Annotated in this window: 52 protein-coding genes and 2 pseudogenes; 32 read left to right on the top strand and 22 right to left on the bottom strand. The window is 67.5% G+C overall.

Translation table 11 applies throughout. The features are described 5' to 3' along the window. Positions 1–117: 117 nt before the first annotated feature. From NS1_RS22405 to NS1_RS22385, 5 genes are all read right to left on the bottom strand, one after another. Positions 118–591, bottom strand: a complete 474-nt coding sequence (locus tag NS1_RS22405) for a bifunctional nuclease family protein (RefSeq protein ID WP_056817654.1) — start codon at positions 589–591, stop codon at positions 118–120. A 159-nt stretch (positions 592–750) separates the two neighbouring features. Continuing rightward, positions 751–1,536 carry a transcriptional regulator FtsR gene (ftsR, locus tag NS1_RS22400; RefSeq protein ID WP_157125342.1) on the bottom strand — a complete coding sequence of 262 codons (786 nt, stop codon included), beginning with the start codon at positions 1,534–1,536 and terminating at the stop codon, positions 751–753. Positions 1,537–1,606: 70 nt separating this feature from the next. Continuing rightward, positions 1,607–2,092, bottom strand: coding sequence for an oxoglutarate dehydrogenase inhibitor Odhl (gene odhI / locus NS1_RS22395; RefSeq protein WP_056817657.1), 486 nt, complete (start codon positions 2,090–2,092; stop codon positions 1,607–1,609). Between the two features lie 177 nt (positions 2,093–2,269). Continuing rightward, complete coding sequence (gene gcvH, locus NS1_RS22390; RefSeq protein ID WP_056817658.1) at positions 2,270–2,683, bottom strand: glycine cleavage system protein GcvH; 414 nt, start codon at positions 2,681–2,683, stop codon at positions 2,270–2,272. A 27-nt stretch (positions 2,684–2,710) separates the two neighbouring features. Next, complete coding sequence (locus NS1_RS22385; protein WP_056817659.1) at positions 2,711–3,352, bottom strand: CDP-alcohol phosphatidyltransferase family protein; 642 nt, start codon at positions 3,350–3,352, stop codon at positions 2,711–2,713. Between the two features lie 115 nt (positions 3,353–3,467). On the opposite strand from NS1_RS22385, the gene NS1_RS22380 reads away from it, so the two are divergent. From NS1_RS22380 to NS1_RS22370, 3 genes are all read left to right on the top strand, one after another. Continuing rightward, positions 3,468–4,865 carry a DUF2252 domain-containing protein gene (locus NS1_RS22380; protein ID WP_062987439.1) on the top strand — a complete coding sequence of 466 codons (1,398 nt, stop codon included), beginning with the start codon at positions 3,468–3,470 and terminating at the stop codon, positions 4,863–4,865. Between the two features lie 96 nt (positions 4,866–4,961). Continuing rightward, a complete protein-coding gene (locus tag NS1_RS22375; RefSeq protein WP_255284641.1) occupies positions 4,962–5,840 on the top strand; it encodes a nuclease-related domain-containing protein in 879 nt (292 codons plus the stop codon). Between the two features lie 32 nt (positions 5,841–5,872). Next, complete coding sequence (locus tag NS1_RS22370) at positions 5,873–6,469, top strand: phosphatase PAP2 family protein (protein ID WP_062987437.1); 597 nt, start codon at positions 5,873–5,875, stop codon at positions 6,467–6,469. Here NS1_RS22370 and NS1_RS22365 read toward each other — a convergent pair. Next, positions 6,466–8,397, bottom strand: a complete 1,932-nt coding sequence (locus NS1_RS22365; protein ID WP_062987435.1) for an acyl-CoA dehydrogenase family protein — start codon at positions 8,395–8,397, stop codon at positions 6,466–6,468. The two genes, NS1_RS22370 and NS1_RS22365, sit on opposite strands and share 4 nt — an antisense overlap. A gap of 101 nt (positions 8,398–8,498) precedes the next feature. Here NS1_RS22365 and NS1_RS22360 point away from each other — a divergent pair, with 101 nt between their 5' ends. The 3 genes from NS1_RS22360 to NS1_RS22350 are packed head-to-tail and all read left to right on the top strand — an operon-like array spanning position 8,499 to position 11,680. Then, positions 8,499–9,119, top strand: coding sequence for a TetR/AcrR family transcriptional regulator (locus tag NS1_RS22360; protein WP_056817664.1), 621 nt, complete (start codon positions 8,499–8,501; stop codon positions 9,117–9,119). A gap of 3 nt (positions 9,120–9,122) precedes the next feature. After that, entirely contained in the window at positions 9,123–10,052 is a 930-nt protein-coding gene (locus NS1_RS22355; protein WP_062987433.1) for an ABC transporter ATP-binding protein, read from the top strand. Continuing rightward, entirely contained in the window at positions 10,049–11,680 is a 1,632-nt protein-coding gene (locus tag NS1_RS22350; protein ID WP_062987431.1) for an ABC transporter permease, read from the top strand. Before NS1_RS22355 ends, NS1_RS22350 begins: the two co-directional genes overlap by 4 nt. A 56-nt stretch (positions 11,681–11,736) precedes the next feature. Here NS1_RS22350 and NS1_RS22345 read toward each other — a convergent pair whose 3' ends face one another. Next, positions 11,737–13,236 (bottom strand): sugar transferase, encoded by a 1,500-nt coding sequence (locus NS1_RS22345; RefSeq protein WP_062987429.1) that lies wholly within the window; start codon positions 13,234–13,236, stop codon positions 11,737–11,739. 484 nt (positions 13,237–13,720) lie between these two features. Between NS1_RS22345 and NS1_RS22340 the strand changes: the two genes are divergently transcribed. The 4 genes from NS1_RS22340 to NS1_RS22325 are packed head-to-tail and all read left to right on the top strand — an operon-like array spanning position 13,721 to position 17,455. Further along, entirely contained in the window at positions 13,721–14,986 is a 1,266-nt protein-coding gene (locus NS1_RS22340; RefSeq protein WP_062987427.1) for a class I SAM-dependent methyltransferase, read from the top strand. An 8-nt stretch (positions 14,987–14,994) separates the two neighbouring features. Continuing rightward, positions 14,995–15,771 (top strand): glycosyltransferase family protein, encoded by a 777-nt coding sequence (locus NS1_RS22335; protein WP_062987578.1) that lies wholly within the window; start codon positions 14,995–14,997, stop codon positions 15,769–15,771. After that, positions 15,768–16,418 (top strand): PIG-L deacetylase family protein, encoded by a 651-nt coding sequence (locus tag NS1_RS22330; protein ID WP_062987575.1) that lies wholly within the window; start codon positions 15,768–15,770, stop codon positions 16,416–16,418. Before NS1_RS22335 ends, NS1_RS22330 begins: the two co-directional genes overlap by 4 nt. A 2-nt stretch (positions 16,419–16,420) precedes the next feature. After that, entirely contained in the window at positions 16,421–17,455 is a 1,035-nt protein-coding gene (locus NS1_RS22325; RefSeq protein ID WP_062987425.1) for an NAD-dependent epimerase/dehydratase family protein, read from the top strand. On the opposite strand, the gene rfbC is transcribed toward NS1_RS22325, so the two are convergent. After that, on the bottom strand, positions 17,433–17,996 hold the full coding sequence (rfbC, locus tag NS1_RS22320) for a dTDP-4-dehydrorhamnose 3,5-epimerase (RefSeq protein WP_062987423.1): 564 nt from the start codon (positions 17,994–17,996) through the stop codon (positions 17,433–17,435). The two genes, NS1_RS22325 and rfbC, sit on opposite strands and share 23 nt — an antisense overlap. Positions 17,997–18,010: 14 nt before the next feature. Here rfbC and NS1_RS22315 point away from each other — a divergent pair, with 14 nt between their 5' ends. Further along, positions 18,011–19,099 (top strand): class I SAM-dependent methyltransferase, encoded by a 1,089-nt coding sequence (locus NS1_RS22315; protein ID WP_062987421.1) that lies wholly within the window; start codon positions 18,011–18,013, stop codon positions 19,097–19,099. Positions 19,100–19,198: 99 nt separating this feature from the next. Here NS1_RS22315 and NS1_RS41800 read toward each other — a convergent pair whose 3' ends face one another. Then, positions 19,199–19,417, bottom strand: a complete 219-nt coding sequence (locus NS1_RS41800; RefSeq protein ID WP_255284646.1) for a hypothetical protein — start codon at positions 19,415–19,417, stop codon at positions 19,199–19,201. On the opposite strand from NS1_RS41800, the pseudogene NS1_RS41795 reads away from it, so the two are divergent. Beyond that, positions 19,382–19,465, top strand: a pseudogene (locus NS1_RS41795) (MspA family porin); the annotation flags it as partial. The gene NS1_RS41800 and the pseudogene NS1_RS41795 overlap by 36 nt on opposite strands. A 143-nt stretch (positions 19,466–19,608) precedes the next feature. Further along, on the top strand, positions 19,609–19,740 hold the full coding sequence (locus tag NS1_RS41790) for an MspA family porin (protein ID WP_255284640.1): 132 nt from the start codon (positions 19,609–19,611) through the stop codon (positions 19,738–19,740). A gap of 19 nt (positions 19,741–19,759) precedes the next feature. On the opposite strand, the gene NS1_RS22305 is transcribed toward NS1_RS41790, so the two are convergent. Genes NS1_RS22305 through NS1_RS22295 form a run of 3 tightly spaced genes read right to left on the bottom strand, consistent with a single transcriptional unit; the run spans position 19,760 to position 23,882 of the window. Further along, on the bottom strand, positions 19,760–21,085 hold the full coding sequence (locus NS1_RS22305; RefSeq protein ID WP_062987417.1) for a hypothetical protein: 1,326 nt from the start codon (positions 21,083–21,085) through the stop codon (positions 19,760–19,762). Between the two features lie 59 nt (positions 21,086–21,144). Continuing rightward, positions 21,145–22,557 (bottom strand): hypothetical protein, encoded by a 1,413-nt coding sequence (locus NS1_RS22300; RefSeq protein WP_157125341.1) that lies wholly within the window; start codon positions 22,555–22,557, stop codon positions 21,145–21,147. Positions 22,558–22,604: 47 nt separating this feature from the next. Further along, positions 22,605–23,882: a glycosyltransferase gene (locus NS1_RS22295; RefSeq protein ID WP_063816233.1), complete on the bottom strand. Its 1,278-nt coding sequence runs from the start codon at positions 23,880–23,882 to the stop codon at positions 22,605–22,607. A gap of 154 nt (positions 23,883–24,036) precedes the next feature. Here NS1_RS22295 and NS1_RS22290 point away from each other — a divergent pair, with 154 nt between their 5' ends. Both NS1_RS22290 and NS1_RS22285 read left to right on the top strand, forming a co-directional pair. Next, positions 24,037–25,335: a glycosyltransferase gene (locus NS1_RS22290; protein ID WP_062987411.1), complete on the top strand. Its 1,299-nt coding sequence runs from the start codon at positions 24,037–24,039 to the stop codon at positions 25,333–25,335. Beyond that, on the top strand, positions 25,332–26,192 hold the full coding sequence (locus NS1_RS22285) for a glycosyltransferase family 2 protein (protein WP_062987409.1): 861 nt from the start codon (positions 25,332–25,334) through the stop codon (positions 26,190–26,192). Before NS1_RS22290 ends, NS1_RS22285 begins: the two co-directional genes overlap by 4 nt. Positions 26,193–26,206: 14 nt before the next feature. Here the strand turns inward: NS1_RS22285 and NS1_RS22280 are convergent, their stop codons facing one another. Together NS1_RS22280 and NS1_RS22275 are read right to left on the bottom strand one after the other, a co-directional pair. Further along, on the bottom strand, positions 26,207–27,007 hold the full coding sequence (locus tag NS1_RS22280) for an ABC transporter permease (protein ID WP_062987407.1): 801 nt from the start codon (positions 27,005–27,007) through the stop codon (positions 26,207–26,209). Beyond that, complete coding sequence (locus NS1_RS22275) at positions 27,004–27,975, bottom strand: ATP-binding cassette domain-containing protein (protein WP_062987405.1); 972 nt, start codon at positions 27,973–27,975, stop codon at positions 27,004–27,006. The genes NS1_RS22280 and NS1_RS22275 overlap by 4 nt, the downstream gene beginning before the upstream one ends. A gap of 424 nt (positions 27,976–28,399) precedes the next feature. Between NS1_RS22275 and NS1_RS22270 the strand changes: the two genes are divergently transcribed. The 3 genes from NS1_RS22270 to NS1_RS22260 are packed head-to-tail and all read left to right on the top strand — an operon-like array spanning position 28,400 to position 32,688. Beyond that, the gene (locus NS1_RS22270; RefSeq protein WP_062987403.1) at positions 28,400–29,878 is read left to right on the top strand and encodes a condensation domain-containing protein; all 1,479 of its coding nucleotides are present in this window, start codon (positions 28,400–28,402) and stop codon (positions 29,876–29,878) included. A 7-nt stretch (positions 29,879–29,885) separates the two neighbouring features. After that, positions 29,886–31,346, top strand: a complete 1,461-nt coding sequence (locus NS1_RS22265) for a condensation domain-containing protein (RefSeq protein WP_062987400.1) — start codon at positions 29,886–29,888, stop codon at positions 31,344–31,346. Beyond that, positions 31,327–32,688, top strand: coding sequence for a condensation domain-containing protein (locus NS1_RS22260; protein WP_063816232.1), 1,362 nt, complete (start codon positions 31,327–31,329; stop codon positions 32,686–32,688). The genes NS1_RS22265 and NS1_RS22260 overlap by 20 nt, the downstream gene beginning before the upstream one ends. Here the strand turns inward: NS1_RS22260 and NS1_RS22255 are convergent. After that, the gene (locus tag NS1_RS22255) at positions 32,627–33,463 is read right to left on the bottom strand and encodes a glycosyltransferase family 2 protein (RefSeq protein ID WP_062987398.1); all 837 of its coding nucleotides are present in this window, start codon (positions 33,461–33,463) and stop codon (positions 32,627–32,629) included. The two genes, NS1_RS22260 and NS1_RS22255, sit on opposite strands and share 62 nt — an antisense overlap. A gap of 221 nt (positions 33,464–33,684) precedes the next feature. On the opposite strand from NS1_RS22255, the gene NS1_RS22250 reads away from it, so the two are divergent. From NS1_RS22250 to NS1_RS22200, 11 genes are all read left to right on the top strand, one after another. Then, the gene (locus NS1_RS22250) at positions 33,685–34,746 is read left to right on the top strand and encodes a glycosyltransferase family 4 protein (protein WP_062987396.1); all 1,062 of its coding nucleotides are present in this window, start codon (positions 33,685–33,687) and stop codon (positions 34,744–34,746) included. Further along, positions 34,743–35,879 carry a glycosyltransferase family 4 protein gene (locus tag NS1_RS22245; protein ID WP_062987394.1) on the top strand — a complete coding sequence of 379 codons (1,137 nt, stop codon included), beginning with the start codon at positions 34,743–34,745 and terminating at the stop codon, positions 35,877–35,879. The genes NS1_RS22250 and NS1_RS22245 overlap by 4 nt, the downstream gene beginning before the upstream one ends. A gap of 139 nt (positions 35,880–36,018) precedes the next feature. Then, complete coding sequence (locus NS1_RS22240) at positions 36,019–37,269, top strand: oligosaccharide flippase family protein (protein ID WP_062987573.1); 1,251 nt, start codon at positions 36,019–36,021, stop codon at positions 37,267–37,269. Continuing rightward, a complete protein-coding gene (locus NS1_RS22235) occupies positions 37,266–38,282 on the top strand; it encodes a CgeB family protein (protein ID WP_062987392.1) in 1,017 nt (338 codons plus the stop codon). Before NS1_RS22240 ends, NS1_RS22235 begins: the two co-directional genes overlap by 4 nt. Before the next feature lie 65 nt (positions 38,283–38,347). Continuing rightward, positions 38,348–39,625, top strand: coding sequence for a hypothetical protein (locus tag NS1_RS22230; protein WP_157125339.1), 1,278 nt, complete (start codon positions 38,348–38,350; stop codon positions 39,623–39,625). Beyond that, a complete protein-coding gene (locus NS1_RS22225) occupies positions 39,616–40,896 on the top strand; it encodes a Wzz/FepE/Etk N-terminal domain-containing protein (RefSeq protein ID WP_062987388.1) in 1,281 nt (426 codons plus the stop codon). Before NS1_RS22230 ends, NS1_RS22225 begins: the two co-directional genes overlap by 10 nt. After that, positions 40,893–42,251, top strand: coding sequence for a glycosyl hydrolase family 28-related protein (locus tag NS1_RS22220; protein WP_062987386.1), 1,359 nt, complete (start codon positions 40,893–40,895; stop codon positions 42,249–42,251). Before NS1_RS22225 ends, NS1_RS22220 begins: the two co-directional genes overlap by 4 nt. Beyond that, on the top strand, positions 42,248–43,585 hold the full coding sequence (locus tag NS1_RS22215; protein ID WP_084503913.1) for a GNAT family N-acetyltransferase: 1,338 nt from the start codon (positions 42,248–42,250) through the stop codon (positions 43,583–43,585). The genes NS1_RS22220 and NS1_RS22215 overlap by 4 nt, the downstream gene beginning before the upstream one ends. Beyond that, positions 43,582–44,922 carry a glutamate-1-semialdehyde 2,1-aminomutase gene (locus NS1_RS22210; RefSeq protein ID WP_062987382.1) on the top strand — a complete coding sequence of 447 codons (1,341 nt, stop codon included), beginning with the start codon at positions 43,582–43,584 and terminating at the stop codon, positions 44,920–44,922. Before NS1_RS22215 ends, NS1_RS22210 begins: the two co-directional genes overlap by 4 nt. Next, positions 44,919–46,025, top strand: a complete 1,107-nt coding sequence (locus tag NS1_RS22205) for a glycosyltransferase (protein ID WP_062987381.1) — start codon at positions 44,919–44,921, stop codon at positions 46,023–46,025. Before NS1_RS22210 ends, NS1_RS22205 begins: the two co-directional genes overlap by 4 nt. A 281-nt stretch (positions 46,026–46,306) precedes the next feature. Then, positions 46,307–48,319, top strand: coding sequence for an SDR family oxidoreductase (locus tag NS1_RS22200; protein ID WP_062987380.1), 2,013 nt, complete (start codon positions 46,307–46,309; stop codon positions 48,317–48,319). Between the two features lie 55 nt (positions 48,320–48,374). Here the strand turns inward: NS1_RS22200 and NS1_RS22195 are convergent, their stop codons facing one another. Then, the gene (locus NS1_RS22195; RefSeq protein WP_218019967.1) at positions 48,375–49,259 is read right to left on the bottom strand and encodes an NmrA family NAD(P)-binding protein; all 885 of its coding nucleotides are present in this window, start codon (positions 49,257–49,259) and stop codon (positions 48,375–48,377) included. A 108-nt stretch (positions 49,260–49,367) separates the two neighbouring features. Here NS1_RS22195 and NS1_RS22190 point away from each other — a divergent pair, with 108 nt between their 5' ends. Then, entirely contained in the window at positions 49,368–49,868 is a 501-nt protein-coding gene (locus tag NS1_RS22190; RefSeq protein ID WP_062987378.1) for a hypothetical protein, read from the top strand. 12 nt (positions 49,869–49,880) lie between these two features. On the opposite strand, the gene NS1_RS22185 is transcribed toward NS1_RS22190, so the two are convergent. Beyond that, positions 49,881–51,107 (bottom strand): alkane 1-monooxygenase, encoded by a 1,227-nt coding sequence (locus NS1_RS22185; RefSeq protein WP_062987377.1) that lies wholly within the window; start codon positions 51,105–51,107, stop codon positions 49,881–49,883. A gap of 149 nt (positions 51,108–51,256) precedes the next feature. On the opposite strand from NS1_RS22185, the gene NS1_RS22180 reads away from it, so the two are divergent. Further along, the gene (locus NS1_RS22180; RefSeq protein ID WP_063816231.1) at positions 51,257–51,859 is read left to right on the top strand and encodes a TetR/AcrR family transcriptional regulator; all 603 of its coding nucleotides are present in this window, start codon (positions 51,257–51,259) and stop codon (positions 51,857–51,859) included. A 6-nt stretch (positions 51,860–51,865) separates the two neighbouring features. Here NS1_RS22180 and NS1_RS22175 read toward each other — a convergent pair whose 3' ends face one another. Then, positions 51,866–52,519 carry a cutinase family protein gene (locus NS1_RS22175; protein WP_062987572.1) on the bottom strand — a complete coding sequence of 218 codons (654 nt, stop codon included), beginning with the start codon at positions 52,517–52,519 and terminating at the stop codon, positions 51,866–51,868. A 184-nt stretch (positions 52,520–52,703) separates the two neighbouring features. Further along, on the bottom strand, positions 52,704–52,916 hold the full coding sequence (locus tag NS1_RS22170; RefSeq protein ID WP_056817693.1) for a hypothetical protein: 213 nt from the start codon (positions 52,914–52,916) through the stop codon (positions 52,704–52,706). Between the two features lie 97 nt (positions 52,917–53,013). Here NS1_RS22170 and NS1_RS22165 point away from each other — a divergent pair, with 97 nt between their 5' ends. Next, a complete protein-coding gene (locus tag NS1_RS22165; protein WP_062987371.1) occupies positions 53,014–54,702 on the top strand; it encodes an FAD-binding dehydrogenase in 1,689 nt (562 codons plus the stop codon). Here the strand turns inward: NS1_RS22165 and NS1_RS22160 are convergent. The 3 genes and pseudogenes from NS1_RS22160 to NS1_RS40880 form a co-directional block, all read right to left on the bottom strand. Next, on the bottom strand, positions 54,699–55,526 hold the full coding sequence (locus tag NS1_RS22160) for an IclR family transcriptional regulator (RefSeq protein ID WP_062987370.1): 828 nt from the start codon (positions 55,524–55,526) through the stop codon (positions 54,699–54,701). The genes NS1_RS22165 and NS1_RS22160 overlap by 4 nt on opposite strands. Positions 55,527–55,603: 77 nt before the next feature. After that, positions 55,604–56,734 (bottom strand): Mrp/NBP35 family ATP-binding protein, encoded by a 1,131-nt coding sequence (locus tag NS1_RS22155; protein WP_062987368.1) that lies wholly within the window; start codon positions 56,732–56,734, stop codon positions 55,604–55,606. A 10-nt stretch (positions 56,735–56,744) separates the two neighbouring features. Continuing rightward, positions 56,745–57,244: pseudogene (locus NS1_RS40880) on the bottom strand (pyridine nucleotide-disulfide oxidoreductase); the annotation flags it as partial.

Genomic DNA, 57,244 nt, shown 5'->3' with positions numbered 1-57,244 from the left:
CGGATGTTGCCCGACTTTCGAGGTTACTCCTGCCATTGTCGGACCTGCGGTGTTGTCACACCAAGCACCAAACGCCGCGATTCCCTGGACCTCTACTTCAGGTTTAGAAGATCGTGATCAACTGTCGGTCGCCTTGAAGTCGTCGGGTGAGACCGACTCCAGGAACTCCTTGAACTTCTCCACCTCGTCCTCGCGTTCGTCGGGCATCACCAGTCCCGCCTCGGCGAGGACCGGTTCCTCGGCGTAGATCGGGCACCCCACGCGCAAGGCGATCGCCACCGAGTCCGAGGGCCGCGCCGAGACCCGCAGGTCGCCGTCGAAGACCAGGTCGGCGTAGAAGGTGCCCTCCTGCAGATCGACGATCCGCACTTCCTTGAGTGTGTGTCCCAGATCGGTGATCAAAATCTTGATCAGATCGTGAGTGAGCGGACGGATCGGAGTGACCCCCTCCTGCTCGAGCACGATCGCGGTGGCCTCGGCCTGCCCGATCCAGATCGGCAGATACCGCTCCCCTGATGCCTCCCGCAGCAGCAGCACGGGCTGGTTCTGTGGCTGCTCGACACGGATGCCGATGACACGCATCTCGCTCATGAGTAAGTCCTGCCTCCCATACTCGGCCGCCGGCCGGCACGACAGCTGCACAGCTCGCCGTATCAACGAGTCTAGGCGAATTCTGGGGCGCGCAAGGAAGACGTTCGAGCCGAAATCGGTGTATAGCCCGGGCGATACCCGATCGCCCGGCCGGGTGTGTCAGCCGCCGAGGGCTGTGCGCACCGCGGCTTTCACCAGTGCGGCGTGCAAGTTCAGCGACAGTGCCGCGAGTTCGCGGACGGTCTCTTCCGCGCGTGCGCGCGCGTCGGCATCGCGACTCTTGGCGATGGGCGCGGCGATCTGCGCGATCAGCGCGGCCTCGCGGTCGGCGGCCAGCTTGAAGGCGCGCAGGTGGCGGGCCTCCAGACCGAATTCGGCCATGGCTTTGGCCGCGTGTGCCAGGGTCACCGCATCGGATTCGAAGAATCCACCGGCGCCAGGGACGATGAGTCCCGCGCGCAGCAGATCATCGAGGAAACGGTCGTCGATATCGGCTTTGGCGAGGAGATCGGCCCTGGTGAGCCGCACGGCGACGTCGACGCGCAGTTCCTCGGGCGAGATTTCACCGGAGACGATACCGAGGCGGCGCGGTGGCGCCGTGCTCATCGCGTCGTCGGTGCGCGCGGAGCCGGACACACTGTGCCCGGCGTCCGCGGAACCGTGGTGGGAGTGCGCGCGGGCGCGCGCTTCACGCACACCCAACGTCGCCGCACCACTGTCGATCGCTTCCAACTGCTCCTTGATCACCTTCAACGGCAAGTACTGATCGCGTTGCGCGGTCAGTACGAAGCGCAGCCGTTCGTAGTCGGAAACCGAGAACCGCCGGTATCCCGACGGTGTCCGTTCCGGCCGGATCAGGCCCTCGGATTCGAGGAACCGGATCTTGGAGATGGTGATGTCAGGAAAATCTGGTCGCAGCAGGTCGAGTACGGAGCCGATCGACATTCCTCCGCGCGCCCACTGCGCCGCCCCTGTCACAGCACTGTGCCCTTCGCGGGCACCAGTACCGTTGGGGTCATCGCGACCCCGCGCCCGACGCCGACTCGTTCGCCTGCGCGCGCGGACCGGTCAGGAAGACCAGCCGGAACTTGCCGATCTGGACCTCGTCGCCGTTCTGCAGCTCCGAGGAGTCCACCGGTTCCCGGTTGACGTAGGTGCCGTTGAGGCTGCCCACATCGACGACCTGAAACGAGTCGTCGTCCTGACGGAACTCGGCATGCCGGCGGCTGACAGTGACGTCATCGAGAAAGATGTCACTGTCAGGATGGCGGCCGGCCGACGTGGTCGGCTGATCCAGCAGAAAACGCGAGCCCGCGTTCGGGCCACGCTTGACCACCAGGAGGGCCGCGCCGGCAGGCAGGCCCTCGACGCCCTGAACCGGCTGTTCGCCGGTCGGCTCTGCGGAGCGCGACGCGTCGACCTCGTTGAGGAAGTCCGCGCGGAAGACCGATGTCGTCTCGGCCGCGGTTTCCCCGTAACCCGGGTCCCTGTTCTCGCTCACCGTTTCTCTCCTCCTCGAACCTGATTATCCATGCAAGCAGGTGCTGTATTCGGCGACACGACCGGCGCGATCACATCGCCAGGAAAAGATCCCGGCGTCGATTCCCCGACGTATCCGCTTGGCTTTGACCGTACCCTGCCGGGGCGTGCCCGTGCAGGGAGAACTGTGAAGGCTGCGTCAGCCCCCGATAACTCCTTGGTAACCCGCTGCATCCAGCAGTTCACCGAGGGCGGAATCCAGGGTTGCCTCGTCGTCGAACGCGAGCTCGAACAACCAGCCCGCGTCGTAGGGATCGGTGTTGAGCGTCTCCGGTGATTGCACCAGATCCTCGTTCACCGCAACGACTTTGCCGCTGAGCGGAGCGTAGATGTCGGACACGCTCTTGGTCGACTCGACCTCGGCGATGCTGTCACCGACGGTCACATCTTTGTCGACGTCGGGCAGTTGGACGAAGACGACGTCACCCAGCTGTGACTGGGCGTAATCGGTGATGCCGACACGGACCGCCGTGGGGCTGGTCCGCCGCACCCATTCGTGCTCTTCGGTGTAGCGCAGTTCCTCAGGGGTCCGGGTCACAGGACGTCCTTTCATCGTCGATGTTGCACGCAACAGTATCGACTAGCTGCCACGGTGCGGCACAGGCGGTATCGATCGCGCGACCGCGACCGCGAGCCCTGCGTACAGCACCCCGGTCCAGACATAGAGTGCCGTACCCCAGATCAGTAGTGCCCACCCGAAAGCCCACCCGAAACTCGCCCCCGCCCAGTCCATCTCCCCGGTCAGCATCCACGGCAGCGCCGACATCAGCGCGAAAGTGGCCGCTTTCCCCAGGTAGATCACCTCCGGCGCGGGCAGTTCGCGCCGTTTGTACACCGAAAGGGTCGCGGTGAGCACCAGATCGCGTGCGATCAAGATCACCGCGAGCCACCACGGGAGCAGCCCTCGCGCGACGAACGCGACCAGAGTCGTCACCAGGTACAGCCGGTCCACGAGCGGGTCGAGCAACGCGCCCAGACGCGAGGACTGATCGAGCAGCCTGGCGAGTTTGCCGTCGAGGAAATCGGTGAAGCCGCTGGCGATCAACAACGCGAACGCCCAGCCGTCGGCGTGGCGGACCAGCATCAGCCACAGGAAGACGGGGATGCCGATCAGCCGCAGGACGCTCAACGCATTCGGCACGGTCAGGATGCGGTCGCTGAACACGCCACCGGATTCGGTGTCGTGCGTGCCCGGCGTTCCTGATTCGGTTGCCACGCCCATGCTTACCGCAGCGACCCCCGCTCGCGCCATCCGGCCACGCCGAAACGCCGTCAACTCCGCTGCGTATCGAGCGTGGCGCTGCTCACCGTGCCGCAACCGGCTAGCCTGGGCAATCGTGTCCGACAGTGGTATTGATCTGCGCTCCTACGTCTCCGCCGAGGACGCCCGCGAGCGTGGTCGAGCTGCCAGGAAACGGGTCCCCGTCACCGAGCGTGACCGCGCCGCGGAGAGCCCCGAGCGGCCGACGGTGCGCGAGTTCATCGATGTCAGCAATCGTGGGCGGATCGAGCGCCTGATTCCGCTGCGGATCGGCCGGATGATCGCCTCACCGTTCACCTTCTTCCGCGGTGCCGCCGGACTGATGGCCGCCGACCTCGCCGCCGGACCGGACAGCGGGCTGGCCGCTCAGATCTGTGGTGACGCCCACGCCGCGAACTTCGGCCTCTACGGGACCCAACGTGGCGAGATCGTGATGGATATCAACGACTTCGACGAGACGGTCATCGGCCCGTGGGAGTGGGATCTGGAGCGCCTGGCGGCGAGCCTCGTGCTGGCCGGGCGAGAAAGCGGTGTCGACGACGACGATTGTCTGCGCGCGGCGCGCGATGCAGCCCGCTCCTACCGCCACACCGTCGCCGAACTGGCCGACATGCCGTTCATGCAGTCGTGGACGGTGTTGGCCGACGAGTCGATCCTGACCAGCGCCAAGGCCGAGGACCTGCTCGACGACTTCAAGAAGGCCGCCAAGAAGGCTCGCAAGAACACCAGCGCCAAAGTGGTGGCGAAGTGGACCGAGCACCTCGACGATCACGAGACCGACATCCGCAAGCACCGTTTCGTCAGCGATCCGCCGGTGCTGACCGCGGTCGATGCCCAGGTGTCGGAGGCGGTGATCGATGGCCTGGAGAGCTACGCGGGCACCATCCGGGAGTCCCGGCGCAATCTGCTGGCCCGATTCGCGGTCTCCGATGTCGCCTTCCGCATCGTCGGGACCGGCAGCGTCGGTCTGCACAGCTATGTGGCGCTGTTGCACGGCAACGACGGCGAGGCGGTGGTGCTGCAGGTCAAGCAGGCGCGTGCGTCCGCACTCGCCCCGTTCCTGCCCCCGACCGCACACCGCCACGAGGGCGAGCGGATCGTGGTCGGCGCGCGGTCCGTGCAGTCGGAGACCGATATCCTGCTCGGCTGGACAACCATCGAACTCGACGAATCGCTGCCGTTCATCGTGCGCCAGTTCCGCAATCTCAAGGGCAGTATCGACCCGGCGGCCCTGTCCGCCGACGATCTCGACGACTACGGAAGACTCGCCGGTGCGTTGCTGGCCCGCGCGCATGCGCGCTCGCTGGACCCGCGCGCGCTGGCAGGCTACTTGGAAACCGACGACGACGAGGACGACCGGTTCGAGGAATCGGTAGCCGCCTACGCGGTGCGCTATGCCGACCGCACCGAGGCCGATCACGCCGAACTCGTCGCCGCGGTGGACGCGGGCACGATCGCCGCCGAACAGGATTGACCCAGCTACGATGTACGCCAACGGTTCTCGGTGCAGTACAGCTGTGCCGAGCACCGCGCCAACGACCAACGAAGGGCGGTCTCCATGCTCGTGCGCGTGCAGAATGCGGCAGGCAGCGATGCCGAGGCGGCGCTGATCGACTGGTTGCGCACGTGGAAGGACCCGTCGAGCCCGCACGGTGTCGCCACGATCAACTGCAGCCTGTTCCATCAGGATCGGCTGCACCAGTTCGACGCGGTGGTCTGGACTCCGACCAGTTGCGTGGTGATCGAGGCGGAGACGTTCACCGCCCCGCAGGACGGCGTGCTGGAGATCCCGCTCAACGGTCCGTGGATGGTCTCCGGTGAGCTCGCCCAGTTCGCGGGGGCGGAGAAGTCCACGCCGCTGGAGCGTTCGCGTGATCACACCTTCGCGCTGCAGGACTATCTCGCCGCGCGCGGGCTCGGTCAGCGCGCGGTGCACGGTCTCGGCCTGATCGTGCCGATGCCCGGCGCCCAGATCGACGTGCACCAGGGCTGGAGCGACCCGAGCTTCGACGTGATCGTCACCGACGACCCGCACCGACTCGAGATGTACTTCGAGTTGCTGGCCGAGAAGGAACACAACCTCTGGACCGCCAACGACGTCGCCATCGCGTTCCGCGGCCTGGGCATCCTGCCGTTCCTGCCCGCGCCGCAGGATCTGCTCAACGAAGGCTTCCTCGGTCCGATCGACGTGACGCTGTGGCACGGCGGGCCCACCCAGGCGGCCGCGGAGGCCTACGCCGACGAGCAGGCCGAGCTCGAACACCAAGCGCAGTCCCGGGGCATCGTGGCGCCGTGGTACAGCCCGTGGAAGCTGTATCCGCGGGTCGGCGGCGATCTCGATTTCGGCCGGGCGTTCCTGCGGATCACCCTCGCTCTCGGCATGATCGTGGCCATTGTGTGGGTGCTGTGGTTCGTGGTCACGGCAGTGCTCACCTACGGTCCCGCCTGAGCGGGGCCGGGCGGGGGCTGTCGTCGCGTGACGTGATCGACCGTGTTCGCAGCACCACCGTTGTCCGGGCCACCGCGATCGGCGCCGGTGCCGCACTGACCGTCGCGATTCCGTTGACGTTCCCCGCGAACGGTGGGGCGAGCGAGCTGGATGCCGTGGTGTCCGAGGACACCGTCTCCCCCGGTCTCGCACAGGCGCTCGTCACCCCGAGCAACGCACCGGTGGTCGTGGCGCTGCTGCTGGCCGCGTTCGCCTGGTTCGCGCTGCGTCGGCAGTGGTGGCAGGCGGTGACCATGCTGGCGGTTCCCGAGATCGCGTTGGCGGTCAACACCTGGTTGCTGAAACCGCTGTGGGATCGCCGGCTCGACGACCATCTCGCCTACCCCAGCGGGCACACCGTCCATATGGTCGCTGTCGCAACAACTTTCGCGTGCCTGGTGACCGACCGCCGGATCCGCGTCCTGGTCGCGGCGCTGACCGTGCTCGCGCTGATCGCGATCACCCCCGCCATGGCCGAATTGGGCTACCACCACCCCACCGATGTACTCGGTGGGGCGGCGGCAGCGACAGCGATGGCGATCGGGCTGTGCTGGCTCTCCGAGGCCTTACGGGACCGGAGCAGCGCCTAACGGCGATCGAAAACGCTGGCGTCGTGCAGCATGTCGGCGCGCAGCATCGTCTCGGGCACGCCCATCGCCTCCACCAGGGTCAGCGCGTCGGGGCGCAGGCGGTCGACGAGTTCGTTCACCCCGCGCCGCACCGCCTTCGCCCGCTCCACCGACATGAACCGGTGCATGATGTACCAGGCCAGGTTCTCCTCCAGCGAGGCGTACACATAGAGGTCGCACACTGTTTCGGCGAGAGCTTTCGCGTCCGGGTCCTCGATCTCGGCGATGCCGTCGACGAACTCCTCCAGCACGAGGCGATCGATGTGCGCGGCGCCGGCGGCCAGGATGTGATCCTGGGCGTTGTTGAACGCCTCGAACGGTCCGGTGTCGGTGGCACGGGCGCGCAGCCGGTGCGCGGCGGTCCGCAGCAGGTAGTCCTCGCGGTCGGCGAACAGCTGCAGCTGGACGTCGCGTTTGGACAGGTCGCCCTCGTCGACGGTCTCGTCGTTGCGGTCGCGCAGGGTCTGGATCAGCTGACGCACACCGGAGCGTTTACGCACCACGTCACCGGCCATGGTGGCGGCGAAGCGCACCCAGCCGAGCGCGTCGAGGTCGCGGACCTCGTCGGAGTAGGCCGTGAGCAGTTCCTTCGCCACGAGCTGGGTCAAGACGACATTGTCGCCTTCGAAGGTGGTGAACACATCGGTGTCGGCCTTCAGCGTGACCAGCCGGTTCTCGGTGAGATATCCCGCACCGCCGCAGGCTTCGCGACATTCCTGAATGGCCCGGGTGGCGTGGCGGGTCTGCGCGACCTTGAAACCGGCGGCACGCTTCTCCAGCGCCCGCTGTGAGCTCGGTTCGGTGTTCTCCCCGCGCTGGATCTCATCCATCCGCCGAACGAGGTCGTTCTGGGCGAAGGCCAGCGCGAACGACTTCGCGACCAGGGGCAGCAGCCTGCGCTGATGGCTGCGGTAGTCCATCAGCAGGGTCTCGTCGCCGGTGTCGGGGTCGGCGAACTGGCGGCGCGCCAGCGCGTACCGTACGGCGATACTCAGTGCCACCCGCGTGCCAGCGGCGGCCGCGCCGCCGACGCTGACCCGGCCACGTACCAGCGTGCCGAGGGTCGTGAAGAAGCGTCGGCTCGGGTTCTCGATCTCGGAGTCGTAGGTGCCGTCCGGGGAGACGTCGGCGTAGCGGTTGAGCAGGTTCTCGCGTGGGATACGCACCTGGTCGAAGACGATCCGGCCGTTGTCGACGCCGGGCAGACCACCCTTGAGGCCGTCGTCGTAGGTCGTCACGCCGGGCAGGTCCGCGCCGAGCTCGTCGCGGATCGGCACCAGCAGGCAGTGCACGCCCTTGCTCTCACCGCCGACGATCAGTTGGGCGAACACCGCGGCCATCCGCGCGTGGACCGCGGCGCCGCCGATGTAGTCCTTGCGCGCCGACGGCGTCGGGGTGTTGACGACGAACTCCTGGGTGGCCGGATCGTAGGTGGCCGTGGTCTCCACGTTGGCGACGTCGCTGCCGTGCCCGGACTCGGTCATCGCGAAACAGCCGAGCAGATCGAGCGAGATCAGACGCTTGATGAAGTCACGATGCCGTTCGGTGCCCAGGTTCTCCACCGCGCCGCCGAACAGTCCCCACTGCACGCCGGACTTCACCCACAGCGACAGGTCGGTGTAGGCCAGCATCTCCAGCCCGGTGACCGCGCCGCCGGGATCGCCGGTGCCGCCGTTCTCGGGCCGGAAGCCGCGCTCGGGGTAGCCCATGGTCGCGATGACGCGCATCTGGTCGAGCACGCGCGCTCTGGCCGCGTGGATGTCGAGTTCGGGGTCGTCGGTGAATTCCTCGCCGGCGAGCTGTGTGCGTGCCTGTTCCCTGACCGCGCGCCACGGTCCGTCCAGCGCTGCGCGGAGATGTTCTGCCGTCGTCGATGTGCCGGTAGCCATGACTTCGACATTAGCCCGCGCGCGAAGTGTCACCCAGACCCGAAACTCGGTTCGGGCGAATGTCTTGCCAACGGATTGAACACGCGTTTAACATATTGAACATGCGTTCAGCCGATCTCACCACCGCCGCCAGGATTCGCGATGCCGCGATCGAATTGTTCGGTGAGCAGGGGTTCGGCGTCGGCGTTCGGGCCATCGCCGCCGCAGCCGGGGTCTCGCCCGGGCTGGTGAACCATCACTTCGGGTCCAAGGACGGGCTGCGCGCGGTCTGCGACGATCGTGTGCTCGAGATCATCCGCGACGAGAAGCTGCGCGCCATCCAGGCGCCCGGTCCCGCGGGGATCTTGGACGCGATGGCCGAGATCGAGATGTACGCACCCCTGGTGGCCTACATCCTGCGCAGCTTCCAGGCAGGCGGCCCGCTGTCGGAGTCATTGCTCGAGCACATGATCACCGACGCGGAGCAGTACATGCAGACCGCCGTCGACGAGGGCAAGGCCAAGCCGAGTCGCGACCACGCGGCCCGCGCTCGCTACATCGTGCTCTGCCATGTCGGCGCGATGAACCTCTATCTCCAGATGCGCATGCAGCGCGAAGGAAAACTCGATTACCGCAAGGCGATTCGTGAGCTGTCCGACGAGATCACCTTTCCGGCGCTCGAGCTCTACACCCAAGGATTGCTCACCGATTCCACCATGCTCGACACCCTTTTCGAGGAGTAGACGATGCCCTCCCCCACCGACGACCGGGTCATCGATGTCGCGGACCTGCGAAAGACGTTCGGCCGCTTCACCGCGCTCGACGGACTCGACCTCCATGTCGACACCGGCGAAATCCATGGTTTCCTCGGCCCCAACGGCTCAGGCAAGTCCACCACCATCCGAATTCTGCTCGGCGTTCTGCGCGCGACCGGCGGCCGAGCCGCGGTCTTCGGCAGTGACCCGTGGACCGATGCGGTCGCACTGCATCGCCGAATCGCTTACGTCCCAGGCGATGTCACCCTGTGGCCGTCGCTGTCGGGCGGCGAGACGATCGATCTACTCGCCCGCATGCGCGGCGGCCTGGACCAGACACGTCGAGGCGAGCTGATCGAACGCTTCGAGCTGGATCCGACCAAGAAGGCGCGTACCTACTCCAAGGGCAACCGGCAGAAGGTCGCACTGGTGTCGGCCTTTTCGGCGAATGCGGACCTGTTGATCCTCGACGAACCGACCTCGGGTCTCGACCCGCTCATGGAACAGGTCTTTCAGGACTGTGTGCGCGAGGCCGCGGCCCGCGGTGCGACGGTACTGCTGTCGAGCCACATCCTGTCCGAGGTCGAGCACCTGTGTGACCGGGTCACGATCATCCGGACCGGCCGAACCGTCGAATCCGGTTCGCTGAACGAGCTTCGCCACCTGAGCCGCACCGCCATCACCGCGGACCTGATCGGCGATCCCGGCGATCTGAGCGCGATGCCCGGTGTCGGCGATGTCGAACAAGACGGTTCGACGCTGCGCTGCCAGGTCGACGCCGACCACCTCGGCGCCCTGATCCGGGTACTCGGTGACGCGGGCGTGCGCAGTCTGACCAGTGCGCCGCCGACGCTCGAGGATCTGTTCCTGCGCCACTACCACGTCGACAACACCGAGACCGCGGAGAAGGTGCGGGCATGACCACCACCGTCGCGGTCCCCCGTTTCACCGCAACCTCGCGCACCGCAGGCGAATTCGCCGGCACCGGTCAGATGCTGCGCCTGTATCTGCGCCGCGACCGGGTGGTCGCCCCGCTGTGGTCTCTGCTGATCGGGTTGATGCCCGCACTACAGATCGTCTCGATCAAGGACATCTACACCACGGGTGAACAGCTCGACAACTTCGCGGCGACCACGGCGGCGAGTCCGGCACTGATCGCCATGTACGGACCGGTTTTCAGCTCGGCACTGGGTTCCATCGGCACCTGGAAGGCCGGAGCGATGTACGCGATGATCGCGATCGCCGCGGTCCTCACGGTCGTCCGCCACACCAGAGTCGAAGAGGAGACCGGGCGCGCGGAACTGGTCGGCGCCACCAGCATCGGCCGGTTCGCCGGCCTCACCGGAGCACTCCTGCTCACCTATGGTGCGTCGGCCATCGCCGGAATCGCTTGCGCCGCTTCACTGATGGCTACCGATCTGCCGGTCGCGGGCTCGGTGGCCTTCGGCGCCGCGCTTGCCGCGTCCGGTGTGGTCTGGGGCGCGGTGGCCGCTGTCGCCGCGCAGGTCAGCACCGGCGCCCGACTCGCCCGTGGCATCGCGCTCGGCACCCTGGGCGCGGCGTTCGCGGTGCGCGCGGTCGGCGACGCGGGAAACGGTGTGCTGTCGTGGTTCTCGCCGCTGGGTTGGTGCCTGCAGATCCGCCCGTTCGCCGACGAACGCTGGTGGGTACTGGTGCTGTTGGCCGCTCTCGCCGCCGGCGCCACCCTGCTCGCCTACCGGTTGCTGCGGACCCGCGATATCGGCGCGGGCCTTCTGGCCGAGCGCCCCGGACCGGCCGTCGCGGGCACCGCACTGTCGGGTCCGGTGGGTCTGGCCTGGCGATTGCAGCGCGGTTCGCTGATCGCCTGGACGACCGGTTTCGCCCTGTACGGCCTGCTCATCGGTGGTGCGGTGAACAGTATCGGCGGCATGCTCGGCGACAGCGGCACCCTGCAGGACGTGGTCACCTCACTGGGTGGGTCGGCGGATCTGGAGAAGTCGTTCATCGCCTACGCCGTCACCATGCTGGCCGCCGCGGCTGCCGCCTACTCGGTGTCAGCTGTGTTGCGGTTGCACGAGGAGGAGAACTCGGGCCGCGCCGAAACGGTCCTGGCCGCCGCGGTGGGGCGCGTGCGTTACGCGTCCAGCCACCTGTTATTCGCGATCGGCGGACCCGCCGTGGCCCTGCTGGCGGCGGGCCTCGCCATCGGAATCGTCTGGGGCGCCACCGACGGCGATCTGCCCGGCAAAGTCGGCGAATCCATGGGCGCGGTCGCGGTGCAGCTTCCCGCGGTCTGGGTGATCACCGCCGTCGCGATGCTGTTGTTCGGCGCCCTCCCCAAGTACGCGGCACTCGCCTGGGGCGTACTGAGCGCGATGATCGTGATCTTCCTGCTGGGCTCACTCGGCAGCTTCCCGCAGTGGATTCTCGATCTGGTCCCCTTCATCCACCCGCCCAAGCTGCCGGGCGCGGCGTTCGACATCGTGCCGATCGCCTACCTGATCGCCCTCGCGGGAGCGGGAATCCTGTTGGGGCTCATGGCCTTCCGCCGCCGGGACCTACGCTGACGGTGGGGTGAGGCCGATACCGAGGCGGGGTGGTGAGTCGACTCATCACCCCGCTTTCAGTACGCGCCGTCGCCGCGGGTGACCACCCCGATGGTGCGCGCGATCAACGCCAGATCCAGCACCATCGACCAGTTCTCGACATAGGACAGATCCAGCCGCACCGAATCCTCGGGCGACAGATCCGACCGGCCGCTGACCTGCCACAACCCGGTGACGCCCGGTTTCACCAGCAGCCGCCGTCGCATCTCCCCGTCGTAGCTGTCGACCTCGCGTTGCACCTGCGGCCGCGGCCCGACGACGCTCATGTCACCGCGCAGCACATTGAAGAACTGCGGCAACTCGTCGAGGCTGTACTTGCGGAGGAACCGGCCCACCGAGGTCACCCGCGGATCATCTTTGACCTTGAAGAACAACGGATTTCCACCGTGGCGGTCGATGAGCGCCTCCACCGCGCTGTCGGCATCGACGAGCATGCTGCGGAACTTGATCATCCGGAACGGAATACCGTCGCGCCCGATCCGCTCCGACAGGTAGAACACCGGTCCCGCACTGGTCACCTTCACCGCGATCGCGATAGCGGCCAAGGTCGGTGCGATGAATACCAATACGATCGCCGCGAAACACAGGTCGAACAGCGCTTTGCGACTCGATTTCGCTCGCCCGTACCGCGGCGGGTCGATGTGCAGCATCGGCATTCCCGCGACGATCCGATTGGTCAGCCGCACCCCCGCGATATCGACGACACCGGGCGCCACGATCAGATCGACGCCGAGCGGATCCAAGGCCCAGGCCATCCGCCGCAATTCGGCGGGTCCGAGATGATCGGTCGCGGCCACCGCCACCGAATCGGCGCCACTGCGGCGCACTGCCTCGAGCACCGAGCGATCGTCCCCGAGCACCAACGGGCTGCCGGTCGTATCGAACTGTGCGCCGAGGGCTCCCGCGGGCACACACACGCCGACCACGCGGTAGCCGGAACCGGGATCGCCGGTGAACGCCGACGCCATCGCGTGCGCGGCCTCCGGCGAACCGACCACCAACACGGCGGTGTGGCACCGGCCCTGCGCGCGCCACCGACGCAACCGCCACCGCCATGCCAAGCGCCCCACCACGAGCGCGAGCAGCCCGGCGGGCAACGCGATCGCGAGATAGCCGCGCGCGACCTCCACCCGGAACAGCAGCGCCAGGATGGCCAGCACACCGAACAGGCGCAGCGTCGCCGACACGAGCCTGCGGAATTCCTCACTGCCGGTACCGACCACCTGCGGCGTACGAGTGCCGTACCCGTGCAGCAGCGCCAGCCACCCGACGGCCAAGGCCAGCGACACCACGGAGTAACCGACTTCGTAGGACAGGGGCCAGGCCAGTGGCGGCGCGGCGGGCCCACCGAAGCGGATCACCTGCGCGGCCCCGACCGCGCCGAATACCGCCAACACATCGGTCACGGCCAACCGCTGGACCAACGCGGTCTGCCAACTCTCACGCTGCGTACGGCGCAGCACCTGGACACCGTTGACAACATCGACGTCGCCACTACCAGTGAGCTCGTAGCTCATGAACCCACACCTCCCCTTCGGGAGACGAATCGTTTCCCGATCCCCGTCGACCGGAAAGCGGCCGTTGAGGCCGTCCTACTTCCCGTCGATTCGATACCCGCCAGCTGATTGTTACAGAGCCCCACCAGGCATTCTTGTCGAAGTCTCAGGGCCACAACAGGTTCCAAAAGTTAGCCACGCCACGGCGCAATCGGACAGCTATCACCGAATTGCTATCGCCTTTCGATATGAATGCAGGAAAACCACTTTCACAAGTGATCGGCATCACAGAGAAGTGAGGAATGGTCGCCCTCGCCAGCAATTTGCCGGTGCCGGAGCGACCTGGTCCAACACCGAAAATTACCACGAATCTATTTCTGTCCCGGATGTTTCGGGGCGCCCCGACGGGCTCGCTGTAACGTCTGTGCCCGACTATCCGACTTCCGGCATGACCGGCATGAGCCGTGACAGCTTGGGTGAACGTGCAAGAAGGTGTGGGCTCCACGTGCAATGTCGACTCTGTGATTCCGAACGGCTCACGAGCGTGCTCGACCTGGGCGCCACCCCGCCGTGCGAGAGCTTTCTTGCCGTCGAGGAGCTCGACCTGCCGGAGGCGACATATCCGCTGCACCTGCGGCTGTGCGAAGACTGCCTGTTGTTGCAGATCCCGGCGCTGATCACCCCCGAGGACACCTTCACCGAGTACGCGTACTTCTCCTCGTTCTCCGACAGTTGGGTCCGCCACGCCGAGCGGTTCGTCACCACCACCGCCGAGCGACTCGGCCTGGGCCCCGATTCGTTCGTCGTCGAGGTGGCCAGCAACGACGGCTACCTGTTGCGCCACGCGGTCGCCCGCGGCATCCGCTGCCTCGGCATCGAGCCGTCGGTCAATGTCGGTCTCGCCGCCCGCGAGGCAGGCGTGCCGACGGAAACGGCTTTCCTGGAACAGGATTCAGCCGCGCGGGTCCGTGCCGAGCACGGTCCGGCCGATCTGGTGGTCGCCAACAATGTCTACGCCCATGTGCCCGACCTGCGCGGGTTCACCCATGCGCTGCGCACCCTGCTCAGCGACGACGGCTGGTGCAGCATCGAAGTGCACCACGCGCTGAACCTGGTCCAGCTCGGCCAGTTCGACACCATCTATCACGAACATTTCCAGTACTACACCGTCCACTCCGCGCAGCGCGCGCTGGCGATCGCCGGACTGACCGTCGTCGATGTGGAACTGCTCGACACCCACGGCGGCTCGATCCGGCTGTGGGCACGCCCCGACGCCGTCGCCGAGCCGACTGCCCGGGTCGGCGAGGTCCTCGACCTCGAGCGGGCGGCGGGCCTGCACGAACCCGCCGGTTACGCCGTGCTCGGCGCCCGTGCGGAATCGGTCCGCCACGAGCTGCTGCGTTTCCTGCTCGACTGCCGCGCGGCGGGCAAGCGGGTCGTCGGCTACGGCGCACCGGGCAAGGGCAACACCCTGCTCAACTACTGCGGCATCCGGCCCGACCTGCTCGAGTACACCGTGGACCGCAACCCCTACAAGCACGGCCGCTACACCCCCGGCACCCGCATCCCGATCCATCCGCCCGAGCGCATCGACGCCGACGAACCCGATGTGGTGCTCGTGCTGCCGTGGAATCTGGAAACCGAGATCACCGCCCAGCTCAGCCACGTCGGCCAGTGGGGTGGCGAACTGATCTATCCGCTGCCGGTGCTGCATCGCGGCACCATGATCAGCGAACCGGTCACGGCTGGCGCACACTCCGAAGGAAAGTGAACGAACCGATGAAGGTCGTCCTGTTCTGCGGCGGATACGGCATGCGCATGCGCGGCGGATCCGACGACGTCGTCCCCAAGCCGATGCAGCTGGTCGGCCCGCGCCCACTGCTGTGGCACGTGATGCGCTACTACGCGCACTACGGCCACAAGGAATTCGTGCTGTGCCTCGGCTACGGCGCCGAACACATCAAGAACTTCTTCCTCAGCTACCAGGAGTCGGCGTCCAACGACTTCGTGATCCGCAACGGTGAGGTGGAGCTGCTGGGCAGCGATATCAGCGACTGGTCGATCACCTTCGTCGACACCGGCGTCGAATCCGCGATCGGGGAACGACTGCGCCGCGTGCGCGAGCACCTCGACGGTGACGAGTACTTCCTGGCCAACTACGCCGACGTCCTCACCGACGCCCCGCTCGACACCATGATCGAACGCTTCCACGCCTCGGGTGCGGCCGCGTCGATGATGGTGGTGCCACCGCAATCCTCGTTCCACTGCGTGGACATCTCCCCCACGGGCGAGGTGAAGGACATCGTGCCGGTGGCGCAGATGCCCCTGTGGGAGAACGGCGGCTACTTCGTACTCAGCCAGGAGATCTTCGATCTCCTGCCGCCGGGCGGCGATCTGGTGGCCGACGCGTGTGGCGCACTCGCCGGGCAGGGCAGGCTCTTCGGGTATCAGCACATGGGCTTCTGGAAGCCTGCCGACACCTTCAAGGAACGCGCCGAGCTCGACGACGCCTACCGCAACGGCACCCGGCCGTGGATGGTGTGGGACCGGCCGTGATCGGGTTGTTCACCCGCCCACCACGCCGGATCGCGGTGCTCGGCGCGCATTGCGACGACATCGCGATCGGGATGGGGGCGACACTGCTCGCGCTCACCGGCGCCGATCCCGAGGTCGAGGTGCGGGCCCTGGTGCTCTCCGGCGGCGGCACCGGCCGCGAGGTCGAGGAGCGCGCGGCGCTGACCGCGTTCTGCTCGGGCACCGAGCCGCAGCTGCACGTTCTCGATGTGCCCGACGGCCGCGCACCGGCACACTGGGACCGGATCAAGAACGCACTCGCGGACTTTCGCCGGGGCGGCGAACCCGAGGTGGTGTTCGCGCCGCATCGTGGCGACGCCCATCAAGACCATCGCCTGCTCGCCGAACTGGTGCCGACCGAATTCCGTGATCACCTGATCCTGGGCTACGAAATCCTCAAATGGGAGACCGATACCCCGGCTCCCACGCTCTACCACCCGTTGAGTCATGAACTGGCACAACAGAAGTCACGACTGCTGCACGAGCACTATCCGTCGCAGACGGGCCGCGACTGGTTCGACGAACAGGCCTTCCTCGGGCTGGCCCGGATGCGTGGCGTGCAGTGCCACGCACCGTATGCCGAGGCGTTCGTGCTCGACAAAGCGATCATCAGATGGGAACAGACGTGAACATGCGGGTACTGGTCACCGGGCACCAGGGCTATCTCGGCACCGTGATGGTGCCGGTGCTGCGGACGGCGGGCCACCAGGTCACCGGCCTGGACATCGGCTACTTCGCCGACTGCGTGCTCGGCGAATTCGCCGGTGACCCCGAGGGTTTAGCGGTGGACCTACGCAAGGTGACCGTCGAACAGCTGCGCGGTTTCGACGCGGTGATCCACCTCGCCGCGTTGTCGAACGATCCCCTCGGCGCGCTCGCGCCGGAGATCACCTACGACATCAACCATCACGCGTCGGTGCGTCTGGCCCGCCTCGCCAAGGAAGCCGGGGTCTCGCGGTTCCTCTACGCCTCGACCTGCTCGGTCTACGGCGCCGCCGGTGCCGAACTCGTCACCGAGGACGCCCCGCTGCGGCCCATCACCCCGTACGCCGAGAGCAAGGTCCGCGTCGAAGACGATGTGGCCGCCCTCGCCGACGACGATTTCGTCCCGGTGTTCCTGCGCAACGCCACGGCTTTCGGCTTCTCACCGCGACTGCGGGCCGATATCGTGCTCAACAATCTGGTCGGTTACGCGGTGCTCACCGGCGAGGTGAAGGTCCTCTCCGACGGCACCCCGTGGCGACCCCTGGTCCACGCCGCGGACATCGCCGCCGCGTTCGCCACCTGCCTCACCGCCCCCGCCGCCGATGTCTCGTGCCGGGCGTTCAATATCGGCACCGAGGTCAACAATCTGACCGTCGCCGAGATCGCCGCCTCGGTGGTCGACGCGGTACCGGGCTCACGTCTGCTGATCACCGGCGAGAGCGGCGCGGACCCGCGGTCCTACCGGGTCGATTTCTCCTACGCGCGTGAGGTTCTCGGCTTCGAGGCACAGTGGACGGTGCCCGCGGGTGCGGCCGAGCTGTTCACCGAGTACACCACGCGCGGGCTCACCTCGGACGCGTTCTTCCGGCGATTCACCCGGCTGCCGCATCTGCAGGGCCTGTGCGACTCCGGGGTGCTCGACGCACAGCTGCGCCGGATCAGTGCGTCGGCGTCAGCGTAGCCAGCAGCGCAGGCCAGCTCCCGGCCCGCGCGTCGCGCGCGGAGACCGGGCCGACGGGCAGCGGCCAGTCGATGGCCAGTTCGGGGTCGTCGTAGGCGACCCCGAGGTCCTCGGCGGGATCGTGCGGTCGGTCGATGCGATAGCAGACGTCGGCGAGCTCGGTGAGTGCCTGGAATCCGTGCAGGAAACCCGGCGGCACGTACAGGTGGTGGAACTGCTCGTCGTCGAGCCGAAACGCTTGACGCGCACCGAAAGTCGGCGAACCAGGACGAATGTCGACGAGCACGTCGTGGACGGCGCCGTGCGCGCATCGCACCAGCTTGGCCTCACCGCGCCCGCCGCGACCATGCATGCCACGGATCACCCCGCGCACCGACCGCGACTGCGAATCCTGCACGAAGGTCGCCGCCGCGCCCGGCACCCCGAGATGGGCGTCGAACTCGCCCGCGTCGAACGTGCGGGTGAACAGTCCACGCTCGTCCCGGAACGGTTCGGGAACGAGTACCACCACGTCGGCCAGTTCGGTCCGCTCGATACGCACCAGGACATCCTGCCATGACCCGCCGATGCCGCGGCTGCGCGAAGACCGCGCTCACTCCCGTACTCGACCTGGGGTCGGTCCCTGCTGCGGACCACTTTCCGCCACGTGACGCTCCGATCGCCGACACCGAATCCGGCCATCCGCTACGAATGGACCAGTGCGCGGCCTGCGGACTGGCCCAACTCGCCGACGACGACACCGTCACGGCCGAACCCCGCGGCGTCGAACCGCAGGCACTGCGCGACCAGGCCGCGGACGCAGTGCGCCTGGTGCACACCGCCGGACTGTTGCGCGGTTCGACGGTCGCCGAATTCGGCAGCCCGCACGGCGGCACCTGGCTGCCCCTGCTCGCCGCCCACGGCTTCACCGAGAAGACCAGCGGACCGGCCGATGTGGTGCTCGACTGCTTCGGCATCATGCACGAACCCGATCAGCGGGCCGCCTTCGCGGCACGTGCCGCGGCGACGGCTCCCGACGGCGTGCTGCTGGTGCAGTACCACTCCCTGGCCGCCATCGTCGCGCAAGGGCAGTGGAATGCGTTGCGGCACGGGCACTTCGCGTACTACTCACTGGCCACCCTGCGCACGCTGCTGCGGGCTGCGGGGATGAGCGTGGTCACCGCGTGGGCGTTCGACCTCTACGGGGGTACCGTGCTGCTCGCGGTGCGCCACGGCGAGCACACTGCGGATGCCACGGTCGACGAACTGCTCGCCACCGAAGCCGATGCGCTGAGCTCCACTGCCGAGCTGCAACACACGGTCGACCGCCACGTCAGCGCTCTGCGCGCGTGGTTGGAAGACTGTGCCGCACAAAATCATCGGGCCTTCGCCTACGGTGCGGCGTCCCGGGCGGTAGCCCTGTTGAGCATGGCGGGCGCGCACCGCGGCCTGCTCTCCGGTGTCGCCGATGCCTCGCCCGGTAAACAGGGCCGCCGGATGCCCGGCACCGATGTGCCCATCATCTCCCCTGAAGACCTTGTCGCCGCCGAACCCGACCTCGTGCTGCTGACGCTGCCGGACCTGTTCGCCGAGGTGAGCGCGGGGCTGCCCGCACTCGACGGCCGATGGATGATCGACGACCCCGCAGGCCCACGTCGGCGATAGTCGCCCACGGTGCTGTGTCCTAGGTGACCCTTTGCCGACCGGCACATGATCGGATGGCGTGGGATACTCGGATCGCCCAGCGCCGCACCATGATCGAGTTCAGGTCACCTTGCACCATGCGCGCTCCGGATGGTCGCGATGGCATCGGCCATCGCGGTCGGTCTCGCCATGGGGGCAGGCTCTGCCGCTGCCGGAATCGACAGCAGCAGCATTGTTCTCGACGGCAAGAACCGCACCGTCGAAGCGGTCCAGTCCGACACCCGGATCGACTTCGTCGCACCATTGGACGGCAATCCGCTCACCCGCGAGTGGTTCCACAGTGGCGCGGCGTCCTACCTGGTCACCGGCCCCGAGGCCGAGGCCTGGTCCGGCCACCTCATCGTGGGCTACCAGGTCGGCTACCCCGCCACCCCTCGACGGCAGGCTCGAGTTCGAGTGGTCGACCCCGAGCCTGGGCCTCGAGGTCGGAGGTCGAGGTCGCCGGTGGCGAAATCTCCGGAGCCGAAGGCGTGCTGCGCCTTTCGGGCTTCCACGGCACCGTCACCGGTGTGCTCGGCCAGACCAACGTCCGCCCGTTCGTGAAGATCGTCGGCTCCACCGGCGACACCGTCGTCACCTACGGCAGGACCTTCTCGATCTGATTCGCGTGGGTCCTGGCCGTCACCACGGGGTACCTGCCAGGCCCCACGCCTCGAGTTCGGCCGCGATATGAGCGTGGAGTTTCGCCTCGTCACCGAAGTACTCGGGGTGGATGCCGAAGAACGTGATCGTGAGCTTGTCGTCGTATTCGACAGCCCACGCGGCGACGGCGGGACCTTGGCGACGGCGCTCGACGGCGTCGCGTCCTTGCATGATCGCGCGGATGGCGAAGGATTCGGCGCGACGACCACCGATCTCGATGGCGCTGTCGGGTGCGGCACCGAGGTTGGACACGGTGGTGTCGGGACCCGCGATCGAACGCATCAGCCTTCTGATCACGCCATCGGGCAGCAGCCGCACGACCGGTTGGAGGTTGTCGGTCAGCTTGTCCTGACCCGAGGCGGCGTAGCGGGTGAACGCCTCCTTGCTCAGCGCCCTGATCCCCTGCAAACCCGTTTCCGGCGCGATCGGATCGGGCACCCGGATCCACACGCCACCGGACGCGTTGGCTCGCTCGTCGCCCGCTTCCCGGTTGCTCACGGCGATGCAGACGCGCAGTCCGTCGGGCCCGACCGGATAGCCGGATCGTTGCACGAGGCCGCCGAGTACCGCGGTGAAAAGCGTATTGCCGGTGCCGTCGAATCGGCGCGCCTGTTCGGCCCAGGCAGCACGGTCGATATCGATGATCGCCAGGGTGGTGTCGGGGCCATCGATCGCCGCGTCGATCGTGCGCGGTGCGCGACTGGCCGCCGGGGGCCGGCCGTTGCGGGTGCGCAGGAGTTCGGTGCCGATCACCCGAGCGGCCGATGCTGCCGCGCCGAGTTGGGCGAGGGCATCCTTCGTGTCGCCCCGCCACCGCCGCGTGGCCAGCACCTCGGACTCGGTGGGCAGGGCGCTCGCAGAGCTGCCCGCGTGCGCCGCCGCGAGTGCTCTGTAGAGGCCCTGGCCGTCGGCGACCATGTGCGAGATCAGCAGCGAGAGCACGAACCTGCCCGAGGTGGTGCGCACCCCGATCAGCTGCCATCCCCGACCTGCGACAGGGTCGACGTCAGCGGCGCGCAGGGTGCGATCGGCCCACTCGCCGATCTGGTCGTCGGTGATGGGGTCCGGTTGGATGCGCAGCACGGGCGGATGCGGTGAACGTGCCCACCGGTGCCGCGCGAAGGGCACCACGGCGCGAATCACCATGCGGCTCAACGATCCGGCGGCTAGCTGGTCGCCGAATCGTTCGAGCTCCCCGGGCTCGGGCTCACTGCCGAACACCCAGGCGTATTGGATGGGTGCCGACCAACCGAATAGGTCTTGCGCCAGCAGATATGACTCGTCCGCCCCTGCAACACGGTTCATTTCGTCAGGCTAACCACGTCGCCACGGTCGCGCATCCCGGCGAAGCCGGAGAGCGATATTCACCACACCTGGTAGTCGAGGGCCCACCCGTCGAGTTCGCCGGACAGTAGCCTGCGCAGCTCAGCGGCGTCGGGGAAGCGTCTCTCGTCGAAGGCGGCGACCGAGAAGGTCATCGTGTCACCCGACTGGATCGCCCAGGACTGCAGTCCGTCGCCGAACCGGTACGCCAGGTCGGGGTCGACACCCTGCGCGATACCGCGGAAGGCGACAGCGGTGGCCGAGACACCGCCGATATCGCGCAGTTCGTCGGCGAACTGCCCCAAATTGGACGCCACCGCGTCCGGCATCCCCGAGCCCGCGGTCGCGGCGCGGACCACCAGCGCCGTCGGTAACAACGACACCAATGGCAGCAGATGGATATGCGCCGCGCGCTGCCCCGCCGACAACCGCGCGAACGCCTCCTTACACAGACGGCGCAACGCACCGAGGTCGCCGCCGGTGGCCAGCTCGTCGGTGAGCAGCACCGAGACTCCCGCGGTCGCGTTGCCACGATCGTCGTCCTCGGTGCGCCTGCTGACCGGGATGCCCAGTTTCAGCGGTGCGCCATCGGCGTATCCCGACGCACGCAGAGCACCGGCCAGCACGGCGATGAACAGGGTGTTGGCGGTACCGCCGTGCCGGCTCGCGATCGAATCCCAGTGCGCCGCATCAACACTGACAGTCGTCCACGAACACTGCGCACGGGGGGACCGCAGGTGCGCCGGGGCCTTCATCGGACGCCCCTCGGCCCTCACGCTCGGCGCTCGCCCTTCCACGGCTGTAGGCAGCGATTGCCCATCCGGGGTGGTCGCAGATTGCCCACGGGGGCGAGTGCGAGCGGGGAGTCGCGCGCGATCGCGAGCGAGGGTGGCGGCGGCTGCGGCGATGCCGAGCCCCGCCGCAGCCACTTGTCCCACACCATCGAACACGTCCCGCAGGCAGATGCCGAACGAACGGGCCGACGTCAGGTCGTGGTCGGTGGCGTCACTCGCGGGCGAACCCACCGTGCGGGAGAGGGGGTCGGTGGCGTTACCGGCCAGGGACTCCATCGCGGCGGTGACCATGGTTCGGCCGTCGGCGACGAGGTGCAAAGCGGTGAGCGACAGAACGAAGCCACCGTCGTCGACCGCGACACCGCGCAACCGCCAGGCGGGGCCGCACTCCGGGTCCAGCGGTGCACCGTAAAGTTCTGCTCCCGACCATGTCTCGATATCATCGGCGGGAATCGGCGCCGCGTCGATCAACAACTCGGGCGCGAAGTCCGCATGCTCCCATCGGTGTCTGGCAAGGGGCACCGCAGCCCTGGCCAACCGCCGATTGAGCACGCTGTCACACAGCTTCGCGTTCAACGCCACCAGGTCGACGCACTCCGGCTGCGCGGAGAATCGCCACAGGATCTGCAGCACGACCGACCATCCGAAAGCTTCACGCACAAACCAATACGTACTGTCCTCGGGCTGCAATCGCAGCGTGGTCGCCATCAGCGTCGGGCCCGTGAGCGGAGGTTCGCGTCGGTGCGCTCCTCGATCAGATCCGCGCATCGCAAGACTGCCTGTTCGGGCGTGATCAACTCTCCTGCAATTTCTTCGGCTCGTCGTGCACAATCCGGCGCGAGCACAGTGGTCAGCTCGGCGACCAGCGTCTCGGCAGTCAAGCCCTTCAACCGCGTTGACGCCCCGACGCCGTGGCGCACGCATCGCGCGCCCCAAAACGGCTGATCGGATCCCACCCAACACACCAGGCTCGGGATCCCGGCTCGCATCGCCGCGGCCGTGGTTCCCGCCCCACCGTGATGCACGGCGACACGGCACAGCGGCAGGATCTGTTCATGATCGAGTGCGCCGACGACTCGCACGTTCTCGGCGTCCGATGGCGCCAGATCGGCCCAGCCGGTGCTGATCAGCGCACGCACGCCCAGCCGGTCACAGGCCGTCACGATGGCACCGACCACCGCCGCAGGGTCAGGGACCGGCATGCTGCCGAACCCGAAATAGACCGGCTCCGTGCCGGTCCGGACCCAATCGAGCAGCTCGGCATCGGCGGTGTCGGCAGCGATGCGACGGCGTTGTTCGCCGGAGAGTCCGAGGAACCCGACGAACGGGCGGTCATCGGACCACTCCGCGACCAGTTCCGGACACAGCAGCGGATCGTAGGCCTGGATCTCGAGTCGATCCCGCGGCGAACGAGCGACCGTACCGTCGACGCCGAGTTCGCGGCGCAGCGCGTTCTGGCGATCTCGGGTCAGCAGCCACATCGCGGTATCGGTGAGCCACCAGCTCGCGCGGTTGAGCGCGGGCGGCAGTCCCGACACGGCCGCAGGCACCGGAGAGACCGCACTGTTGGGCCGAATCGGCGCGTGGTGCACCGAGATACATGCCGCGCCCACAGATTCGGCGAACGGCGCCGCGATCTGCTCGGTGACGAATCCGGTGAGGATGGCATCGGCGCCAGCACCGAGTACCGACATGTCAGAGATCGCTTGCGACCAGCCGAGATCCCGGATCTCGGTGAAGGCCTGCCACCGTTGCCGCGGCCCACCGGTGCGCATTCGGGTGCGCACCACGTCGGAGTTCATGTGCGCCTGGGTGTCGTAGCCGAACGGTTCGGCCGACAACCCCGCCGCGGCCACGAACCCGCACAGGTTCGGCGGGGCGCCGACGACCACATCGTGGCCTCGGCGACCGAGTTCGGCTCCGATGACGACGGCGGGCTGGATATCTCCCCGTGTTCCGTTGAACGCAAGTAGAAACCTCGACATAGCAGCACGGTAGGCGAGATCCACAGCAATGGACCAGCATCCGGGTTCCGCTTGTGAGATGAAGCACGCGAATCCGATTTCACCGCGCGAACCAAGAGATTTTCTGGTTACGGTTGCCTCCTCGACCCCCGGTAGCCGTACTGCGAGGAGCTCGATGAAATTTGTTCTCGCGTTCACCGGCAGCCGCGGTGACGTTCAACCGGGCCTGTCGCTCGGTGTGGAATTGCGGGCCCGTGGTCACGACGTCACAATGGCGGTCCCGCCGAATCTGACCGAATTCTGTCGCCGTGCCGCGATGCCGACACGGGAATTCGGTACCGATACCAAAGAATTGCTCGATTCCGCACTGGTGTCGAACCGGTTGAAATCGGCGAATCCACTGACTCGGTTGCGGGCGATCGCCGAAATCACCCTGCGTGACGGCCGCACCGTCCAGTCCGACCTCATGGATCTGACGGCAGGTGCCGATGCGGTGATCGGTGGCAACGTCGGGCAGGAACGGCTGCTGAACGTGGCCACGGCACGCGGAATCCCCTATATACCGGTGCACTACTGTCCGCTGCGCCGCAACGGTGTCGTGTCACTGCTGCCGTGGGAACGCGTACCCGGCCACGCACATCGACTCAGCTGGGCGGTGCTCGAGCAGCTGACCTGGCTCGCGACCCGCTCGGCTGAGCGCGAACTCGCCGCCGATCTCGGTTTGGCGCCACCGTCGGGTCCCCCCGCAGGCCGGATCGTCGGGCACGGAATGCCCGAGATCCAGGCCTACGACCCCGTGATATTCCCCGGCCTGGCACGGGAGTGGCGGCACCGAAAGCCTCTGGTCGGCTTCCTCGATCTCGCCCCTCACACGCGCACCGCGGTCGGCGACGCCGACGACAGCGCGACGCTCGACGATTGGCTCACCACCGGCTCGCCACCGCTCTATGTCGGATTCGGCAGCATGTCGATCGCCGAACCGGAGCGACTGGCTCGAACGTTCATCGAAGTCGCCGCCGAACTGGGTCTGCGCCTGCTCGTCGCCACGGGGTGGAGCGAGTTCATGGCGAGCACGACCGGCGACACTGTCCGGGCGGTACGTACCGTCGACCATGCCGCCGTGCTCCCCCGCTGTGTCGCGGCTGTCCATCACGGCGGCGCCGGCTCCACCGCGGCAGCACTGCGCGCGGGCATCCCCGCGCTGGCATGCTGGCTCGGTGCCGACCAGCCGATGTGGGGCCGCAGGCTGCACGCGCTCGGTGTCGGCACCGCACTCGCCGCCGCACGGGTGGACCGGGACTCCCTCACGCGCGCGCTGCACCCGCTGCTCACTCCCGAATACGCCACCGCGGCACAGGCCCTCGGCTCGGCGATGGTCACCCCCGCTGCCGCCGTGCACGCGGCGGCCACCCTCATCGAAGACTCGGTCCGCACCCCCGTCGGTACCGGCACATCCCGTGGAGGAATCCTATGAACTCGCTGTCGTTGTCCGTGGTGATCCCCGCATACAACGAGGAGCAGATCATCGGCGAATGCCTGCGGCGCCTGACCGAACAGCGCGAGTGCATCACCGAAATCCTGGTCGTCGACAACAATTCGACCGACGACACGCGTGCGATCGTCGCGGCGCATGCACTGGACTGGCCCGTGATCAGCCTGATCGACGAGACCGAACAGGGACTCGTCCACGCCCGCAACCGCGGTCTCGATGCCGCGGGTGGTGAGCTGATCGCCCGTATCGACGCAGACACGTTGGTTCCGCCGGACTGGGCCCGATACATCGTCGAGTTCTTCACCGCCGACCACGCGGGTTACTGGGCCGCGGCCTGCGGTCGCGGTCAGGCCTACGACCTGCCCTACGGCGACACAGTCGGCTCCCTGCGCCAACGCTGGCGGACCAGGAAGAAGAACCAGATCAAGCAGGTTCCGGTGCTCTACGGCTCGAACATGATTCTGCGCCGCGATATCTGGTCGGCCATCCGGGACAGGGTAGCCATGCGCCGTGACATCTTCGAGGATGTCGATACCGGCCTGTGCGTCACCGAGATCGGCGGGCGTATCGCGTTTCTGCCTTCCATCACGGTCGGGGTGGCGCCGCGGCGCATGGCGACCGGGATGTCGTCGTTCGTGCGGTACATGTCGTGCCTGCCGCGCACACTGGTCCTGCATCGACGCTACGGTCTCGCCCTCGGCGCGGTGGTGCTGTATCTGCCGCCGATCATCGTCGTGCACGCCGCGCGGCTGGTGCTGTTACGCACCTACGACATGAACACGCGGCGATTCGATCCGGCCAATCTGTTCCGCAAGAACGTCGATCGTGTTGCGCCGTAAGCTTTTCCGCGCGGTCACGCTCGTCGCATATAGACCCGCACGGTCAACGGCGCCAGCACTGCGATCACCACCGCCGCCCCGAGCAGCGAGATCCCGATCTGCGCGCCGAACCGACCCTCGGCCAGCTCCCGCACGGCCGTCACCAGATGAGAGACCGGATTCACCCCTGCGAATGCCTGCATCCAGCCCGGCATCGTCGACACCGGCACCAGGGCGTTGGACACGAACGTCAACGGCATCAACACCAGCATCGACACACCCTGCACCGTCGACGGTTTGTCCATCAACACACCCATGAGGGCGAAGATCCAGCTCAGCGCGAAGGCCACCACCATCACCAGTAGACAGGCCACGGCCAACCCGACGGCGCTGGCGGGTCGGTAGCCCATCGCCAGTCCCACCAGCACCGTCATCGTCGTCGCGACGGCGTAGCGCACCATATCCGCGAGCAACGACCCTGCCAGCGGTGCGACCCGCGCGATCGGCAGCGCTCGGAAACGGTCGAAAACCCCCTTGTTCATGTCCTCGCGTAACTTCACCCCGGTGTTGACGGAAGCGGCCACCGCGACTTGGACGAGCACGCCCGGGATCAGGATCGGCAGGTAGCCGGTGACCGTGCCCGCGATCGCACCCCCGAAAATGCTGGAGAACATCACCGTGAACACCACGGGCAGGGCGACGACGTCGAACAGTTCCTGCGGGTTGTGCCGGATCTTGAGCAGCCCGCGCCGCGCCATCGTCGCCGCCTGGGATATCGACTCCGACAGCGAGATCCGGCCGGTTCGCGAGCCGATCCGCTCGATCGTCGGCGTCATGCCGGCTCCGGCACGCGGTGGGTCCCGGTCGTCCCGGTGATCGCGAAGAACACCTCGTCCAGACTCGGTGGCGCGACACTGAGTTCGCGCACCCCGATCCCCGCCTCGCGCAGCGCGATCAGCAGTTCCGGCAGTGTGATGGTGTCGGTAGCACTCACCCGAATACGTCCCTCCTCGACGGTGACGATCCCTTCGCCGCCACTGAATCGGCGCACGATCGCAGCGGCGGTGGCCAGGTGGGCTCGGTCCACGCGCACAGTCAGCGCCGCCGCGCCGACGGCGGTCTTGAGCTCGTCGGCGGTGCCGTCGGCGACGACGCGGCCGTGGTCGATCACCACCACGTGATCGGCGAGCGCGTCGGCTTCGTCGAGGTACTGGGTGGTCAGCAGGACGGTGGTGCCGGTGGAGACGAGGTCGCGGATCGTCTGCCACATCTGCGCACGCGTACGCGGGTCGAGTCCGGTGGTCGGCTCATCGAGGAACAGCAACGGTGGACGAGCGATCAAGCTCGCCGCGAGATCGAGCCTGCGCCGCATCCCGCCCGAGAAGTACCGCAGTGGTCGTCGAGCCGAGTCCTGCAGGCCGAACTCGTCGAGCAGTTCGTCGGCACGGTGTCCGGCGCCCGCTCCGGACAGGCCGAGTAGGCGCGCGAAGATGGTCAAGTTCTCACGCGCGGTGAGGTCTTCGTCGACCGAGGCGTACTGGCCGGTGACGCCGATCAGCGAGCGGACCGCGCTCGCCTCGCGGACCACGTCGTGACCGAATACCAGTGCGCTGCCCGAATCAGGGCGAAGCAGGGTGGCGATCATCCGCACCGTGGTCGTCTTCCCCGCCCCGTTGGGGCCGAGGACCGCGCATACCGTGCCCGCCCGCACCGTCAGGTCGATGCCGTCGACCGCGCGGAACGTGCCGAAAGATTTAGTCAATTCCCTGGTTTCGATCGCCGGTTCGAATGCGGCCATCGTCATCTCCTCATCGGTGTGTGGGAGTGCGGTCGCACCACTGCGAACTGTTGGCAGCCTATGTTCTCCGCGAAGAATGCGGCAACCCGACACTGCCGCGGCACGCCCGTGCGACACGACGCGACCGCGCTCTCGGACAGCGCCGAAACATTGTGGTCACCGGTAGATCACCTACCGGAAATGCCGAAATACCCTAATATTTAATAAATACCGCCGTAGCCTCGCGAAATACCCAAATGGAATCATTGTGACGAAGGCCATGACAGTCCGGCAGGAACTATCTTCTCGCTGCACATACGCTCGATCCATGCCCGTTACGGGCCCACGCCGTTGGTGCGAGCAACGACGAAGTTGCGTCGCCATCGAGCGAGCATGCGGATTCACAGTGTTTTTCAGCTTTCGGTCAGCTACATGGTTGGGGCGCATTCATATGGAATTCACAGAGCTAGCCGATTACCCGCTTCCCGCGGGCACTGTCATCGAATGGACACCGATGACCACGGCCACGAACGTATGGGTAACCGACGATCGGGCACTGAGTCATCTGCACGAGGAACACTGTGTGCGCTCGGGCGGATCCGTCGGCGGCGAGAGTTCGTGGCTCGGCACGATCTTCAAGATTCCACTGCCCTTCGACCAAGGCGCTGTGCGGACGACACTGCGGCGGTGGATGGCGCGACACGACGCTTTCCGGACGACAGCCGCTACCGACGACGCGAGACAGAACCGGTTCGTCCGCTACACCTGCCGCGCCGACGAAGTCCAGGTCGCGGCCCGCCACGTCGGGCACCTGCGCAGCGGCACCCGGGTCTACCAGCACCTTGCCGAGTTCTTCGGCACCCGACTGTCGCCCACCGAGTGGCCGCACTGCCTGGTGGCCACGGTCAGCGACACCGGTACGACCGACGAAGCCGGCTTCCTGCTCGTGTTCGGTGCCGATCATTCCGTGATGGACGCGTACTCGATGATGTTGGCCATCAGCGAGATTCAGCGCATCTATCGCGCTGCCCTCACTGCGGAACCAGTCGAATTGCCCGAGGTCGGCAGCTACATCGACTTCGGCGCGGACGACCGCGCGGTGGGTTCGACGATGACAGCTGACCATCCCGCCGTCCATCACTGGCAACGATATCTGCGCCGTGAGGGCGGCCGGTTTCCGGCTTTCCCGCTGCCGATCGCACCGCGAGCCACCCAGCGCCCCAGCAGCTCTCGCCGGGCGACCAGACATCGACGCCCACTCCATCGAAGTACCTTGCACCAGAGCGGACTCTCGTCCTGGGTGCTCACCGCCCAGCAGGCCGACCAGTTGCAGGCGCGCAGCCGAGCGGCGGGCCACTCCACGCAGTCGGCGGTCTTCGCCGCACTCGCCGCGGCACATCGTGTACTGATCGGATCGCAGCCATTGCGGTGCGCGATGCCGGTGCACACCCGCCACGCGCCCGAGCACGCGCACGCGATGGGTTGGTATGTCGGGCTCCTACCACTCGAGATCGACCACACCGGCGCCGACACCTTCGACACTTTGCTCGCACGCACCACGGCCGCCATCGATTCGACCAAATCGCTGGCTCGTTACCCGTTTCCGCGCATCGCGGCTCTGCTCGACAGCACCGAGGTGCCGCGGTTCGTCGTGTCCTACGTCGATGTCCGCTTCGTACCCGATGCCGCGCTCTGGCAGCAGTGGGGTGTGCGGCCGTTGCGCAGCGGTGAGCAGTCCGACGACGAGGTCTACCTCTGGATCGCACGCTCGCCCGGCGGGATCGCCGTATCGGCGAGATTCCCCAGCAACGAGGTCGCCGCCGCGAATGTACACCGCTTCATCAATACGTTCACCGCCATGCTGTCGACGGTGACCACGCAGGGAACATTGGTCGATCGCCGCACCGATGTAGCACCGGCGGCGGGGTGAGGCACCGATGATCATTACCGCACTGCGCAATTGGCGGCCCGACGCCGGTGATCTGGTCGAGTGGCACCCGACCGAGGCCGCCCTGGGTGCCGCCGCTGCCGCGGGCCCAGATCACGACCCCGGCACGTTCCTCCAGGACAACCACATTCGCGGGATCTGGGCCAAGAATCGTTCCGGTGCACCACATACCGCCTATCTCGCGGTCAGCACCGAAGTAGATGGCGTACTCGACACCGAGGCGATGAGTCGCGCTCTGCAACGGTTCGTCCGCCGTCACGGTGGCCTGCGGACCTGGTTCACCACCGACGGCGCCACGGTGACCCGCAGCAGCATTGCCCCCGACGAGGTCTCGTTCCAGGCACGAACCGTCGGCGAGACCTCGGGTGACAAGGAATTCCGGGACTACGCGCTCGCCCGGATGTCGGCCGAGGCACTGGCGACCTCATGGCCGGGGTTCGCCCTCGGCGCCATCGACAGGACCGGATCCTTCACCCTCTACTACGCCTGCGACCACGCGCTCAGCGACGGCGCGTCGCAGGCGATGGCGCTCACCGAAATTCTCGACTTCTACGACAACGAGGCATCCGGGCGCGCACTCGGGCCCTATACGAACGCGCCGACCGGCGGGTTCTCGGACTACGCTCGGGCCGAGCACGACCTCGCGCGCACGTTCGATCTGTCCAGCCCCGAGATCATCGAGTGGGTGGAAACGTTTCGCCACCACGATAATTCGATGCCTCGCTTCCCCCTGGATCTCGGCCTGGCGCCGGGAACCACCGCGCCGATGCACGGCATCGAGTTGGATCTACTCGACGGCGTGGGCTCGGCCGCTTTCGCCGAGGTCTGCCGATCCGTGGGCGGACGGTATCTGGCCGGCGTGCTCGCGGCGGTGGCCGTCACCGATCTCGAAATGGCGGGCTGCCGTGAGTATTACGGCATGACGGTGGTGAGTACCAGAGGTCTCGGTGACTACCTCCAGGCCCAGGGGTGGCTATGCAACTTCGCACCGCTGAGCTTCGTGGTCGACGGCTGTTCATCGTTCACCGAGCTGGTAGCCCGTGCCAACGACGCCTACGATCGCGCGACCCGACTGGCGGGCGCACCACTGTCGTCGGTGCTGACCGCTCTCCTCGCTTCCGGCGCCGATCCCCGAGCGGTATCGACGGTCCCGAATATGCTGTCCTACATAGATTTTCGTCGCTTCCCCGGCGCGGGTACCGCCCCCTACGAGCGAGGAATGCTGTTCACCGGCGAGGGTGAGACGGCCAACGCGTCGATGTGGTTCAACCGCGACACCCATCACCTCTACCTGGGCTGCCAAAGTCCCTCGACACCGTTCGCCCAAGGGCAGATCGCGCGCTACCACGCCCACCTTCGAGCCGTCTTCACCACTGTCGCGGCCGAGGGCGACTATCCGATTTCTGCCGTTACCGACCGGGAGGTGGCGGTTGCACGTCACCACGGTTGATCGCTACACGCCTGAGCCGGGCACCTTCCTGCACTGGCGCGCGCCCGCCGACGAGCCAGAAGCGGCGGAGTCACCGATCCCGCCCTCGTTCAATCAGCTCGTGCATCTGTCCGGTGCGGAATCCGGAAGCATCTGGCTGGCAGCGACTTTCGATGTCAACGGCCACGTGGATCGGGCGAGGCTCGCGACGGCCTATCGCCATTTGATCGCCCGCCACGGCACGCTGGGTAGCTCGTTCGTCACGACCCCGGCAGGCCCGCGCAGAATATTGCGCCCGGCGCCGACCAGGCTGGAGCCTCAGCCCGATATCGCACACCGCTGCGCGACAGCACTGCGCGAGACCCTGCGACGCTACTGCGACATCGGGTGCGCACCGTTCGCCGGGCGGGCCTATCTCCTCGCGGCGATCGACCGGCCACAGACATCCACCATCGTGTGCGCCTTCGATCACGCCCATGTCGACGCGTACTCGATCGCCATCATCATCGAGGATCTGCGGCAGTTCTACCACGGCGCAGAACCCGAAACGCTGCCTCCTGCCGGAAATTTCGTCGACTACTGTGCGATTCCGGTCGAATTGCGCCCCGATGACCCGAGGCTGGAGGGTTGGCGGGCCTTCTTCGGTAACCGGGGCGTGATTCCGCCGTCGTTCCCGCTCGACCTCGGCCTCGAACCAGGACAGCGCGCACCGCAAGCCGTCGAGTTACGTCGATTGCTCTCTGCCGATGCCACTGCCGGTTTCGAAAGTTTCTGTCGCACACACGATGCCGGACTGTTCGCCGGGGCGCTGGCGGCGCTGGCTCACAGCGTCCACAAGGCCGGGGGCGGCCGGCGGCTGCGGATGTTGTTTCCGCTGCACACGCGTCACGAACCACGATGGCACAACGCGGTCGGATGGTTCACCACCAATGCCCCGGTCGCCGTCGACGTGATGAACGACTTCGCCGACACCGTTCGCGGCGCACAGGCCTCGGTTCGCGCGGCAATCGAACTCGGCACTGCCCCCCTCGCCGAAACCCTGCGCGAGCTCGGCGGATTGCGGCCTGTGCGGTCCGACATCTTCATGGTGTCGTACGTGGACTATCGGCGACTCCCCGGCGCTGATTCCCTCCGTGCCGTCAATGCGAACCACATCTCCAACACCGGCTCCGCCGACGACCTCCAGCTGTGGTTCTCACGCAGCGACGACGGCTTGGCACTACGTGCCCGCTTCCCCGCGACCCCGGCGGCGGATTCGGTGGTGCGCGCGTTCCTCGATGATGTCGAACAGATCCTGCGGACTAGCTCCCCGGGCGTGCAGCGACGACCGCACCGAGCGTCCGCACCCGGACGCGCTCCATGATCTGCCCGACCAGACGCAGGTCTCCGGTGAGTACGTCGGCTCGCGTCACCAATTCGGGGTGATCGACGACGAGGCGATGGTGGAAGCGGTACATGTCGGTGAGCTTGGACTTGGTGGTGGTACGGCTGCACAGGTTGAACGAGGAGTTGCGCCACGCGGCGACGATCCGTTCCATACCGACGAAGTGACCACCGGTGGCGACGCGGGCGAAGAGGTCGACATCCATCGGGAACACCAGGTCGGGGCGCAGACCGCCCACGCGCCGATAGTCGGCCAGCCGGAACATCGCCGCGGCCGTCGGACCGAACTCGGCCGGACCGCGACGCACGATGACCTTGGCCAGTTCCCGTGGGGTGCGGCGACCGAGCAGGCCCGGCAGACCGAGGTCGGTCTCGAGCAAGTCGCCCTGCTCATCGATCACATCGAAGCGTCCCGCGCAGATCGCGACCGACGAGTCGGCCATCAGCGCCCATTGTTCGGTCAGCGCGCCGGGGCGCAGGATGTCGTCGGCGCAGACCACTTTCACCAGTTCACCGGAGGCGGCCCGGATCACCCGGTCCCAATTGGCCCCGATCGGCAACACCGACTCGTTGCGCAGCACCCGCACTCGGGGATCGCCGGTGGAACGGGCGATCTCGCCGGTGCGGTCGGCGCTGGCGTTGTCGAGAACAAGCAGTTCGAAGTCGGCGTCCTCGGCGAGCACCGATTCCAGGGTTACCGCGAGCGTCCGCTCGGCGTCGTAGGCAGGCACACACACCGTCAACGCGGAAACCATCGTCGCACTCCCTGTCACCGGGTGATGCCCTGTTGCACTCCCGCCTTCCCCGGTGAGGAATCTACCCCACCCCCTGACTGGCTGCCGTCCGGTGGGCCCGAACGTGGTTACTCCCCTACACTGTGGGCCGATAGCGAATTCGCCGGTCGGGATGCACTTCGCGGGACACATGATGAAGGGTGCGGAGGTTGACGACTGCGACCGCAACGGTTGGTGTGCACATGACCGGATCGGAATGGTTCGGTGCCACTCCGGGCGGCCTCAACCGGTATTTCACCGATCTGTATCGAGCCCTCGCACAGCAGCCGGAGATGGCGGTGACCGCGGCCGCGTTCGGCACCGCCGATCACGCGGGCGCCGGATCGTGGGGACCGACGGGCGGTTCGACACTGCACCGCACCCGGATCGCGCTGCTCGCCCGCTCCGACCTCACCCCCGGCACCGTCCTGGACCGGCACTTCTGCCTCTACGGCCCCCTCGCCCGGACCGCGACGTCGAAGCTTCCGCTCGTGGTCCACTTCCACGGACCGTGGGCGCAGGAGAGCGCGATGGCGGGCGAATCGGCCCGTGCCGTGCGGGCCAAGTACCTGTTCGAACGACTGCGTTACCGCGGCGCCGACCGATTCATCGTGCTGTCGGGCCACTTCCGTGATGTGCTCGAACGCGACTACCACGTGCCCGCCGACCGGATCTCGGTCATTCCGCCCGGCGTCGACCTCCACCGATTCCGCGCCGCGCCGCTCGACACCACCGCCACCACCCGGACCGTGTTGTGCGTGCGCAGGCTCGAGCGGCGCATGGGCATCGACGTGTTGTTGCGAGCATGGCCGCAGGTATCGGCCGCCCATCCCGATGCCCGACTCGTCGTAGTCGGCACCGGTACCGCCGAAGCGGAGCTGCGGGCCGCGGCGGCCGAGCTCGGGGGCGCCGTCGAGTTCACCGGCCGGGTCGGCGACGACGAACTCACCGACCTCTACGCCGAGGCCACCGTCTCCGTTGTCCCGACCGTCGCGCTGGAGGGCTTCGGGCTGATCGCCCTGGAATCCCTGGCCGCCGGGCGGGCACCGATCGTCACCGACTGTGGCGGATTGCCCGACGCCGTGCGCGGCCTCGACCCCACCCTCGTCGTCCCCGCGGGCGAGCCCGACGCGCTCGCCGCCCGGCTCGTCACCGCGCTGGACGGAACGGTTCCCGAACCGGCCGCCTGCCGCGCGCACGCGCAGACCTTCACCTGGGACATCGCCGCCGACCGCCATGCTGCCCTCTATCGGGACCTGCTGTGACCCGAGCTGTCTTCCTCGCACACACCGCGGCACCGTCCGGCGCCGAACTGGCCACCCTGCGATTGCTCGACGCCTTGCGCGCGACGGGCCGCTATCAGGTCACCATGATCTACACCGAGGACGGACCGATGGTGGCCCGGATGCGGGCACGTGACATCGAGACCCGAGTCGTCACGGGACGATTCGACTCACGCGCCATGCGCATCGGCACCGGAGTGCTCGGACTGCTCACCGGCTTCGTCGCCCTGTTGCGGTTGGGCTGGGCCGTCGGCGCGGTGGTCGCCGAGACCCGCGCCGATGTCGTCGTCGCCGAGAGCACCAAGGCACTGGTCCTGGGCGCTGTCGCCGCCCGCCGCGCGCGTGTTCCGCTGGTGTGGCAAGTCCACGACCGTGTCTCCCCCGATTACTTCGGTGCGATTCCGGCCCTGGCGATCCGCGTGCTGGCCCGGCTCGTGTGCCGCGGACAGCTGGCCAACAGCCGCGCGACCGCAGCCACCTTGCCCGCTGGACTGTTTACCGCGATCGCCTATCCCGGTGTCGAACTGCCTGCGACACCAGCGGATCCGCGTACCCGCTCGGCCGCAGAGGCGGTAGTGGTCGTCGTCGGCAGACTCAGTCCGTGGAAAGGCCAGGACGTCTTCCTGCGCGCGATCGCCGCGCTGCGGGTGCGGCCTGCCCGGGTGGTTCTGGTGGGCGGCACGTTCTTCGGCGAGGAAACGTATCGCGCACAGCTGGAGAAGCTCGCGGCCGAGTTGGGTGTGGCCGCCGAATTCACCGGCCATGTCGACGATCCCACCGAATACCTCACCACCGCCGACATCCTCGTGCACTGCTCGGTGCTGCCGGAGCCCTTCGGGCAGGTCGTCGTCGAAGGCATGGCCGCGGGCTGCGCGGTGGTCGCGGCGACACCGGGCGGTCCCGCGGAGATCATCGACACCGGGGTCGACGGCTTGCTCGTCCCCGGTGGCGATGTCGGCGCCCTCACCGCCGCGCTGGACACCCTGCTCCACGACCCCGCCGACCGTGCCCGCCTGGCTCTGGCAGGCCGCGACCGCGCGCGTGATTTCGACATCCACACCAGCGCCCGCACCGTCGCCGACTTCCTCGACACCATGGTGACCCGCGGTGACTGAGCACGATCGCTATCTGGCCGGCGTCACCACCGACGTCTTCCCACACGTGCAGCCGGTCCCCCGCGAGAACGGCGCGCATCGCCGACCCGAGGACGACCAGGGGTCCGACGGCGAGGGCAAGCACAGCAAGTCCGGTCCGCTGGCTGTGCTGCGCGACATCGGGTTCGTCAGCTTCGGCAAGTACGGGCAGTATCTGGTCACCTTCATCACGGTGCCGCTGATCGCCCGGGTGCTCGGCGCGCACGGTCTCGGGCTGCTCGCGATGGCGATGTCGGCCTATTTCATCGGCTCGCTGATCGTCGACCTCGGCATCACCTCGTTCATGGCCGCACGGGTGCCCGATGCCGAGGACAACCACGCTGCCGGGACACGGTTCGCGGCCGTCAACCAGTTGCGCGGCGATTACCTCGCGGTCCGGCTGAGCCTGCTGCTGATCCTCGGGCTGGCGCTCGTCGCCGGTCTGGTGTTCGGTGTCCCCGAACCGGTGCAGATGATCCTGCTCGGTTTGTTCGCGGGCGGGTTCTGGTCGATGTCGGAGGACTGGCTGCTGATCGGGCAGGGCCGTTTCGGCGCGTCGACGATCTATCAGGGCATCGGGCGGCTCGGCTATCTCGCCCTGCTGGTCGGCGTACTGCCGCGGCTGCCGAGTGCTCAAATCGCGGTGTTGTGCCTGCTGGTGTCGTCGGTGCCCACGGTCGTCGCCACCTGGATCGACACCTCCCGGCGGTACGGCCGACCGTCGCGACCACGTGATGTCGGTGAACTGCTCCGCACGGGCGCGCCGGTTTTCGCCTCGCGCTTGCTGATCACCACCTACGGCCAGGGCGCCGCCGCGATCTATTCGGTGGTGCTCGACGCCGCCGCCCTTGGCCTGTACTCGGCGGGCGATCGCCTCGTGCGGGCCCTGCAATCGCTGCTCGACCCGATCGGTTTCGCCCTGCTGCCGCGCCTGGCGCGACGCAGTTCCGACGGCAACTTCTGGCGTGACAGCGTGCGGGTGCTCGCGGCCTGCGTCGCGCTGGCCGCGCTGGTGAGCGCGCTGGTGTGGGTCGCGGCGCCCTTCCTGATCGAAGTGATCTTCGGCACCGAATTCCTCGGCGCGACCTCACTGTTGCGGATCGAGATCCTGATCCTGCCCGCCACCACCGTCACCTCGTTCGTCACCACCGCGATCCTGCCGGTCCGTCAGGACACCTTCGGTGTGCTCACCGGCGCGGTGATCGGCACGGTGATCGCGGCCTGCGCGCTCGGGCTGACCTTCCGCACCCACTCGGTACACACCCTCGTCTACGGCAGCGTGCTGGTCGAATACACCGTCGCTGCCTGGTATCTCGCGCGGGTCAGGATACTGGTCCTGCGCGACCGGCGCAGCAAGGACCACCACGCATGAAAATCCTCTTCATCGGCGACGACTGGATCGGCAGCAACGCCCGTTCGCTGGCCGACGGTTTCCGCCAGGCCGGCCACGATGTGCTCGTCGTCGACTCGACCGCGATCACGCTGCCGACCCGTTTGTCGCCGCCCTGGATCTATGCCAAAGCGCGCAAGGAACGGGCGCCGTGGCAGGTGCGCGCATTACACGAGCGAATCGAACGTAGCGCTGAGGCCTTCGATCCCGATATGGTGTTCGTGTTCAAGGGAATCCATCTCGACCAGCGCAGATTGCTCGATCTGCCTGCCGCGCTGCATGTGCATTACAGCGCCGACGATGTGGCGAACCCGGAAAATCTCACCCCCTCCTACCTCGCGCACGAATCCGAGTGGGATCTCGTAATCACCACCAAGCGCCACAATGTGCCCGAGTTGCGGGCCCGCGGCGCCCGCGCCGTCGGTTTCGTTCGCAGTGCCTACGATCCGGCCTGGCACCACCGGACCGCCCGCCGCGACGGGCGTGACTACCTGGTCGGCTTCATCGGTGTGTGCCGTCCCGACCGCCGCGCTGCGATGGTCGAACTGGCCGGACGCTACAGCGATCGCATGCTGGTCCGTGGGCCAGGTTGGCGCCGGGTCCCCGAACTGCGCGCCACCGGCGCGCACGTGGGCGGCGCGGTCTACGGCGCCCAGTATTCGGCCGCGGTGGCCCAGGTCGGCGCGAACCTGGTGCTGCTGAACTCCGGCAACCGCGACACCCACACCTGCCGCACGTTCGAAGTGCCTGCCGCCGGTGGCCTTTTCGTCGGCGAACGCACCGATGAGCACGCCGAGTTGCTCGACGACGCCACCGAGTGCTTCCTGTTCTCCGACACCGACGAACTCCACGACATCCTCGACCGCTGCGCGACGGAACCGTACAGGGTCGCCGCGGTGGCCGACGCCGGACACCGCCGCGTGGTGGCCGACGGGCACCGCTATGTGGATCGGGCGCGCGAGATCGTCGCGCTGGCGCAGGAGGTCAGGTCCTGACCGGCTCCGCCACCGTCGCCGCCGTCGCCGCCGCGCTGCTGGTCATCGCGGTCGCTGCCCTCTGGGTGCCCGGCGTCGCCCGAGTGTTCCTCATCGCGCAGGCCGTGTTCTGGTCGCTGTCGTATGTGGCTCGACCGTTGGTGCTGCTCGCGGTGCGGCCCGAACCGCACTTCGGTGACAATGTGCCCGATCCGCGCCTGGCCGATCTCGGCTACGACCGGGGAATCGCGCTGGCCTTGGAACATGTCGTGTTCGGACTGTGGGTGTACGCGGCGCTGGTCGTCGCCTACGCGATCTGGTCACATCGCAGGCCGCTGCGCCGCGCCGCCGCCCTCGACGATCCGGATTTCGTGCCCGCGCTGGTCGCGCTGTACGCGCTCGGCATGCTCGGGCGGGCGGCAGGCACCGCGTCCGGGTCGGCGGGCACCGCGGGCGAGGTCGACAGCGCCAACCCGATGCTGGCGTTTCTCGCGGTCCCGGCCTCGATCGCCGCGATCGGCCTGATCATCTTCCTGCGACCACCCGACCCGCGCCGCAGCGTCGTCATCCTCGGCGCGCTGTTGGCCGGTGAGCTGTGGTGGTCGTCGGTGGTGCAGTCCAAGACCCCGATCCTGGGCGCTGCCCTGGCACTGGCCATCCGGTTCTCGATGATCGGCTGGAACCGGCGCACCGCCCTCGGTGTCGCGGGTATCGGTGTGATCGGGGTCATCGGCTTCGGCTGGCTGCAGTCGTTCAAGTCCACCGGCACCGCGGCACGTGATGCGGCGTCGGTCGATTCGATCTATCCGGAGAACGTGCAACCGTTCCTGAGCATCCTGCGCCGGTTCGATCTGCTCGAAGCCGCGACCGACGCGCTGTTCTACGGTCCCGGCGGCTGGCTGACACCGGCCGAAGTCGCACAACACGCGAGCATGAGCCTCATTCCCGCACCACTGCTGGGGCTCGAGAAGTTCCAGTCCGGGACGGCGTGGGCGAACGAGGTGCGCGGCGCCTCGGTGGATATGAGCACCGTGACGGTCTCACTCGCCGAGGGAAATTTCAACGAGGGCTACGTGCTCGGCGGCTACACCGGGGTCGTCGTGAGCGCGGTGTTCACCTTCGCGCTGCTGGTGGCCTGGTCGTATTCGCTGTATTCGCGGTGGTTTCCGGTGGTCGTGCTCGGCTTGGCGATCACCGGCGCCTCGACACTGTTCGAGCGCGGGATTCTCGGCAGCATGGAGAATCTCGGCAAATTCGTACAGACCGCCGTGCTGGCGTGGCTGGTGTACCTGGTCGTCGAGGAGTTCCGGCGTACCGAATCATGTGTGGTATCAGGGGAAATGGAGTCCCAGCGATGGGTTTGATCGATATCTGGCGCATCGTACGACAGCGGTGGCTGTTGATCGTGGGTGTCGTGCTGGTGTGCACGGCGGCCGCGTGGACTTACGCGCAGACGCTACCGAGCACCTATGCGGCGTCGAGTTCGATGTATGTGTCGATGGCGACGGGCACCTCGGTGAACGACTCGTATCAGGGTGGTCTGGCCGCGCAGCAGCGCGTGCGGTCCTATCTCGATCTGGCGGCCTCGACGACGGTGGCGGCGCGGGTGGTCGACGAGAAGGGATTGAAGGTCACCCCGGAGGAGATGCGCGCGCGGATCACCGCCAGTTCACCGCCCGCGACCTCGGTCATCGTGATCTCGGTACAGGATTCGACACCGACCGGCGCCCGCGATCTCACGGATGCGGCGGTGGCACAGTTCCGCAAGCTCGTCGACGAACTCGAGTCGATCCAGCGCGACGCGGCACCGGCCGCGCGGGTCGCCGTGGTCGACCGGGCGCAGGCGCCGAGCGCACCGCTGGGACCGCCGCCGGGCCGGATCGTGCTGCTGGGCCTGATCGCCGGTCTCGCCCTCGGTGGCGGCGCGGCGCTGGTGCGCGAGCGCACCGACCGTTCGCTGCGGACTCCGGATGCCGTGGCGGCAGCGCTGCCCGTTCCGGTGCTGGGCGTGATCGAAGCGGGCTTGCCCGCTGCCGCAGGCGAGACGCGGCGGTTGCGCAGCCGGTTGTTGCAGCACGACCCCGCGAAGTCCGTGCAGTTGACGAGCCTGTCGACGCGGTCGGAGCCGGATGTGGCGATGGCTCTCGCCCGTTCGTTGTCCGACAGTGGACAGCACGTGGCGCTGGTCGACGCCGACACCAGTGGCGGCGGCAGCACCGAGTTCATCACCAGTGACAGCCCGGGGCTGGCCGCGGTGCTGCGCGGCACCTTGCCCGCCGCCAAGGCGCTGACGCCGTGGTCGGAGACCGGGATCGCGTTCCTGCCGCTCGGCGCGGCCGATCAGCTGACCCCTGATCTGCTCGTGTCGGCACGCTTCGCCGACCTGCTCACCGATCTGACATCGCGTTTCGACCATGTCATCGTGGAGACCGCCCCGGTCACCGTCGCCGCGGACGCGATCGGCGTGGCGCCGCTGTGCGATGCCACCCTCGGCGTCGTCGAGCTCGGTGCGCTGTCCGCGCCCGGATTGCGCGGCGCGCTCGCGACTCTCGGCGCCGCGAAACTCACCGGAGCGGTGGTGTACAGCAGACCCTCGGCTCCTCTGGCCCGGTTCCTGGAACGGTTGCCCCTGTGAACGAGGAATCAGTTGGGCGGCGGCGTCTGCTCGCCGCCACCTTCGGCGCGGCGGCAGTGCTGCCGCTGGCCGCGGCATGTGCCGCCGACCCGGAACCGAGCGCCGAGTTCCGCTCACCGCACGTCAGCGATACACCCGCGGCGCGCAACGTCCGTGATTTCGGGGCGGTCGGCGACGGTAAGGCCGACGACACCGCCGCTATCGCCGCGGCGGTGGCGGCCACGGATCGACCGATGGTGTTGTATCTGCCCGCGGGCACCTACCGCGTCCGGTCGTGGCCCGCGATGCCCGACTACGCCACGGTGCTCGGCGACGGCGGGGACGCCAGCGTCGTGTTCTGTGAGGAGGATGTGACGCTGATCCGGTTGGAGCAGCGCAACCGGGTTCGGTTCGCCCGCATCGGCTTCTATCTCACCGGGCCGCGCGCCACCGCTTTCGTGCTCTCGGAATGCTTCCGCTGCTCGTTCGACAGTGTCGTGATCCGGGGAAACCATCTCAGCGACAACCATCCTCGCTTCCTCGCCCAGCGCGGTGTCGTGTTGGATCGCAATACCGGCGGCACCGCGTTCATCAACTGCGACATCAATAATTTCGGGGTCGGTCTGGAGACCCAATGCATCCAGAACTACGTCACCTCATCGAAATTCACGAGCAATTACGTCGGCGTGCTCGGCACCGGCAACGACCACAATGCCGGATTGGCTTTGACCAATGTGGAATTCGTTTCCGATCGCGATCCGCGCACCACCGATCGCCATCTCATGGTCGACGGCGCGGCCAACGATTGGTGGCTCACCAATGTCTGGTTCGAGGGCGCCGATATCGCGGTCTCGGTCGGGACACGGGGCAAGGGCGGACCCGCCCAGTTCGGCATGGTCAATTGCAAGGTGGCGGCCCGTTCGGTCGGGGTCGATCTCGCCTACTGCAGGCAGCCGTATCTGGCGAATGTGGTCTTCGATCAGGAATCCGACCGTCCCGCCGTCGAATTGCGCATCGACCCCACCGACTGCGCGGAGGGCACCGCGATCAATCTCATCTCCGGTTCCGCCGACGACCTGCGCACCGGAGTTTTCCCCGACGGATGGCAGGTGATCGGGCGCAGCGGGATGCGTACCTCGCGCTTCACCGGCACAGTGATCACCAGGGCCGGGCACGGCGACGCCGATCTCTTCCAGGCACAGGGCAACGACGGATCGGTCCGCTCGGCCGTATTGTCCAGCGGCGCTTGGTTATCCGATCACTCCGACGCCGGACTCGTCCTCAAGGACCCCGGGGGTGGTTACTGGCGGCTGGCCGTCGGTACCGACGGGGCGCTGCGCACCGTGGCAATGGGCAAACAACGGCCACGGCAATGAGTTCGTCCTATGCATCGGTGGTCCTGGGACCGGTGCGCCTGCGCGGTGTCACGGTCCGGCTGCGACCACCGGCTTTCGGCGATTTCGCCGAGTGGCGACGGATTCGCCTGCGTGATCGCGCCTGCCTCGAACCGTTCTGGTTTCGTTCGTCGTCGACCTGGGAGCAGCGGCACACCGCGACCCGCTGGGTGCGTGAATGTCTCACAGCCCGAGCCGAAGCCGAAGCCGGGCGACGGGTGAGTACGGTGCTCGAGATCGACGGCAGGTTCGCCGGGCAGCTCGAGCTGGTCGGTATCGACTCCGGCGCCGCCGAGCTCAGCGTGTGGGTCGACGCCGAGGTCGCCCGACGCGGTGCCAGCGGGCTCGCCGGGTCGCTGCTGCTCGACTTCGGGTTCGACACCGCGGGCCTGGAGCGGATCACCGCGCCGATCGCGGTCACCAATGCCGGTGCGCGGCGCGCGGTCCGGCAGCGCTGGACGATGGAAGCGGTCATGACCGGATATTTCGATGTCGGCAGCGGCCGCGTCGATCACGAACTGTGGTCGGTGACCAGCGATCGGATACCCGCGGGCGGGTTCGCCGCCGACTGGCTCGAGGGCTATCTCGCGACGCACTCCGCTGTCGCGGATCCTGCCGACACCACAGGCTCGTCGACCGGTGCCGCGGTATCGCGGTACACGATTCTGCGGGCCCGCATACGGTATTGCCTCGGCCAGATGCGGCACCTGGCCGACCCGTTGTGCACCGCCACCGCCGCAACGGCGCGCGCGGAGCACGGTTCGGTGACGATACGGCCTTGGCGCAGTGGCGATTTCAGGCTGCGCCGCGCCGCGCGGATCGCCGCTCGGCCGCTGCTCGCCCCGGCGACACCGCCCGAGGACTGGACCCGGCTACACACCCGACGGGAGTGGTGGCGAGCCAGGGCAGCCTCTCGGAGGGGGCTTCGCGGCAAGCACGGCGTCGTCCTGGTCGTCGAGGAAGCCGGCCGATACGTCGGCGAGTGTCGCCTCTTCGATCAGGATATGTTCGATCGCAATGTCCGTGCCGGCGTGTGGGTTTCCCCGCAGGCAGCCCCGGAGGTCGCGGTCGGCGCGTTACGTCTGCTGATCGGGCACGCCACCGAGCGGCTCGGTATCTGGCGGGTGGCGCTGGCCGTACCGTCGGCCGACCGAGCGAGCGCGGCGGTCGCTCTCGACGCCGGTCTGCGCCATGAGGGCACCATGCACCGCTACCCCGGTGCCGACGGCGAACTCACCGATCACGAGCTGTGGGCTTTCAGCATCGCGCGTACCACCGCGGCGTGCGTCGGCGGCGCCGGAGAGGACCGGTCATGACAGCCCACCACGGTTTCGATCGCAGTAACGAGCTGCAAGCGCGCCTGCACGACCTGGTTCCCGGCGGCGCGCACACCTACGCACGCGGCGCCGACCAATATCCCGAGTTCATGGCGCCGATCCTGGTGCGCGGCGACGGCGCTCACGTCTGGGATGCCGATGGCAATCGTTATGTCGAGTACGGGATGGGCCTGCGCGCGGTGACGCTGGGCCACGGCTACGCGCCGGTGCTCGCCGCGGTGTCGCAGGTCATCGCCGACGGCGTGAGCTTCAGCAGGCCAACCGAACTGGAACTGCTCGCCGCACAGGACTTCCTGTCGCTCGTGCCAGGGGCCGACATGGTGAAGTTCGCCAAGAACGGCTCCGACGCCACCACCGCCGCAGTCCGCCTGGCCAGAGCGGTGACCGGCCGCACCACCATCGCCGTCTGCGATCAGCCGTTCTTCTCCGTCGACGACTGGTTCATCGGCACCACCGAGATGGCAGGCGGCATCCCCGCCGTCGACGTCGTGAAGTTCGCGTACAACGATCTCGACGACCTCGCGGCGACACTGGCGGAAGGCCGCGTGGCCGCGGTGTTCCTCGAGGCCGCGACCGCGATCGCCGAACCACTTCCGGGCTACCTGGAAGGTGTTCGCGCACTGTGTGATCGGTACGGCACGCTGCTCGTGTTCGACGAGATGATCACCGGATTCCGCTGGTCGCCCGGCGGCGCCCAAGCCGTCTACGGCGTCACACCCGACCTGTCGTGCTGGGGCAAGGCTATGGGTAACGGCTTCCCGATCTCCGCGCTCGCGGGCAAGCGCGAGTACATGGAGCGGGGTGGGCTGCGCACCGAGGAAGATCGCGTCTTCCTGCTCTCGACGACGCACGGTCCGGAAACGTCCTCGCTGGCCGCGTTCCGCGCCGTGGTGCACGCCTACCGCACCGAGGATCCCGTCGGCCGGATGGAACAGGCGGGCCGTGTCCTCGCCGACCGCGTCAACTCGATTGCCGCCGACCTCGGCATCGCCGATTTCCTCCAGGTGCGAGGCAGGCCGTCGTGCCTCATCTACCGCACCCTGGACACCGAAGGTGCTCCGTCGCAAGCATTTCGGACCCTGTTCCTCCAGGAACTACTGGTCCGCGGCGTACTCGGCCAGTCGTTCGTCACCTCCGCCGCCCACGACTCGCAGGCGATCACAACGACCGTCGCCGCCTGCGCCGAGGCGGCCGAGGTCTATCGCCAGGCGATCGCGCGCGGCACCGTCGACGGGCTGCTGCGCGGCCGTCCCGTCGCCCCCGCACTGCGTCGCACCGCGGCGCCCCGACAAATCGAAGCGAGCACCCTCCGATGACCCGTGTCGCCATCGTCCACGAACGTTTCACCGAGTTCGGCGGCTCCGAGGCCGTCGTCGGCGAGTTCGTCGCAACCTGGCCCGATGCCGAGGTTTTCGCGCCGATCGTCGCGCCGGGCGGCCTGCGCGAGCCGGTGCGCACCGTCCACGACACCTGGCTGAGCAAAGCGCACACCTACACCGGCGGCAGGCACGCTCCCCTGCTGCCGCTGGTCCCCCGCGCGCTGCGTCGCCTGCCGTTGCGCGACTTCGATGTCGTCGTGATCAGCCATCACGCGTTCGCCACCCAGGCCGCCCTGGCCACCGACGCGCCCGTCATCGCCTACGTGCACTCCCCCGCCCGATGGGCCTGGGATCGCGAGTTCCGCGCGCAGGAGACAGGGGGCCGGATCGGCCAACTCGCCCTCGGTGCGCTGGGCACCCTGGCTCGACGCGGCGAACTGCGGGCCGCGCCGCGACTGACACACGTCATCGCCAACTCGCACGCGGTCGCCGAGCGGGTCACCGACTGGTGGGGCCTGCCCGCTTCGGTGGTCAATCCGCCCGTGCAGGTCGCCCACTTCACCCCCGATCCCTCGGTGGAGCGCGAGGACTTCTTCCTGTGCGCGGGCAGGCTGGTGCCGTACAAGCGCGCCGACCTCGCCATTCGCGCCGCGCAACGGGCCGGGGTTCGCCTGGTGGTCCTCGGCGAGGGCCGCTTCCGCGCCCAGCTCGACGAGATCGCCGGATCGGAGACGACATTCCTCGGGGCCACCTCCGGCGAGCTGCTACAGGACATGTACCGGCGCTGCCAGGCCGTGCTGATGCCGGGCATCGAGGACTTCGGCATCGTCCCGGTGGAGGCGATGGCCTGCGGCACGCCCGTGCTCGCGGTCGGCGCGGGCGGCGCCCTCGACACGGTGCGTCCCGGCGTCACCGGCGAATACGTCCCGGCGGGCTCCGATGAGGATGTCGTCGCGGCGCTGGCCGAGGTCATGCGCGAATTCCGTTCGACGGCCTACGATCCCGCCAAGATCCGCGAGCACGCCACCACCTTCGCGCCCGAGGTGTTCCGTGCCAGGATCGCGGATACCGTCCATGACGTCCTGGCGGACCGGCCGTAGGGGTAGCGACAAGTTGTCTGAAACTGTCAGTTACTGAAAATATCTGTCACACATACCCTTTGACCTGCGGCGACAGGTGACAATTCCCACACGGTGATATCACGTCCTTCGCTTGCTCGTCTAGGTTACTGGCAAGTACGGTAGGCGTAGCCGGGACGACGATGTGCCCGGTTTCTCTCCAGCCACTTTTGCTGCTGGACCTCAACCGTTGATTTCGCATTCACCGCCGCATGCCGATCACTGTTGCGCGACACCGTGTTTCGAGATTTTCAGGAGGAGCGATGGTTTCCTACATCGTGACAGGCGGTACCGGATTTCTGGGTCGGCGTGTGGTGCGGGGGCTGCTCGCAGCCGACCCCACCGCGATCGTGCACGTACTGGTGCGCGCCGAGTCCCTGACCAAGTTCACCGTGCACAATGCGGAAAATCCCGACAGCGATCGCGTGTTCGCGCTGGTCGGAGACCTGACCGCCGAGGGCCTCGGTCTCGGCGACGGTGCGCCGCGTGCCGATCACGTGCTGCATCTGGGCGCGGTCTACGACATGACCGCCGACGAGGAGACCGCGCACGCGGCCAATGTCGCGGGCACTCGCTCGGTGATCGAGTTGGCTCGCAGCCTCGACGCCACCCTGCACCACGTGTCGTCGGTGGCGGTGGCGGGCGATCACCGCGGCAAGTTCTTCGAGGAGGATTTCGACCTCGGCCAGAACCTGACCTCGCCGTATCACCGCACCAAGTTCGCGGCCGAGAAGCTCGTTCGCGAGGCCACCGACCTGCGCTGGCGGGTGTATCGCCCGGCGATCGTGGTCGGTGATTCACGGACCGGCGAGATGGACAAGATCGACGGCCCCTACTACTTCTTCTCCGCTATCTCGACGCTGTCCACCCTGCCGTCCGAACTGCCGTTGCCGCTGCCCGATCTGGGCGCGACCAACGTGGTGCCGGTCGATTACGTCTCCGAGGCGATGGTGCGGCTGGTACGGCGCGAGGGTCTGGACGGGCGCACGTTCCACCTGGTCAACCCGCGTCCGCAGCCGTTCGGGGAGATCTACCGCGCCCTGGCCACCGCAGCGGGCGGTCCCGTCGGGATCGGCACCGTGCCCGGCAGCGCCCGTGCGTTGAACGGGCTCGGCCACGTCCCCGGCGCCAACGCGGTGCGCGACTTCCTGTTCGAGCAGGCGGGCATCCCGGCCGCGGTCGCGCCGCATGTCGGTTTCACCGCCGAGTTCGTCGCCGACTCCACCCGGGCCCAGCTGCCCGGGCTCACCGTGCCCGCGTTCGATACCTACGCCGAGCGCCTCTGGGACTTCTGGCGCACCAACCTGGACCCGCACCGTGGTCGTCCCGCCGCCGACGCGCATCCGCTCTCGGGGCGCACGGTGCTGATCACCGGGGCGTCCTCGGGGATCGGCCTGGCCACCGCCCATGCCGTCGCCCGCCGTGGCGCGATCGTGCTGATGATCGCCCGTGGCGTCGAAGACCTCACGGCCGCAGCGGAATCCGTGCAGGCCGAGGGCGGCACCGCCTTCGCCTACCCCTGCGACATCACCGACGCGGAGTCTGTCGACCTGCTCGTGAAGACCGTGCTGACCGAACACCACCACGTCGACTACCTGATCAACAACGCGGGCCGCTCCATCCGCCGCTCGGTGGCCAACTCGGTGGACCGCATGCACGACTTCGAACGCACCATGGCGGTCAACTACTTCGGCGCCGTGCGCCTCATCCTGGGGTTGCTCCCGTCGATGCGCGAACGCCACTTCGGCCATATCGTCAACATCTCCTCCATCGCCGTGCAGACCAAGGTCCCCCGCTTCGCCGCCTACGCGGCGAGCAAGTCCGCGCTGGACAACTTCAGCGATATCGCCGCGGTCGAAAACCAGGGCGACGGAGTCACTTTCACCTCTATCCGGATGCCACTGGTCCGTACCCCGATGATCGCTCCGACCGAGATCTACCGATCCCTGCCGCTGCCGGACCCGGACCGGGCAGCCGAGATCGTGGTCCGTGCGCTGCTGGAACGCCCCGATCGCATCGACACCCCCGTGGGCACCTTCGCCCAGGCGGTCGAGATGTTCCTCCCGTCGCTCAAGCGCACGATCCTGCACACCGGCTTCCGCTTCTTCGGTGAATCCACCGCGGCACAGGGAAAGTCGACTCCGCAGGTGGTCACCGAGCCCGCCGAACCGACACGCAACGCCCTCACCGTGCTCGGCCCGGTCCTGGCGCCACTGATGGTGATGCCGCAGTCCGCGGCCCGTATGAGCCGGGTGCTTCCCGGCGTGCACTGGTGACACAACACTGAACGCCCGGTCGGTCACGACGCTTGTCGTGACCGACCGGTTCTGTTCATCGCAGGGCGGTGCTCGCCCAGGCCGCGAGAGTTGTCGGCGTGGTGGTGAGCACTGTGCGCGGGTTCTCCGGGACGAAACCCGAACTCAGTCCCGCAGACATCCCCGCGATGCCGTCGATCTGGCCCTGCCCGAGCCCGGCCGATCGCAGTGCGTCGCGGAACTCGTCGTCGGCGAGGTGGATCGGGGTGACCGCATGCCCCAGCTGCCGACCGAGGATCTCGGCGACCTCGGTGAAAGTCAGATCCCGTGGTCCGTGCACCCCTTGGACGACACGCCCCGACCACGCGTCGGACAGGAGCCGGGCGGCAGCGACCTCACCGATGTCGCGCGGGGCCACCCAGGCCATCGCATGGTCCAGCGGCCACGGTGTGGACAGCGTGCCTGCCCGGATCTCGTCGAGCTGGGTCAGCAGGTTGGTGAAGAAATAGCCGCATCGCAGGTGGGTCACATTCGCGCCGGTCGCGTCGAGCAATTCCTCGGTTCGCGCCAACCCGTCGATCTCGCCGGCCCCACCCCGCTTCTCCGCGCCCCCGCTGCTGAGGAACACCGTCGCCTCGATCCCGTTCTCCACGACAGCGCGCGCCGCCGAAGCCCCCATCCGCGCGTATCCCGCCACCGGATCACCGTCCACGAGGGCAGGCGGGTCGACCCAGAACAACCGATCAGCACCTTCGGTCGCGCGCACCACCGCATCCGCGTCCCCCTGATCGACCTGCGCGACATCGACCGATCCCCGCATCGCGGGATCGAGCCGCCCGGGATCGCGCATCAGCAGCGTCGGCCGAACCCCCGCTTGCACCAACAACTGCACCACCCGAGCACCTACATGCCCCATCGGCGTAGTGACGACAATCCGCATCTCACCCTGTCGAAGTCCCATAGAGCCCACGCTAGAACCCAACGCGGCCAATTCCTGACCGCGATAGCCCACTGATCAACAGGACTACACTCATTTCCTACGGTGGCCCTCGGGTAGATCGGAGTCGACATGTCGAAGTTGCTGAACTCCTTGTCCGAAGATGAGTACGTCCTGATTCGCACTACAAAGAAAGCGCAAATGGTCGACCTCGACGAAGAGGCGCTGATCCGGTTGCACACTCGTGTGCGACGTGCGCGCAACAAATTCGTCAAGTTGTATCGCCAATCCGGCGCGGCAAAGGTAGAAGCCAAAGGCGCGCGCGGCTCCGGAAAAGCGGCGAACACCCGCAATGCGGACAAGGCGGAAGTCTTCGAAAGCGCACTCGGCAGGGTGAGCCGCCAGTTGGCCAAGTCCTCGAAGCGAACCGCCCGCAAGCTGAAGGCCGACAGACTCGCCCGCGCCCGCAAGGATGCGCCATCGTTCAACGACATCGACACCAGCGACGGGAAAGTGCGCTCCGCGGGGAAAACGCGCACCGATGCCACCCGCGAGTCCGCCGGCCGAAAGAAGTACGAGGCCTCGAGCATCGCCGCGGGGGCACGGCGCCAAGCCAAGAAGGACGGGCGCTAGCCACCTAGGCCGTCAGCTCACTCCGTACTTCGCCAGGACCTTCGCCCGCTTGCCGGGCTGGATGTTCACCCGAGTGATGTCGCCGCTGTAGTGGGCGAGGACGCGATGGTCCATCACCTTGCGCCACAACGGAGTCACGTACGCCAGGCCGATCAGGCTCGCGTAGCCGCTCGGCAGCTCGGGCGCGCCGTCCATGCTTCGCAGGATCTGGTAGCGGCGAGTGGGGTTGGCGTGGTGGTCGCTGTGCCGCTGCAGGTGGTAGAGAAAAATATTGGTGACGATGTGGTCGGAGTTCCAGCTGTGCTCGGGGGTGCAGCGCTCGTAGCGGCCCGAGGCGGTCTTCTGCCGCAGCAGACCGTAGTGCTCGAGGTAGTTCACCGTCTCCAGCAGGGAGAACCCGTAGATCGCCTGGATCAGCAGGAACGGCAGAATCGACGGACCGAACACCGCGACCAGCGCCACCCACAGCACGACCGACATGAGCCAGGCGTTGAGCACGTCGTTGCGCAGCGAGAACGGGCTCTTGTCGAGCCGCCGCAGACGTGCGCTTTCCAGCTCCCACGAGGACTTCAGGCTGCCCCACACGCTGCGTGGCAGGAAGGTCCAGAACGACTCGCCGAACCGGGCACTGGCCGGATCCTCCGGCGTCGCGACACGCACGTGATGGCCGCGGTTGTGCTCGATGTAGAAGTGTCCGTACAGGGTCTGGGCCAGGGTGATCTTCGACAGCCACCGCTCGAGTTCGTCCTTCTTGTGGCCGAGCTCGTGCGCGGTGTTGATGCCGATGCCGCCCATCGCGCCGATGGTGAAGGCCAGGCCGATCTTGGAGACCAGGCCGAGTCCGCCGTCGATGCCGAGCCAGGACAGGCTGTCCGCGGTCCACAGATAACAGGCGAGCACCAGGCTGAACAGCTGCAGCGGGATGTAGGCGTAGGTGCAGTAGCGGTAGTACTTGTCGTTCTCCAGCTGCTCCATCACCTCCTCGGGCGGATTCTCGCCGTCGGGCCCGAAGAACCGGTCCAGGATCGGTAGCAGGACGTACAACAGGATCGGCCCGAGCCACCACCACACGGGCGCGACGACCTGCCAGCCCAGCTGATTGAAGACCCACACGAAACCGCAGGCCAGCACCGTCGCGCTGGGCGCGATGAGGCCGAACAGCCACAGGTAGCGCTTGGGATCTCGCCAGTGCGGCGGTGCGGCGGATGCCTCGTGGTCGCCGATTCGAGATGTCGTCATTGTCATTCTCCTGATCACCGAGACTCCGGACACCTACTCGCTCGAAGTCGCCTTCGTTTACACATTAGCTCGTAGTGTTCTCATTGGATACACAATGAGCCAGATTGTCAACGATCGAGCACATCGGCTAACACATGTAAGATGATCACGTGGCCGAACCACCGAACTTTCAGGCAGAAATGCGCCAACTGCTGCGCGACCGGATGATCGACGCGGCGCGCACGATGGTCGTCACCGAGGGCTGGGGCGCGGTCAACATGTCGCGGGTAGCCAAGGAGGTCGGCATCAGCAGGCCGGTCCTCTACAAGGAGATCGGTACCAAGCAGGCACTCGCGGATGCCCTCATCGAGCGCGAGACCGGCATCTACCTGACCGGGATCGCCGAGACGCTGGCCGAACATCCGGCCGATCCGCTCGCGGGCATGACAGCGGCCGCCGAGTACACGCTGCGCACCGCAGGCGACAACACCCTGATCAAGGCCGTGCTCTCGGCTCGCCAGGACGGCGACACCGCCCTGCTGCCCGCCCTGGTGAGCGACCCCGAACCGGTACTCGGCCGGGCGGTGGCCGCACTCACCGCCACGGTGCGCGAGCAGTACGAATTCGCCGCCATGACCGACGACGAACTGATCTCGATCGTGGAGATCATGGTCCGACTCACCCTGAGTCACCTGTTCCAGCCGACAGGAAGCACCGATCGCGCGGTGGCGCAGATCGGCGCTGTCCTGTCCGGGGTCATGCCCGCCGCCTGAGGCGGCTCACAACCGCGCGTTCACCTGTCCGGCCGCGGCCGCGAACGCCCACTCGTAACTGCCGTGTGCGGCCGGGAAGATCCCGCCCGCGCACACCGGATCGCCTGCGGCGCAATAGTTCGCGGTGCGGTCGGCGTACAACGGTGCGACCGGCACACCGACGAGTCGCAGTGGGTCGCCGAACAGCAGAACCGCGACGACGCGCGAGGACAGTTCGGGGGGCAGTACCCACGCACCGGGCAGCCACACGGAGCCGAGAGCGCCGTGGGCGACCACCGCGCCCTGGGAGTAGCCGACGAGGACGAAGCGCTGATCGGGACAGGCAGCGGCCTGGTCGATCACATGGCTGGTCATCGCCCGGGTGCCGTCGATCATCGAGGTCGGGACCAGCAGGTCGGCTGGGTACTCGACGCGATGGGCGGTCGTATCCACCGGTAGTTGCGCGCTCAGGGCCGCGTAGAGCGGGTCGCCGATCACGGCTCCCAGATAGCCGGGTTCCTGTGTGCCGCGGGCGACAACGATATCGAGCGTGGCGCAATTCTGCGCCCACGCTGTCAATCCCGGGGACATCGCCGTCCCGATTCCCGCAGCCAGTAGCAACACCGACAGCGCTCGCGCTGTCTGCCTCGCGACGATACGAATTGCCTTCCGATTGGTCATCGTGCCCACCCACTCACGCCGTTGTGAGAAATAGAGAAAGAGCGATTCGCCTCCTGCCCCAACAGCATTCGGCGTGCTCAGTGGTGGAATACCCGCTGACCTGCATCTTCATGGCGCGAAATCGGCATCGGCTGCGCCACGGTTATATCTCGGATCGCCTGCGGCACAACACCGCTGCCGATTCTCAGTGCTTCTTGGGCTTCTTCTTGTACTTCGGCTTGTCGTGGTCGGGCTCCCACTCGTAGCCCGCGACACCACGTTCGCAATAGGAGTCCGCGACGAGAACGTCGCCCTGATCGCGCTCACACCAGCGCGTCTTCGAGCAGGACGTGGCGCCGAGGCCGGCCACGACGGCGAGGGTGAGGACGGCAGCGCCGGTACGGGTTCGGACGTTCATGAACTTGTCGAGCCTTTCATCGAATGGAATATCGCTGGTCAGGGTGTTTTCCAGGACTTTTCCCCGCCCGCCGACGAACCAATGCTACGTTCCAGACATGCCGAGCACAGCGTCTGAGCCCACCGAAGATTTCACCCCCGACGCGATTGTCGTCGGCGCCGGACTGGCAGGCCTGGTCGCCACCCACGAATTGGTGCTCGCCGGACGCAAGGTACTGGTCCTCGATCAGGAGAACCGCGCCAATCTCGGCGGGCAGGCGTTCTGGTCGCTGGGTGGGTTGTTCGTCGTCGACAGCCCGGAACAGCGCAGGATGGGCATCAAGGACTCTTACGAACTGGCACTGCAGGATTGGCTGGGTTCGGCTGGTTTCGACCGCGAGGACGAGGATCGGATGGGCCGCGAGTGGGCGAAGGCCTACGTGCGCTTCGCCACCGACGAGAAGCGAGATTACCTGCACGCCTTGGGTTTGCGATTCACCCCGCTGGTCGGCTGGGCCGAGCGGGGCGGCGGCCTCGCCGGCGGACACGGCAACTCGGTGCCACGATTCCATCTCACCTGGGGCACCGGGCCCGAGGTGCTTCGCGTCTTCCGGGATCCGGTCCTGGCCGGTGAGGCGAAAGGGTTGGTGCGCTTCGCCTTCCGGCACCGCGTCGACGAGCTGATCGTCGAAGACGGCGCCGTGACCGGAGTCAGCGGCAGTGTTCTCGCGCCCTCCGACACCGACCGAGGCCAGGCGTCGAACCGGGATGTGGTGGGCGAGTTCAGCTTCACGGCGCCGGCGGTTCTGGTGAGTTCGGGCGGCATCGGTCATGCCCACGACCTCATCCGCCGCAACTGGCCCACCGAACGTCTCGGTCCGTGCCCGGAGACCATGATCTCCGGTGTCCCCGCCTACGTGGACGGCCGGATGCTCGCCATCTCCGAGCAGGCGGGCGCGGCGCTGGTCAACCGCGACCGGATGTGGCACTACACCGAAGGCATCAACAACTGGGATCCGATCTGGCCCGACCACGCCATTCGCATCATTCCCGGCCCGTCGTCGCTGTGGTTCGACGCGAACGGAAACCGGATGCCCGCACCGTGTTTCCCCGGTTTCGACACCAACGAGACCATGCGCCAGATCCTGTCGACCGGCTACGACTACTCGTGGTTCGTCTTGAACCAGTCGATCATCGAGAAGGAGTTCGCGCTGTCGGGTTCGGAACAGAATCCCGACATCACCGGCAAGGACTTGAAGTTCACCGTGCGCAGCAGGCTCGCCAAGGGAGCGCCGGGCCCGGTGGAAGCCTTCAAGCAGCACGGTGTCGACTTCGTGGTCGCCGATTCGCTGGCCGAGCTCGTCGACGGCATGAACGAGATCGCGCGCGGGCCCAAGCTCGACGTCGCCACCCTCGAACACCAGATCGTGGGCCGGGATCGCGAAGTCGCGAACTCGTTCTCCAAGGACGCGCAGGTGATCGCGATCAACAACGCCCGCAAGTTCCTCGGCGACAAGGTCCGCGTCGTCAAACCGCACCGCATTCTCGATCCCGCCCACGGCCCACTGATCGCGGTACGCCTCAATGTGCTGACCCGCAAGACCCTGGGCGGACTGCAGACCGACCTGGATTCGCAGGTGCTTCGCCCGGACGGCTCGGTGTTCCCCGGCCTGTACTCCGCCGGTGAGGTCGCCGGATTCGGCGGCGGCGGCGTGCACGGTTACAACGCGCTGGAGGGCACGTTCCTCGGCGGGTGCATCTTCTCCGGTCGCGCGGCCGGTCGGGCGATCGCGCGGCGCGAGTCCTAGTGCGGGTGCCGGGGGGCCAGGGTGCGTGCGGCTTCCTTGGCCACCTCGGCGAGCGCGCGAGCCAGCCGTGCGGTGTCGAGTGCCGTGCGCTCGCCCTTGATCGTCCCCGACAGCGAGATCGCCGCCACCGCGACGCTACGGCCGCGAATCGGCACCGCCACGCAGCCGACGCCCGGGAGCGATTCCTCGGTGTCGACGGCCACGCCCTGACGGTTGCGGATGCGGGCGAGTTCGCGGTGCAGTTCGGCCCGGTCGACGATCGTGCGCGCGGTCCGCGCCACGGCGTTGCCGCGCAGTGAGGCTTCCGCGATGCCGGGCTCCAACGTGGCCAGCAACGCCTTGCCGACCGCCGTGGAGTGCGCGGGCAACCTGCCCCCGACGCGGGTCGGGATGACCACCCCGCCCCGGCCACCCGAACGATCGAGGAACAAGACCTCGCGCCCGTCCAGCACCGCGAGGTGGCCGACCAGCCCGGTGCGCTGACTGAGTTCGTAGAGCAGCGGCCCCACCACCTCGCGCAGTTCGTTCTGCTCGGCCGCGAGCCCGCCGAGTTCGAGCACCCGCAGACCCAGCCGGTAGCCGCCGGGGGTGTGCGCGAGCCAGCGCAGCCGGATCATCTGGTCGAGGATGCGATGCACGGTCGAGCGCGGCAGCCCGGTGCGTTCGGCGAGCCCGAGCAGCGTCAGGGTGGGGGTGGCGGAGTCGAACGCGTCCAGAATGAGCGTCATCCGCTCGATCATCGATGTCGGCGGTGTTCCGGTCGCCCGGCCCGATCCGGACCACAGGCTTTCCGGCGCCGGCTCGGTCACGATCTCGACCGTCATTTGATCCAACCTCCACAGTGCGTAGCCATAACAGACTAGAGCCGTCAGCTCCGCTCACGCACTATTTCGCGTCGAACTCAGGCTGTGACCGGACTGATCGGCGTCACCGGCAGCGGGCGACGCACGATCGGCGCGATGGTCGCCGCGATCTCCGCGATGGCCCTGGCAGGCGCGGAATGGGGGTCGCTGTCGACGAACGCGGTGCCATGATCGCCCGCCGCACAGACCACCGGATCGAACGGGATCCGGCCGATGACCGGGCAGTACGTGTCGAGCAGGCCGCTCAGCGCGCGGCTCACGGCGGTGGCGCCGCCCGCGCCGAAGAGCGTATGCCGGGTGCCGTCGGGGCTGTCGTACCAGGACATGTTCTCGATGATGCCCGCGACTCGCTGACCGGTCTGCGCGGCGACGGCGCCCGCGCGTTCGGCGATGCGGGCCGCGGTGCGTTGCGGGGTGGTGACGACGAGCAGTTGTGCGGTGGGCAGCAGCTGCGCCAGGGAGATGGCGACGTCGCCGGTGCCGGGCGGCATGTCGATCAGCAGGATATCGAGTTCGCCCCAATACACGTCGTTGACGAACTGCTGCAATGCGCGGTGCAGCATCGGCCCGCGCCAGACGACGGGGGCATTGTCCTCGACGAACATGCCGATAGAGATGACGCGCACTCCGAAAGCTGTGGGCGGCATCATCATTCCCTCGACCAGGGTGGGCGCGGTGGTGATGCCGAGCATCGCGGGTACCGAGTGGCCGTGGACGTCGGCGTCCATGATGCCGACACGCAACCCGCGTCGGGCCAGCGCGACCGCCAGGTTGACGGTGACACTCGACTTTCCGACACCACCTTTACCCGAGACCACGCAATATACGCGGGTCGGTGAATCCGGTTGCGCCAGCGCGGAAATGCTCTCGGAGTCCGGCCCGCGGAGTTGGATGCGCAGGTCACGGCGCTGTTGCTCGGTCATCACCCCGAAGTCGACGGCAATATCGGCGACGCCGGGCACAGCGGTCACCACCGCGCGGATGTCGTTATCGATGGTCGTCCGGAGGGGGCAGCCCGCGACGGTCAGCAGGATGCGCACGGCCACGCGCCCCTGTGCGTCGATGTCGATGGCCTCGACCATATTCAATTCGGTGATGGGACGGCCGATCTCGGGATCGTCGACTCCGGCGAGCGCCGTCCTGATCTGCGGTTCGGTCGGTGATGTCACGAGCTCTTCCTCACCGGGCCAGGCTGGCGTGCAGCATGTCCGCGCGTTCGACGACCTTGATCCGCTCCCGGCCTTCGGTTTCGCCCAGCGCGCGTTCGTGGGCGTCCAGTCGGTACCAGCCCTCCCACGTGGTGAAGGGAATGCCCGCGGCGGTGAGAAATTCGGTCACCGCGTCGGGGCGCGGTCGGGGCGCGGGTGTCAGGCGGGCGCGATCGGCGAGCAGGCAGGCGATTGTTTCGCTCGCGTCACCCTTGGTGTGGCCGATGAGGCCGACGGGGCCACGTTTGATCCATCCGGTGACATACACCCCGTCGAGGTATCGCGCCTCGTCGCGCGCGTTCGGGTCGATCAGCACCCGCCCGGCTTCGTGGGGAACGGTGCCGGTGCGGTCGTCGAACGGGATGTCGGCGATGTCTTCGGAGCGATAGCCGACGGCGCGGTACACGGCCTGGATGTCCCAGTCGGTGAAGTTGCCGGTGCCCTTGACGTTGCCGGTGCCGTCGAGCTGGG

Origin of the sequence: Nocardia salmonicida NBRC 13393 (assembly GCF_001613085.1) — a bacterium.
In the GTDB taxonomy this organism is placed as follows: Bacteria; Actinomycetota; Actinomycetes; order Mycobacteriales; family Mycobacteriaceae; genus Nocardia; species Nocardia salmonicida.
The sequence above is the reverse complement of the archived record's forward strand: the minus strand, read 5'-3'. Positions and strand labels throughout refer to the sequence as shown.

Excerpts from the sequence above, each read along its gene's own strand:
- NS1_RS22405 (WP_056817654.1), bottom strand. The coding sequence starts at position 591 with ATGAGCGAGATGCGTGTCATCGGCATCCGTGTCGAGCAGCCACAGAAC.
- ftsR (WP_157125342.1), bottom strand. The coding sequence starts at position 1,536 with ATGTCGATCGGCTCCGTACTCGACCTGCTGCGACCAGATTTTCCTGAC.
- gcvH (WP_056817658.1), bottom strand. The coding sequence starts at position 2,683 with ATGAAAGGACGTCCTGTGACCCGGACCCCTGAGGAACTGCGCTACACC.
- NS1_RS22385 (WP_056817659.1), bottom strand. The coding sequence starts at position 3,352 with ATGGGCGTGGCAACCGAATCAGGAACGCCGGGCACGCACGACACCGAA.
- NS1_RS22365 (WP_062987435.1), bottom strand. The coding sequence starts at position 8,397 with ATGGCTACCGGCACATCGACGACGGCAGAACATCTCCGCGCAGCGCTG.
- NS1_RS22360 (WP_056817664.1), top strand. The coding sequence starts at position 8,499 with ATGCGTTCAGCCGATCTCACCACCGCCGCCAGGATTCGCGATGCCGCG.
- NS1_RS22355 (WP_062987433.1), top strand. The coding sequence starts at position 9,123 with ATGCCCTCCCCCACCGACGACCGGGTCATCGATGTCGCGGACCTGCGA.
- NS1_RS22350 (WP_062987431.1), top strand. The coding sequence starts at position 10,049 with ATGACCACCACCGTCGCGGTCCCCCGTTTCACCGCAACCTCGCGCACC.
- NS1_RS22345 (WP_062987429.1), bottom strand. The coding sequence starts at position 13,236 with ATGAGCTACGAGCTCACTGGTAGTGGCGACGTCGATGTTGTCAACGGT.
- NS1_RS22335 (WP_062987578.1), top strand. The coding sequence starts at position 14,995 with ATGAAGGTCGTCCTGTTCTGCGGCGGATACGGCATGCGCATGCGCGGC.
- NS1_RS22325 (WP_062987425.1), top strand. The coding sequence starts at position 16,421 with ATGCGGGTACTGGTCACCGGGCACCAGGGCTATCTCGGCACCGTGATG.
- NS1_RS22315 (WP_062987421.1), top strand. The coding sequence starts at position 18,011 with ATGACCCGCCGATGCCGCGGCTGCGCGAAGACCGCGCTCACTCCCGTA.
- NS1_RS22305 (WP_062987417.1), bottom strand. The coding sequence starts at position 21,085 with ATGAACCGTGTTGCAGGGGCGGACGAGTCATATCTGCTGGCGCAAGAC.
- NS1_RS22295 (WP_063816233.1), bottom strand. The coding sequence starts at position 23,882 with ATGTCGAGGTTTCTACTTGCGTTCAACGGAACACGGGGAGATATCCAG.
- NS1_RS22290 (WP_062987411.1), top strand. The coding sequence starts at position 24,037 with ATGAAATTTGTTCTCGCGTTCACCGGCAGCCGCGGTGACGTTCAACCG.
- NS1_RS22285 (WP_062987409.1), top strand. The coding sequence starts at position 25,332 with ATGAACTCGCTGTCGTTGTCCGTGGTGATCCCCGCATACAACGAGGAG.
- NS1_RS22280 (WP_062987407.1), bottom strand. The coding sequence starts at position 27,007 with ATGACGCCGACGATCGAGCGGATCGGCTCGCGAACCGGCCGGATCTCG.
- NS1_RS22275 (WP_062987405.1), bottom strand. The coding sequence starts at position 27,975 with ATGACGATGGCCGCATTCGAACCGGCGATCGAAACCAGGGAATTGACT.
- NS1_RS22270 (WP_062987403.1), top strand. The coding sequence starts at position 28,400 with ATGGAATTCACAGAGCTAGCCGATTACCCGCTTCCCGCGGGCACTGTC.
- NS1_RS22265 (WP_062987400.1), top strand. The coding sequence starts at position 29,886 with ATGATCATTACCGCACTGCGCAATTGGCGGCCCGACGCCGGTGATCTG.
- NS1_RS22255 (WP_062987398.1), bottom strand. The coding sequence starts at position 33,463 with ATGGTTTCCGCGTTGACGGTGTGTGTGCCTGCCTACGACGCCGAGCGG.
- NS1_RS22250 (WP_062987396.1), top strand. The coding sequence starts at position 33,685 with ATGACCGGATCGGAATGGTTCGGTGCCACTCCGGGCGGCCTCAACCGG.
- NS1_RS22235 (WP_062987392.1), top strand. The coding sequence starts at position 37,266 with ATGAAAATCCTCTTCATCGGCGACGACTGGATCGGCAGCAACGCCCGT.
- NS1_RS22225 (WP_062987388.1), top strand. The coding sequence starts at position 39,616 with ATGGGTTTGATCGATATCTGGCGCATCGTACGACAGCGGTGGCTGTTG.
- NS1_RS22215 (WP_084503913.1), top strand. The coding sequence starts at position 42,248 with ATGAGTTCGTCCTATGCATCGGTGGTCCTGGGACCGGTGCGCCTGCGC.
- NS1_RS22210 (WP_062987382.1), top strand. The coding sequence starts at position 43,582 with ATGACAGCCCACCACGGTTTCGATCGCAGTAACGAGCTGCAAGCGCGC.
- NS1_RS22205 (WP_062987381.1), top strand. The coding sequence starts at position 44,919 with ATGACCCGTGTCGCCATCGTCCACGAACGTTTCACCGAGTTCGGCGGC.
- NS1_RS22200 (WP_062987380.1), top strand. The coding sequence starts at position 46,307 with ATGGTTTCCTACATCGTGACAGGCGGTACCGGATTTCTGGGTCGGCGT.
- NS1_RS22195 (WP_218019967.1), bottom strand. The coding sequence starts at position 49,259 with ATGGGACTTCGACAGGGTGAGATGCGGATTGTCGTCACTACGCCGATG.
- NS1_RS22190 (WP_062987378.1), top strand. The coding sequence starts at position 49,368 with ATGTCGAAGTTGCTGAACTCCTTGTCCGAAGATGAGTACGTCCTGATT.
- NS1_RS22185 (WP_062987377.1), bottom strand. The coding sequence starts at position 51,107 with ATGACGACATCTCGAATCGGCGACCACGAGGCATCCGCCGCACCGCCG.
- NS1_RS22175 (WP_062987572.1), bottom strand. The coding sequence starts at position 52,519 with ATGACCAATCGGAAGGCAATTCGTATCGTCGCGAGGCAGACAGCGCGA.
- NS1_RS22170 (WP_056817693.1), bottom strand. The coding sequence starts at position 52,916 with ATGAACGTCCGAACCCGTACCGGCGCTGCCGTCCTCACCCTCGCCGTC.
- NS1_RS22165 (WP_062987371.1), top strand. The coding sequence starts at position 53,014 with ATGCCGAGCACAGCGTCTGAGCCCACCGAAGATTTCACCCCCGACGCG.
- NS1_RS22160 (WP_062987370.1), bottom strand. The coding sequence starts at position 55,526 with ATGACGGTCGAGATCGTGACCGAGCCGGCGCCGGAAAGCCTGTGGTCC.